Source organism: Sphingopyxis sp. H050 (assembly GCF_001468265.1).
In the GTDB taxonomy this organism is placed as follows: domain Bacteria; phylum Pseudomonadota; class Alphaproteobacteria; order Sphingomonadales; family Sphingomonadaceae; genus Sphingopyxis.
Genome location: NZ_LNRZ01000001.1, coordinates 632558 through 687737, shown reverse-complemented (window position 1 = coordinate 687737; position 55180 = coordinate 632558). Strand labels below are relative to the sequence as shown.

Sequence of the window (55180 nt, the reverse complement as noted above, 5' to 3'; positions counted from 1 at the left end):
GCCACCTCGTCCGCGGCTCCGCCCGGCGGGGTGCCCGGCACCTTGGCCGCCGCCACCTTCTCGGCCTTGGTCGGCTCATCGTCGGAGCAGCCGGCAGCAAGCAGCATCGCGGGCAAGATGGCGGCGGCAATTCGGAAGCTCATTCCCGAACAACGCAGGGAATCGACAAAATATCCACACCGGCCTAGCACCCATCGCATGACCGACTATTCCGACCTGATCCAGCCCGACAAGGGACAGGAAGCGCGCCCGATCCATCTCGTCGACAAGAAGGGCTATGACGAGTGGCTGAAGGGGCGGAATGCCCGCGAGCGCGCGCATCTCGCCGCGGTCGGCTTCAAGCCCGACGCGTTCGTCCATGCAATCCTGCCCGGCGACGACCCCGATCGCTGGGCGGTCGTCACGACGGTCGCGAACACCGGCAGCCTGTCGGCCTGGTGTCTCGCCAAGCTGGCGCAGATATTGCCCGAGGGCCGCTATCGACTCGAAGGCGGCCAGCCGGGCAAGGCGCTGTTCGGCTGGCTGAGCGCGCAATATCGCTTCGACGCATATAAATCGAACCCGCCCGCAAAAGGCCCGCGCGTGCTGCTTACCACCGACGTCGTCACAATCGCGCCGATGGTGGCAGAGATGCGCGCGACCGCGCTGGTCCGCGACCTCGTCAACACGCCCGCCGCCGACATGGGGCCGGCGGCGATCGAGAAGGCCGCCGAGAGGATCGCCAAGGCGCATGGCGGCAAACTGACGGTCACCAAGGGCGAAGCGCTCGAGCAGGGCTATCCCATGATCCATGCGGTCGGCCGTGCCGCGGCGAAGCATCATGCACCGCGGCTGATCGAGATCGAATGGGGCAAGGAGGACCACCCGCGCGTCGCGCTCGTCGGTAAGGGGATCAGCTTCGACAGCGGCGGACTCGATATCAAGCCCGCGTCGGGCATGCGGCTGATGAAGAAGGATATGGGCGGCGCCGCGCATGTCCTCGCGCTCGCCGAACTGGTGATGGCGAGCGGGCTGCCGGTGCGCCTCCATTGCCTCGTCGCCGCCGCCGAAAATGCCATTTCGGCCGACGCTTTCCGCCCCGGCGACGTGCTCAAGAGCCGCAAGGGGCTGACGGTCGAGATCGGCAACACCGATGCCGAGGGCCGGCTCGTACTCGGCGATGCGCTGACGAAGGCCGGCGAGGGCCAGCCCGAGCTGATCGTCGATTTCGCGACGCTCACCGGCGCCGCGCGCGTCGCGCTGGGACCCGACCTCCCTGCCCTTTACGCCAACGACGATGCACTCGCCGATGATTTGCTCAAGGGCGGAATCGAACGCGACGATCCGCTGTGGCGGATGCCGCTGTGGGACGGCTATGCCGACCTGCTCGAAACCGACATCGCCGACCTCGGCAATGCGGGCAGTTCGCCCTTTGCCGGATCGATCACCGCGGCGCTGTTCCTGAAACGCTTCGTTCCCGACGGGACGCCGTGGGCGCATTTCGACACCTTCGCCTGGCGGCCCTCGGCGAAGCATGGCCGGCCGAAGGGAGGTGCCGCGCTGGGCCTCCGCGCCGCTTGGGCGATGCTCAAGGCGCGCTACGACCGGCGCGGCAAAAATTGAACAAAACTTGATAAAGCGGGGTCCGCTGGTCTAATGCGCCGCGATTGCCCGCGGGGCGCGGAAAACGGTTTCTTACAGGACGGCAAGTGACAGCGAATAGTGTCGAAAATTCAGCGGCGAACCGCGTGCGGATGGGACGTCCCGGCGTCGCCGGACAGGGACGCGACCGCTTCGGGCTGACCGGCACCTCGCAAGCGTTCGACCCGCGCATCGTCGCGATCCGCCCCGACCTCGCCGACATCGCGGTCGCCGGGACGCACTTCGCACCGCATTATGCGGCGCCGATGATGATGAGCGGCGTGTTGCCCGCCGCGGCGATCCGCAGCGCCCCCTCGCTCGATGCCGAACAGTCGACCGAATTGCTGTTCGGAGAGGGTTTCGCGCTGCTCGACCTCACCGGCGGCTGGGCGTGGGGCTATTGCCTCGCCGACCATTATGTCGGCTATCTCGCCGCCGAGGCGCTCGCGTCGCCGATCGCGCCGACGCACCGGGTCGCCATGATCGAGGCGATGCTTCACGCCGACCCCGATGCGGCGAGCGGCGGCCCCGCCGTCCTGCCGCGCGGCGCGCTCGTCATGGGCGAGGCCGACGGCGAGTGGCTCAGGACCGCGCATGGCTATCTGCCCCTCGCCGCCTTGGTCGAGGTCGGCGCCGAAGATGACGATCCGGCGGGGGTCGCCGAAACGATGACGGGTACGCCGTACTTGTGGGGCGGGCGCACCGCAAAAGGCATCGATTGCTCGGGCCTCGTCCAGCTCGCCTGGGCCTCCGCGGGCATCCAGCTGCCGCGCGACAGCGACCTCCAGCTGGCGTCGCTCGGCCCCGACAAGGATGTCGACCCGGCCAGCCTGGCGCGCGGTGACCTGGTCTTCTTCCCCGGCCATGTCGGCATCATGGCCGACCATCAGAATATCATCCATGCGAGCCGCCAGTGGATGGAAGTGCGCGTCGAGCCGCTCGCCGACGTCGCGAAGCGTTCGGCGGCCAAGGGCAATGAAGTCCCGGTCAGCGGCATTAAACGACTGCGATAAGCCAATGACACAGACGGTCTTCATCGACGGCGCGGCGGGAACGACGGGCCTGGAAATCGCCGAACGGCTGGCGGGGCGGAGCGAATTTTCGCTGATCGCCCTGCCCGATTCCGAGCGCAAGGACGCCGCGCGTCGCGCCGAGGCGCTGAACGGGGCCGATTTCGTCATTCTCTGCCTGCCCGATGTCGCGGCGATCGAAGCCGTCGCGATGGTGACCAATCCCGCCGTGCGGATCATCGATGCATCGACCGCGCATCGCGTCGCACCCGGCTGGGCCTATGGTTTCCCCGAACTCAGCGCAGCACAATACGACGCCATCGCTAGCTCGACGCGCGTGAGCAACCCCGGCTGCTATCCGACCGGTTTCCTTGCGCTCGTGGCCCCCCTCGTCGCGGCCGGGATCGTTGACCGCGACGCCCGGCTCAGCGTCAACGCAGTCTCGGGCTATTCGGGCGGCGGCAAGGAGTTGATTGCGCGCTTCGAGACCGACGAAGACATCGGCTTCCGCAGTTACGGCCTCAACCTCGCGCACAAGCATGTGCCTGAAATGACGAAGGGCGCAGGCCTCGCGCACGCCCCGATCTTCGCGCCGGCGGTGGTGCCGGTTTATCGCGGTATGCTCGTCGAAGTGCCGCTGAGCTTTGACGCGCCAATGGCCGACGCGGCTTTCGATGCGCTTGTCGCGCATTTCGAGGGATCCCCGATTGTCGGCGTGCGCCGCGCCGCCGACGAAAGCGAACTGCTGCTGCGCAAGAGCGACGAGGCCACTGACCGGATGGAGCTGATGCTCTACGCGAGCCCCGACGGCACGCAATTGCGGCTGGTTGCGCGGCTCGACAATCTGGGCAAGGGCGCCAGCGGCGCGTGCGTCCAGAACCTCAACATCATGGCGGGTTTGCCCGAAACCGCGGGCCTGCGGCTTTAAGCCTTAGTGGACGGTGTCGAGCGCGACGTCGATCGACAGATAGGTGATCAACCGCTCGATCTGGCGCCAGCGCGCGAAATGGACGTGGTTGCCGAGAACGCGATACTGCTCGGCGCGCGCCGCCGCGGCGAAGCCGGCTTCTTCCCCATGCTCGACGATCATCGCATGGGCATCGTCCACCGCCTTGCGGTCGGCTAGGAATGGCGCTGGCAGTTGCATGGAGTTCCCGGTCCGTTGCTTCGAAGGCCGCTCTAGCAACCCCGCATCACCGCGCCGTTCCCGAGCGTGATGAACAGACAGGTAAGGTTAATTGCCTGATCTTGCTGGTTAACCATGCAGCCACCCAATCGAGCCTTTGCCGCCGCGCTTTCGCTGTGTAAGAATGCGGCCATGCGCAAAATCCTGAAATATGTCGCTCTCGCCCTTGTCGTCCTGATCGTTGCCGGGGGGATCACCCTTTATGTGATGTCGCGGCCCGATGTGGCGCGCTTCTCGACCGCCGAACTCAGCGGCCGCGTGCCAGTGATGGCGTCGCAGAAGGTCGAGAGCTTCCCGACGGTCAACGTCCCCGAGGCGACCAAATGGCCCGCCGGCCAAGCGCCGCGCGCCGCGCAGGGGCTGCAGGTCGCACGCTTCGCCGAGGGGCTCGATCATCCCCGCTCGATACTCGTCCTGCCGAACGGCGACGTGCTTGTCGCGGAAGCGCAAAGCCCGCCGCGCGACACGTCGGGGATCGAGGGCAAGGTCATGGGCCGCCTGATGAGTAAGGCAGGCGCCGGCGGCAAGTCCGCGAACCGCATCACCCTGCTCCGCGACGCCGACGGCGACGGCAAGGCCGAGGTCAAGACCGCCTATATCACCGGGCTCAACTCGCCTTATGGCATGGCGCTGATCGGCAAGACGCTCTACGTCGCCAACACCGACGCGCTGCTGGCCTTTCCCTATGTCGAGGGCGAAACGACGATGAGCGGCAAGCCGACCAAGCTCGTCGACCTGCCCGCCAAGGGCACCAACCGCCACTGGACCAAGAGCCTCGTCGCCGCGCCCAACGGCTGGCTCTACGTCGGCGTCGGCGCGGATTCGAATATCGGCGAGAAGGGCATGAGCCGCGAGTTCCGCCGCGCCGGCGTGCTCGAGGTGCGGCCCGAGAATAAATATGTGCGCACCTTTGCGGCGGGCATCCGCAATCCGGTCGGTCTCGCTTTCTATCCGGGCAGCGATCGGCTGTGGACGGTCGTCAACGAGCGCGACATGCTCGGCAGCGACTTGGCCCCCGACTATTTGACCGACGTCGCCGAGGGCGATTTCTATGGCTGGCCCTGGTATTATTGGGGCGGCTTCATCGACCCGCGGGTCGAGCCCGAAGCGGAGGACCGCCGCCAATATGTGAAGCGCCCCGAATATGGCCTCGGCGCCCATGTCGCGCCGCTGGGCTTCACCTTCACCGACAAGCTCGACCTGGGCGAACGCTGGGCGAACGGCGCGCTGATCGCGCTGCACGGCTCGTGGAACCGCGAGCCGGTGTCGGGCTACAGCGTCGTGTTCGTCAAGTTCGGCGCGAACGGCAAGCCGCTCAACGTCCTGCCAGTGACGCTGGTCGACCAGTTCCTTGCCAAGGATGGCAAGACGACGCGCGGCCGTCCGGCCGACGTCAAGGTGGCCAAAGACGGCAGCGCGCTGATCGCCGACGATACGGGCAATATGATCTGGCGGGTGTCGAAGGCAGGCTAGCAGGGCGCATGGAGCGCTTGGCTTTTGCACGGGCCAATTGAGGCACCATTTCTGTCCGCGGCGTCGCGCTCCTCACGTCGCCGGAGCGCTATCTGCGCAAATTTCGGGGCGGGCCGAACCTAAAAGGCAGAAGGCGCCGCTGCGGCTCGGCTCCTAGTTGCCAGCGGCTTTCCGCCGCGCGATCTCGGCCTCCAGCTTTTCGTTCTCGGCATCCAGCGCGGCAGCCTCTGCGTTCAGCTGTCGCGACGCTTCTTGGATGATCGGAACCGCGACACCGAGGTCCGTCGCATATTGCTTGCTTTCGGCGATGCAGGGACCCGCCTCTTTCGCAGCGTTGGCGGCAACGTCCTTGACCGTCTCGACAGGGAGCATCGCGGCAATCGATGTCGAAACAGGATGACGTCCGCGAACCTTGCCCACGAAATAGATCGCGATAGCGTCGATCCTGGCGTTGTCGGCCGCCGAAAGCTCGGTCCCCGCCTCCGTCGCTTTCGCCCTCAGCATGTGCATCGCGAGGAAACAGCGGGCATCGGCGCGATCCTGGGCGCTTATCGCCTGTCCCTGCGCTGTGCCGGCAAAACCCACGGTCAGCAGGACCGCCGACAGGATCAGCGCCCGCCGCACCATCAGACGCGCATCGGCATCAGGACGTACAGCGCCGGGCTTTTCTCGCTCTCACGGATCAAGGTCGGCGCATTGGCGTCGGCGAGGTGGAGTTCGACCGTATCGCCGTCCACCTGGCCCAGAATGTCGCTGAGATAGCGGGCGTTGAAGCCGATCTCGATCGCGTCGCTGTCGTAAGCCGCGGCGACCTCTTCGGCTGCGGTGCCGTTCTCGGGGCTGGTCACCGACAGGGTGATGCGATCCTTGTCGATGCCGACCTTGACCGCGCGCGTCTTTTCGCTGGCGATGGTCGAGACGCGGTCGACGCCCTGATACAGGCTCTTCGGATCGACCTTGAGCAGCTTGTCGTTCGCGGTCGGGATGACCCGGCTGTAGTCGGGGAAGGTCCCGTCGATCAGCTTCGACGTCAGCACGGCGTTGCCGAGCTGGAAGCGGATCTTCGACGCCGACAGGCTGATCTCGACATTGCCCTCCGCCTCGTCGAGCAGCTTGCGGATTTCGCCGACGCATTTGCGCGGAACGATGACGTCGGGCATCGACGAGGCGCCGTCGGGACGCGTCACCGTGTAGCGCGCGAGGCGGTGGCCGTCGGTCGCCGCGGCCTTCAGCACCGGACCCGTCGCATCCTCGGCAACATGGAAAAAGATGCCGTTGAGATAATAGCGCGTTTCCTCGGTCGAAATCGCGAAACGCGTTTTGTCGATGATCTGGATGAGCTCGGCGACGGGCAGCTCGAAACTGGTCGGCAGGTCGCCCTCGGCAATCACCGGGAAGTCGTCGCGCGGCAGCGTCGGCAGGTTGAAGTTCGAGCGGCCGGCCTTGACCTGCATCTTGCCCTCCGCGGCAGCCAGGCTGACCTCCGATCCTTCGGGCAGCTTGCGGGCAATTTCGAAGAGCGTGTGCGCCGACACGGTGGTTGTGCCGGGGGTCTCGACCTTGGCGGCGATCGTTTCGACAACCTGCAGGTCGAGATCGGTCGCCATCAGCTTCAGCTGGCCGCTGCTATCGGCCTCGATCAGAACGTTCGAAAGGATCGGAATGGTGTTTCGCCGCTCGACCACGGACTGGACGTGGCCGAGGCTTTTGAGAAGCACTGCGCGTTCGATCGTCGCTTTCATTCTAATTCGCCATCCCTGTAGTGCGGGGAAAAGTCCCTGAGAGCTCGGCGGAGCGGGCATTTCGCCCCGAATCCCGTCCCCCGAAAATGTCCACCTTCCTTAACGTGCGCCACGCGCCGTGCAAGCCATGCTTGCAAAGCAATTCCATTCGGGCAAACGGGGCGCAATGCGGCGGACGGCCTTCCTTTTCCTGATTGCGGCGGCGCTTCCCGTCACGGCCCTGGCCGCCCCGCGCACCGCACTCGGCATTTTCGACGGCTGGGGCGCCTTTCGCGAGCCGGCGACGCCGCGTTGTTACGCCCTCGCCGCCCCCGCCGCGACGGTGGGGACGCCTCAGGTCAAGGCCTATGCCAGCGTCGGCTATTGGCCGAAATCGCGCATTCGCGGTCAATTCTATGTCCGCCTGTCGAAGGCGCGCGCGCCGGGGCGCGACCTGCGCTTGACCATCGGCAGCCGGCGTTTCGTGCTAACGGGCAACGGCCTCCACGGCTGGGCGAGCGATGCCCGGATGGACGCCGCGATCATCGCCGCGATGCGGTCGGCGCCGAGCATGAGCGTCGAGAGCAGCACCGACAGCGGCCGGACGATCGCCGACACCTACCGGCTGCGCGGCGCCGCGACGGCGATCGATGCGGCCGCCCTGGGGTGTGCGAGCATTCGCTGAGGCCGTTTCGGGAAAGGGCGGATTTCTGCGTAACTTCACTCGCAAATAGACCTTCGTCGCGCGCCGGGGGGGCGTGACGACGCACCGGTCATGGTCGGGAGGAAAATGATGTCGCACGTCATGGTCAGCGAGGCTAGATCGGCGAGATATTGTAGGACAGCGTTATTTTGCGCGGCGAATGTCGGGTTTGGGGTGGTTAGCTGCCGTTCCACCCAACCGTCGCCCCCGCGCAGGCGGGGGCCGCTGGCGGCCTGTTCCTGGGCCGCCAGAGTTAGACCGACTGCGGCCCCCGCCTGCGCGGGGGCGACGGCTTATTTCGATCGCTTCCTACCGTCGTCATCCCGGACTTGATCCGGGATCCATTACGACGGCGCGGCTATGGATCCCGGATCAAGTCCGGGATGACGATAAAAGAGACGGCGGCAACCGGTCGAAACCGGTCACCTCTCTTTTCCGTTCGTGTCGAGCGCAGTCGAGACACCCATCGACCTTGCGCCACGCCGAGGGGCATCTCGACTTCGCTCGATGCGAACGGGGTTAAGTAGGCCGCAACCGGTCGTCAGCAGCCGTCACATCGCACATCGTGTCTCGCCTACTCCCGCCCCAGCTTCGTCAGTTCGGCCGCGAGGAAATCGAGCACCAGCCGGACGCGTGGCACATGGCGTAGCCGCTCGTGCGTGAGCAGCCAGAGCCCCGTCCTGTCGTCGCTCATCGTGGGGATGCAGCGGACGAGATTGGGTTCGCGGTCGGCGAGAAAGGCGGGCAGGATGGTGAGCCCCATGCCCGAGCGCACTCCCGCGAGCAGCCCAGTGCTGGTGTCGTACCGGATCACCACCGAATCCTCGAGCCGGTGATGGCGCAGCCACGCCTGATAGGGCTCCCAGACATAGCCTCCACCGCCGATGAAGGGATGCGCCGCCAGTTCGTCGCGTGTGTGCGGGATGCCGTGGCGGTCGGCATAGTCGCGGCTGCAATACACAGTCCACGGATTGTCGGCGATGCGGCGCCCGACGAGGCCGGCGCCCGTCGGCTGCTTGCTGCTGCGGATCGCGATGTCGGCGGCGCCCGACGCCAGGTCGCGCGGCTCGTCCGAGGTGTCGAGATGCAGATGGATTTCGGGGTGCGCGGCGCGGAGGTCGCGCAGGATCGGCGGCAAAATCGTGACCGCAAAGATTTCCATCACCGTCAGGCTGACCGTGCCGCCCGCGTCGCGCGAGCTAGCGCCCGCCGCCTCGCCGAAGCGTTCGGCGGCGTCGCGGACGTCGGCGGCGCGCGCGAGCATCGCCTCGCCCACCGGGGTCAGAGCATAGCCCGCCTGCCGCCGCTCGAAGAGGTTGAGGCCGGTCGCAGCCTCCAGCGCCGCGATGCGCCGCGCGACCGTCGTCTGGCTGACACGCAGCGTCTGCGCCGCCGACAGCGTGCTTCCGGTCTCGGCAACCGCCAGAAAGGCCTTGAGGTCGTTCCAATCGTACATGATGCCTTGTGCGACATAATCGCCCGCGCCTCATTCTGCAATTTTGCAGAATGGTCGCGCAACATCGTTGCTCCAATCACGCGGAACGATGGATTATCTGGTTCTCCACCGGCTTCCTCCCCTCCTTCAGCCGGCCGATGGAGAATCAAGATGACAAAGACTCTGATCCTCGCCGCGCTGGCCGCGACCTCGCTGGTCCAGCCCGTCCTCGCCGAACCCATTACCCAGACGGTGGTCGTGGAACATCAGGACCTCGACCTCGCCACCCCGGGCGGCGCCAAGACGTTGCAGCACCGCGTATGGCGCGCCGTCGTCGCCGTGTGCGGCACGACGTCCGAATTCGATGTCGCGGGCAAGAACGACATTCGCCAATGCCGCCGCGATACCTTGCAAGCCGCGTCGGCCAAGGCCGATCAGGTGATCGCAGGCGCCTCGCGCGGCGAACCGGTGCGTGTCGCCTCGATCCGGAAATAAGGCCTCGACCACTATCGGCAGGCACTCGCCGACACCTGTCAGGGCCGCGGTATCCACTGGATCGCGGCCCTGATTTTCTGTCGTCAGCCGCGATCGTCGAACGACTTGCGCGCGGATTCGACGCGGCCGAGATTTTCTCCCGCCCAGTGCCATACCCCGCAGAAGGCCTCGCCGAGACTGCGGCCGAGGTCGGTCAGATCATATTCGACCTTGGGCGGGATCACCGGATAGACGGTGCGGCGGACCAAGCCGTCGCGCTCCATAGCGCGCAGCGTCTGTGTGAGCATCTTCTGACTGATGCCGGGGACGAGCCGCGACAGCTCGGTGAATCGGCACGTGCCATGATCCTCGAGTTCCTCCAGAATCAGCAAGGTCCATTTGTCGGCGACTCGCCCGATCAGCTCGGTCACCAGCGCTTCGACGCGCGGATCGACGCTCTCGAGCGGGTGATGTGCATTTTTTTCGGGTGCGGTCATGGCGGAAAATCCAAATCTCTCATTCGGGTAACTATAGCACTTTCGGGTGCCTTCTTTCTTTTGGAGAGTATAGGGATATTCAGGCCTTCTCACCACCCCCGAACATTCTTTGTGGAGAAAAGATCATGAAGACCTCAGGCAACACCATCCTCGTCTCCGGCGGCGGCTCGGGCATCGGGCTCGCCCTCGCGCAGCGCTGGCACGACGCCGGCAACACCGTGATCGTCACCGGGCGAAACGCCGCGAAGCTGGAAAGCGCGGTTGCGGGACGCGACAACATGCACGCGCATGCGCTCGACGTGACCGACGCCGCCGCGATCGCCGCCTTCGCCGCCGACATCGTGGCGCAGTTCCCCGAGCTCAACGTCCTCGTCAACAATGCCGGCATCATGGGCTATGAAGACGCGACCGCGGCGCGCGATCTTTCCACGGCGGATGATATGATCGTCACCAACATCCTCGGCCCGATCCGGCTGACCGACGCGCTGATCGACCATCTGGCGAAGCAGGCGGACAGCGCGATCGTCAATGTGACGTCGGGCCTGGCCTTCGTGCCGCTCCCCAAGGCGCCGACCTATTCGGCAAGCAAGGCCGCGATGCACAGCTATTCGGTCGCGCTCCGCGTGCAATTGGAGGGTAAGGTCGAGGTGATCGAGCTGGCGCCGCCCGCGGTGCGCACCGACCTGACGCCCGGACAATCGACGCGCGAGGGCTATATGCCGCTCGACGATTATGCCGACGAGGTGATGACGCTGTTTGCGCAGCAGCCGACACCGGCGGAAATCCTGGTCCAGAATGTGCTGCCGCTGCGCAATGCCGAGGCGAATGGCAGCGTGCCGCAGGTTCTGGCGATGCTGGCGTCGCTTTGATCCTCCCCTCCCGCTTGCGGGAGGCGTCGGTCGAGGGCTTGTGGCATCCCCCCCTCCCCGCTGCGACTAGCGTGCAAGCCCGCAAGTCTCGCTGCCCCTCCCGCAAGCGGGAGGGGTTTTCGCGGCCCAATTGCGCTTTTCCGCCTTCCCCCCTATATGGCCGCGCATCATGCAGATTCCCGGCCATATCGACCCCGTCACGACGGGCACCGTTCCGCTGCGCGGCGGCAACCGCATCGACCTTGTCGGGCTGACCCGCGACGCGATCGGCGCGGTGCTGGTCGAGGCGGGCCTCGACGCCAAGGGCGCGAAGCTGCGCGCGAAGCAGATCTGGCACTGGATCTATCACCGCGGCGTCACCGATTTCGAGGCGATGACCGACATCGCCAAGACGATGCGTCCCTGGCTCACCGATCGTTTCATCATCGGCCGCCCGACCGTGCGCGAGGCGCAGGTGTCGAACGACGGCACGCGCAAATGGCTGCTCGCCGCCGCCGACGGCCAGGAATATGAGATGGTCTTCATCCCCGATGCCGATCGGGGAACGCTCTGCGTGTCGAGCCAGGTCGGCTGTACGCTGAACTGCCGTTTTTGCCATACGGGCACGATGCGCCTCGTCCGCAACCTCGCCGCGGGCGAGATCGTCGGACAGGTGCTGCTGGCGCGCGATGCGCTGGGCGAGTGGCCGAAGGGCACGATGGCCGGTTTCGGCGCCGATCCTGAGGATGAGGACGCCGATGACGACGCGGCGGGCCACTACACCGACGACGGCCGGATGCTGACCAACATCGTGATGATGGGCATGGGCGAGCCGCTGTATAATTTCGACGAGGTCAAGGGCGCGCTGAAGATCGTTATGGACGGCGAAGGCCTCGCGCTGTCGAAACGGCGGATCACGCTGTCGACGAGCGGCGTCGTGCCCATGATGGCGCGCGCGGGCGAGGAGATCGGGGTCAATCTCGCGGTGTCGCTGCACGCGGTGAACAAGGAAATCCGCGACGAGATCGTGCCGCTCAATCGCAAATATGGCATCGAGGAGCTGCTGCAGGCATGCGCCGACTATCCGGGCGCCAACAATGCCCGGCGCATCACCTTCGAATATGTGATGCTGAAGGACAAGAATGACAGCGATGAGGATGCGCGCGAGCTCGTCCGGCTGATCAAGCAGTATAAGCTGCCGGCGAAGGTGAACCTGATCCCGTTCAACCCCTGGCCCGGCGCGCCCTATGAATGCTCGACCCCCGAGCGGGTCAAGGCGTTCAGCAGCCTGATCTTCAAGGCCGGCATCTCGGCCCCCGTTCGCACCCCCCGCGGGCGTGACATCATGGCGGCGTGCGGACAGCTGAAGAGCGCGGCGACCAAGCCGACCCGCGCCGAACTCGACCGCATCGCCGAAGAGAAGCAGGCGGCGCTAGGCTGATTAGCCGACAGTTCAAGGGGCTCTCGACGCTTTCGGCGGCGATTGCATAGCTATGCGTGTTGCCGAAATAACACAGGTAATAAAATTGTCATTGTCTGAACGATGCATTCATTGAAGCGACAGGTACGAACACCGATTTGAGCGCTGGGCCGCGACCCAAAGGGCGTGGTTCGAATGGAAGAAAAAGGAAAAGACAATGAAGAAGTTCGCAGTTGCAGCCGCTCTCCTCTCGGCCGTCGTTGCCACCCCCGCGCTCGCCCAGGACGGCGGTGAGGCCCGCGTCGAATTGCGCGGCGGCTATATCTGGGGCAATGGCGTCGACGAAGCCACCGCGGGTCTCGCGGCCGGTTATGACTTCGACCTCGGCAGCACGGCGTTCGCCGGTGCGGAAGTCGCTGGCGACAAGGTCCTGCAGGACGGCGCAGACGTCCAGTTCTCGGCCGGTGGCCGCGTGGGCGCCAAGGTCGGCACCGCCGGCAAGGCCTATGTGACCGGCGGTTATACCTTCAGCGACATCGACGATCCGTACATCGGCGCCGGTTACCAGCACAAGTTCGGCAAGAACGTCTATGGCAAGGTGGAATATCGCCACCAGTTCATCGGCAACTTCGGCGACTTCGACACCGTCGCCGCCGGCATCGGCCTGGCGTTCTGATCCGTTCGGGACGCGCGAAAGCAAAGCGAGGGGCGGCCTGCGGGTCGCCCCTTTTCTTTTGGGTGCGACCCGGCCACGGTGAGCGCATGACCGCTTTCGCTTACATCGGCGCCGCGCTGGCCGAGATCGCCGGATGCTTTGCCTTCTGGGCGTGGCTGAAACTCGACAAGCCCATCTGGTGGCTCGTGCCGGGCATGGCCTCGCTGGCGCTGTTCGCCTGGCTGCTGACGCTGGTCGATGCTGATCATGCCGGGCGCGCTTATGCCGCTTATGGCGGGGTGTATATCGTTGCGGCGCTGCTTTGGCTGTGGGCGATCGAGGGGGCGCGGCCCGACCGGTGGGACTTGATCGGTGCCGCGGTCTGCCTTGGTGGCGCGGCGATCATCCTCTTCGGGCCGCGGGGAGCGACCGCGTGAGCTATGCGATCGATGCGGTGCTGACGGGTAAGGCGCGCCCCTTTCGCGGCGACGAGGCGAGCGCAATCGCTAAGACGCCGGTCGATCGGGCGCTACACGTCGGCCTGCTGGGCATCGACGGCGACGAACAGGCCGACCTGACGGTGCATGGCGGCGTCGACAAGGCGATCCACCATTATCCACGCGATCATTATGCGTGGTGGGCCGAAACGCTCGGCGGCCATGCGCTGCTGGAGGCGCCCGGCGCGTTCGGCGAGAATATCTCGACGGCGGGGCTGATCGAGAGCGAGGCCTGCATCGGCGACCGCTATCGCCTCGGCAGCGCGCTGGTCGAGATCAGCCAGGGCCGCCAGCCGTGCTGGAAGCTGGGGCACCGCTTCGGCGTCGCGACGGTGCCCGCGACGGTGGTGACGACGCGGCGGAGCGGCTGGTATTACCGGGTGATCGAGGAAGGCGTGGTCGCCGGGGGCCACACACTGGAACTGGTCGACAGACCGCTGCCCGAGTGGAGCGTCGAGCGGGTGTTTCATTTGCTCGTTGGCGGCGCCGGCAAGCGCGAGCCGGAGGCGCTGCGCGCGCTCGCCGCAATGGATGCGCTCGCGACGAGCTGGCGCGCACGGGCGGAGAAATTGCTGGGGTAGCCTCTCCCTCCACCGCCGGATTGCCGCGTCGCTTGGCTCCTCGCCATGATGCAGCTCAGCCAGGACCGGGCAGTGCATCCTCGACGAGCGGCGCCAGTCCCTCGACCACGACCTTCACCCCCTTCGCATTGGGGTGAATATGGTCGCCGAGCATCAGGTCGGGCTTGCCGACCACATTGTCGAGGATGAAGGGATAGAGGCTCGCCTCATATTTGGCGGCCAGTTCCGGATAGATGGCGTTGAATTTCTTCGCATAGTCCGGACCCATATTGGGCGCGGCAATCATGCCGGTGAGCAGCACCGGAATTTCGCGCTTGCGAAGTTCGGCGAGCATCGCGTCCAGGTTGGCGCGCGTCTGGGCGGCGTCGATGCCGCGCAGCATGTCGTTGCCGCCAAGTCCGAGCAGCACGAGCGCGGGCTTCGTCTTCGCGTTGTCGAGGACGTAGGTCAGGCGCTGGCGCCCCGCCGCGGTCGTGTCGCCCGAGACACCGGCGTTCTGCACGCGTGCGACCACACCATCCTCGGCCAGCGCGGCCTGCAATTGCGGCGCGAGACCCTCCTTCGGACCAAGCTGATAGCCGGCATAGAGACTGTCGCCGAAGGCGATCACCAGCGGCGCGTTCGCCGGGATCGCAGCGACCGCCTTCGCATCGCCCTGGTCGTTCGTCGATGCCGCCGGCGCCTCCGCCGAGCCACACGCCGCAAGCGGTTGGCAAAGCGCGATAACGCAACCATATATCAAGGCAGACCGCCATCCGGCCGTTTTCATTCCAAAGGACTCCTTCTTGTCCCACGCTGAACGACCCCAAGAAACGGGGGCGCCTGATCTGGCGATCGCCGCCCATAATGTGACGCTGACTTTGGGGAGCGACAAGGCCCCCGTCGAAATTTTGCGCGGGGTCGATCTGGAGGTCGATGCGGGAAGTTCGGTCGCGCTGCTCGGCCCCTCGGGATCGGGCAAGAGCTCGCTGATGGCGGTGCTCGCGGGGCTCGAACGCGCCGGCGGCGGGACGATCCGCGTTGCAGGCCTCGATTTCGCGGCGATGGACGAAGACGACCTTGCGCGCGCACGGCGCGGGCGCATCGGCATCGTGTTGCAGGCCTTCCACCTGCTCCCAACCATGACTGCGCTCGAGAATGTCGCGGTGCCGCTGGAGCTCGCCGGGATCGACGATCCGTTCGGCAAGGCGCAGGCTGAGCTCGAGGCCGTCGGCCTCGGACACCGCCTGACCCATTATCCGGCGCAGCTGTCGGGCGGCGAGCAACAGCGCGTCGCCATCGCGCGCGCGATGGCGAGCAGCCCCGCGATCATCTTCGCCGACGAGCCGACGGGCAATCTCGACACCACGACCGGGCAGTCGATCATCGAGCTGATCTTCGCGCGCCGCGCGGCGCTGGGCGCGACGCTGCTGATCATTACGCATGATCCGGATCTTGCCGCGAATTGCGACCGTGTCGTCGTGATGCACGACGGGAAGATCGAGGAAAGGACGTGAGGGGCCTGACGACCCTCCCACAGCGGGGGAGGATTTGATGTTGCCGCTCGCGACTCTCTGGCGGATCGCGCGGCGCGATCTGGCGACGCGCATCCGCGGGCTTCGCCTGCTCGCCGTCTGCCTGTTCCTCGGCGTTGCGACGCTGGCGGCGATCGGCAGCCTGACCAGCGGGATCACCTCCGAGCTGGAACGGCGGGGACAGACGATCCTCGGCGGCGACATCGAATTCAGCCTGCCGCAGCGCGAAGCCACAGCCGAGGAAATGGCAGGCTTTCGCAGCATCGGCACGCCGTCGGCGACCGTGCGGCTGCGCGCGATGGCGAATGCGCCGGGCGGCGACGCGCTGCTGTCCGAATTGAAAGCTATCGACGGAGCCTACCCACTCTACGGCACGATGCGGCTGGAGAGCGGCGTCCGCGAAGGCCCGCCGCCCGCCGGATCGATCTGGATCGGCAAGGATCTCGCCTCGCGGCTCGACCTGAAGGTCGGCGGCGATGTGAAGTTCGGCGAAAAGAGCTTCAGGATCGACGGCATCATCGCCGAGGAGCCCGACCGGCTCGGCGAAGGCTTCACGCTGGGTCCGGTGGCGATCATCGGGCTGGGGGACCTACCCGCGACGCAGTTGATCCAGCCGGGCAGCCTGTACGAAAGCAAATATCGCGTTCGCTTGCCGGCCAGCGCCAACCCCGAGGCAGTCGGCAAGGCGCTGACGGCGAAATTCCCCGGCGCCGGCTGGGACATCACCGACAGCAGCAATGGCGCGCCCGGAACGCGGCGCTTCATCGAACGGATGGGACAGTTTCTGTCGCTGGTCGGGCTGGCGGCGCTGGTGATCGCTGGAATCGGCGTCGGCAACGGCGTCGCGAGCTATCTCGCGGGCAAGCGGCCGGGGCTCGCGACGCTGAAGGTGCTGGGCGCCGACAGTGCGGCGGTGCTGCGCATCTATGGATTGCAGATCCTCGCGGTCGCCGCGGCGTCGATCGCCGCCGGGCTGGTCGTCGGCGCGCTGATGCCCCGCCTGATCGGCGCAGTCGCGGGCGACGTGCTGCCGGTCCGGCCTGGGTTCGCGCTCTATCCGCTGCCGCTGATCGTCAGCGCGGCCTATGGCCTGCTGATCGCAATCGCCTTTGCCCTGCCCCCGCTCGCGGCGACGCGGCATGTCCCGGCGGCTGGGCTCTATCGCGCGACGGTCGACGGCGGCGCGCGGATCGACCGTCGGACGGTGATTTCGGTCGGCGCGGCGCTGGCGGCGATCATCGCGCTGGCGGTCGGGACGGCGCGCGAGCCTTTGTTCGCGCTCGCCTTCATCGGCGCGGCGATCGGCCTGTTGTTGATCCTCGTCGGGCTCGGCTGGCTGGTGCGCCGAACGGCGAGCCGGGTGCCGCGGCCCAAGCGCCCGCTGCTGCGTCTCGCGGTCGCGAACCTGCACCGGCCGGGTGCTGCGACGGGGGCGCTGGTCGTGGCCCTAGGGCTGGGCCTGACGCTGTTCGTGACGCTCGCCGCGATCCAGACGAGCATCACCGCCGAGATCGCGCGGACGGTGCCGCAACGCGCGCCAAGCTTCTTCATCCTCGACATTCCGCGCGGCGACGCGGCCCGTTTCCGCGACGTGATCACGAAGACGGACCCCGGCGCCCAGATCAACATGATCCCCGCGATGCGCGGCAGCGTCACCGAGTACAAGGGCCAGCGAGTCGACGAACTCGCCGAGATCCCCGAGGGCGCCTGGGTGCTGCGCGGCGACCGCGGCCTGACCTACAGCCCGACGCTGCCGAACGGCAGCAAGCTGGTCGAGGGCCAGTGGTGGCCATCGAATTACAAGGGCCCGCCGCTGGTCAGCGTCGAACAGGAGGTCGCGGCATCGCTGGGCCTGAAACTCGGCGACACGCTGTCGGTCAACGTGCTGGGGGTCGAGGTTCAGGCGAAAGTGGCATCGTTCCGCACCGTCGAATGGAATAATTTCGGCCTCAACTATGTCCTCGTCTTCTCGCCCGGCACGCTCGACGCGGCGCCGCACAATATGGTCGCAACGGTCGCGGTCGGCCAGCAGGCCGAAATCGCGCTGGCCCGCAGCCTGCCTCGCGCTTTTCCCTCGGCGTCGCTGATTCAGGTGCGCGAAGTCATCGGCCAGGTCACGACCCTGCTTACCCAGATGAGCCAGGCGATCGCGGCGGCGGCAAGCATCGCAATCCTCGCGGGCATCGCGGTGCTGATCGGCGCGATCGCCGCGAGCCGCGAGCGGCGCGTGTACGACAGCGTGATCCTGAAGCTGCTGGGCGCGACGCGCGGCCAGATCCTCGGCGCGCAGGCGATGGAATATGCGGTACTGGCGGCCATTCTCGCGGTGCTGGCTTTGGGCCTTGGGCTCGCGGGGGCCTGGTATGTCGTGACGCGGATCTTCGACTTCACCTTCGCACCTGATCCGCTGATCGTCGGACTGACGCTGATCGGCGGCGCGGGCCTGTCGTTCCTGATCGGGATTGCGGGGAGCTGGCCCTTGCTCTCCGCCAAGCCCGCGCAGGCGCTACGGAGTCTCTAGTTCAGCAGACGGACGAGCGCAGATATGCCCGCGACGCCGAGGACGACCGCGACGATGCTGCGCCAGACCGGCACCGGCACGCGTCCGAACAGGCGCGCGCCGGCATGGTCGCCGAGCAGCATCGGAATGAATAGCAGCAGCCCCAGGATGAAAAGCTTGGCCGTTGCGAGGCCGAGCCAGAGCGACGCAAGCGTTCCCGCAATCGCGGTCGCGAAGAAGACGAGCATCATCGATGCACGCGCGGTCGCGGGCGCAATCCGCTGGCGGAGGTAGAAGGGCACAACCGGCGGGCCGGGCATTGCGGCGAAACCGGTGAGGATGCCCGAGGCGATACCGGTCGCTCCGATAGCGGCCGGGCCGGGCCGATGGCCGTCGGGATGCTGCGGCATCAGGATCAGCAGAAAGGCACCGATCGCGATGATCGCGATCATGAGCCGCGCAACGTCGGGGGTCACGGCCTTCAGCGCGAGCATGCCCAGCGGGGTCGCGAGCATCGCGAGCATGGCGATAGGAACGGCGGTGCGACGGTCGGCGTCGTTTGCGATCCGGCGAAATCCAACAGGACCGATCAGCAGTTGCAGGATGATCCCGAGCACCACCGCCTGCCCCGGCGGCATAAGCATGCCGAGCAGGGGCACGAGGATGATCGCCATGCCGAAGCCGGTCAGGCCGCGCACGAAGGCCGCGCCGAACGTCATCGCGGCCGCGCCCGCGAAAGTCAGCGGCGCGAGGCCGACAAGGTGGAGCGCGCCGTTCACCGGGCAGCGCCCTGCGGCCCGAGCGTCACCAGCCACACATCGGGCGGCGTGTTGAAGCGAAGCGGCAGGATGCTTGTCCCGAGCCCTGCGCCGACAAACAGCCGCTGGCCGTTGTCGGTGATGTCGCCGCACGCGAAACGATTGCCGTAGCGCGACACATAGGTCAGCGCGCCGATCACGGGCAGGCGGATTTGCCCGCAATGCGTATGCCCCGCGAACACCGCCGCGACCGGACGGCCGATGCCGGGGACGATGTCGGGGCTGTGCGAGACGATGACGGGCACGCCCGGCCCGAGCGCGTCCATCGCGGCGAGCGTCCCGGGAATATCGTCGTGCCGCGTGTAGTCATCGTCGACCCCGCCGATGATCAGCGGACCGCGTTTCACCGCCTCGTTCTGCAGGACGCGCAGCCCTCGTGCCTCGAGCGCGCCGCGCAGCGCGTCGGGCCGGAACCAGTGATCGTGATTGCCGGGCGCGACGATGACGCCAAGTGGCGCCCGCAGCCGCCCGAGGGGCGCGACGATCTCGGCGGGCGTGTAGATATGCGTCGCGGTGCGCTTTTCGCTGACGAGGTCGCCCGCGATCAGGACCAGATCGGGTTTCAGCCGGTTGAGCCTGTCGACGATCCGTGCAAGCCGGGCGGGCGGCATGTCGGGCCCCGCGACATGCGTGTCCGAAAGGAGCAGCACCCGCAGCGGGGCTTGCCCCGCAGGCCAGTTGGCGACCGCGACCGCCGCGGTGCGGACGACGGGGTCGCGGGTCGAATTCCAGTAGCCGCGCGCGAGGATCGCGCCGCCGAGCAATGCCAGAAGCGCGGCCCAGCGCCGCCATCGCCGCCGCGGTTTCGCTCTCAATCCTTGAGGTCCGGCGGGGTGGCCTCGCCCTTCAGCATCGCGATCGCTTCGGCGAGCGGCATGATGCGCTGGCCGTCCTGCCCGAGGGTGCGGATCGCGACGGTGCCTTCCTCGGCCTCGCGGTTGCCGACCACAAGCAGATAGGGGACCTTGGCGAGGCTGTGTTCGCGGACCTTGTAGTTGATCTTCTCGTTGCGAACGTCGGCCTCGACGCGGATGCCTGCGGCGGTCAGCTGCGCCACGGCATCCTTGGCATATGCGTCGGCGTCGGACACGATCGTCGCGACGACCGCCTGCACCGGCGCGAGCCAGGTCGGGAAGCGGCCGGCGAAATGCTCGATCAATATGCCGATGAAGCGTTCATAGGTGCCGAGGATCGCGCGGTGGAGCATCACCGGCCGGTGGCGCTCGCCATCCTCGCCAACGTAGCTCGCGTCGAGGCGTTCTGGCATCACGCGGTCGGACTGGATCGTCCCGCACTGCCACGTGCGGCCGATCGCATCGGTCAGGTGGAATTCGAGCTTGGGCGCATAGAAAGCGCCCTCGCCCGGTAGTTCTTCCCAGCCATAATCGTCGTTCGCCATGCCGGCGCGCGCGACGGCTTCGCGCAGCTCCGCCTCGGCCTTGTCCCACATTTCGTCGGTGCCGAAGCGCATGTCGGGGCGCAGCGCGAGCTTCACCGCATATTTCTCGAACCCGAGCTGCTTGTACACGCGGTCGAGCAGTTCGCAGAAGGCGCGCACTTCCTCCACGATCTGATCCTCGCGGCAGAAGATATGGCCGTCGTCCTGGGTGAACTGGCGCACGCGCATGATGCCGTGCAACGCGCCGTGCGGCTCGTTTCGGTGACAGCAGCCCATTTCGGCCATGCGCAACGGCAGGTCGCGGTACGACTTCATCCCCTGACGGAAGATCAAGACGTGCGCAGGGCAGTTCATCGGCTTCAGCGCCATCCACTCGGCGTGGTCCGAGACCAGCGGGCCGTCATCCTCGATGTTCGGCACCTCGTCGGGGATGACGAACATATTCTCGCGATATTTGCCCCAGTGGCCCGATTGTTCCCACTGCTTGGCGTCCATCACCTGCGGGGTCTTGACCTCCTGATAGCCCGCGCCGTCGATCGCGCGGCGCATATAGGCCTCTAGCTCGCGGTAGATGCGATAGCCCTTGGGGTGCCAGAAGACGCTGCCATGCGCCTCTTCCTGCAGGTGGAAGAGGTCCATCTCGCGGCCGATCTTGCGATGGTCACGCTTGGCGGCCTCCTCCAGCCGGACGAGATGCTCGGCGAGCTGCTTCTTGTTGAGCCAGCCGGTGCCATAGATGCGCGACAACTGCGCATTCTTCTGGTCGCCCCGCCAATAGGCGCCCGAAACGCGCGTCAGCTTGAACGCCGCCGGATCGAGCTTGCCGGTCGACGCCAGATGCGGCCCGCGGCACATGTCCATCCAGCCTTCGCCCGAACGGTAAACCGTCAGTTCCTCGCCCTCCGGCAATTCGTGCGCCCATTCGGCCTTGAACGTCTCGCCCTCGGCCTCCCACTTCGCGATCAGCTTGTCGCGCTCCCACACTTCGCGCGTCAGCGGCAGGTCGGCGGCGATGATCCTGCGCATCTCCTCCTCGATCAGCGGCAGCTCCTCGTCGCGGAACGGGCCGTGCTCGGCGGTCGGTGCGAAGTCATAGTAAAAGCCGTCGTTCGTCGAGGGACCGAAGGTGATCTGCGTGCCGGGAAACAGGTTCTGCACCGCCTCGGCCAGGACATGCGCAAAGTCGTGGCGCACGAGTTCGAGCGCATCGGCCTCGTCGCGGCTCGTCACCAGCGCGAGGTTCGTGTCTTCTTCGAGCGGGCGCATGATGTCGCGCAGCTCGCCGTCGATTTTCGCGGCGAGCGCCGCCTTCGCAAGGCCGGGTCCGATATTCGCCGCAATCTGCGCCGGGGTGGTTCCGCGCCCGACTTCTCGGGCAGAGCCATCGGGAAGGGTGACGCGGATCATCTGGGACATTTAAAAATCGGCCTTTCTTCGCGCAAAAGTGCGGCGCCCCTTTGCCAGCCATACTGCGCCGCCGCAAGGGGCGCGGCGCATCCGTAATGAGTGGCGGCCTTGTCAGTATGTCAATGTCACTTGACTAAGCGGGCGAATCGAGTAAAGTAGACTTGTCAATTTATGGAGGTTCCTTGACATGGCTATGTACAGAAGTGCCGCGACCCGCCGCTATTTGATCCGCATGGCGGTGCTGATGAGCATCTATATCATGCTGATCTTTACCGCGGGCTGGACCTTTCGGCACACCAGTATCGCCGGTATCCCCGCCTATGCGCTGGCGATCGCTCCGGCGCTGCCGATCATCGGCGTCTTCTGGGCGGTCATGCGGCTGCTGGTCGAGGAACCCGACGAGTTCATCCGCATGCTTCAGGTCCGCCAATGCCTGTTCGCTACAGGCTTTTGCCTGACTGTCATGACGATCTGGGAATTCCTGCAGAATTACGACCTCGTTGCACCGGGCAACGGCGGGTTCGGCGCCGCCTTTTTCTGGTTCGTCGGGCTGGGACTCGGCGCATTCTTTAATAAGGTGACGATGGGCACCGTCGGCGGCTGCGCGTGAAAAACCGGCTGAAAGTGCTGCGCGCCGAACGCGACTGGAGCCAGCAGGACCTGGCCGACCGGCTGGAGGTATCGCGCCAGTCGGTCAACGCGATCGAGACCGGGAAATATGATCCGTCGCTCCCCCTTGCCTTTCGCATCGCCGACCTGTTCGACATGCGGATCGAAGAGATTTTCCAGCGCGACTGAACGGCAACCTTGCTCCCCCGCCGCCGCCCCGCTAGGGCGGCGGCAGCCGGAAAGGAGCGATCCCGCCATGTTCAAGCGCCTGTTCGTCGATCACCCGAAGAGCGTCGATGAGAATTACATCGAGCATTTCGGCGTCGCGTCCAAATTCGGGGTGACGATGATCTATGGCGGCGTCTGCGCGCTGGTCCATGCCGTCGTGCCCGGCTGGTGCATCACCACCGGCAGCGACACGATCCAGCGGCTCAACAAGATCATGGTCGAACAGCGGCGCGCCAAGGGGCAGGCCGTGATGCAGATGAGCACGATCGACTGGGTGATCTGAGCGGCGTGCTTATCGGCCACGCACAATATCGCGTTCGCATCCGCCGACGTCGAGAGGCCTCTCGATCTTATATTGTCCCCATGGGTGTCTCGACGTCGCTCGACACGAACGGAATTAGAGAGTGAGCGACGCTACCGCGCCCAGCTATCTCGACCGGCCGGGCCGCCCGCGGCTCGCCTATCGTCACACGCCCGGCGCCGGGCCGACGATCGTCTTCCTGCCGGGCTATATGTCCGACATGGCGGGCGGCAAGGCGACCGCGCTGTTCGATTGGGCGGCGGCCGAGGGCCATGCGTGCCTGCTCCTCGACTATGCCGGATGCGGGCTTTCGGACGGTTTGTTTGCCGAGCAGACGCTGCTCGACTGGCGGGGCGATGTGCTCGACCTGGTCGATGCGAAGACCGAGGGGCCGGTGATCATCGTCGGGTCGTCGATGGGCGGCTGGCTGATGCTGCTGACCGCGCTCGCGCTGGTTCAGCGCGACGGGCCGGCGCGGGTTGCCGGGCTCGTCGGGATCGCGGCCGCGCCGGATTTTACCGAGTGGGGCTTCAGCGATGCCGAGAAAGCGATCATCCTCGCCGAAGGGGCATTGCTCGAAGAGACGCCGTACAGCGACCAGCCCTATATGACGACGCGCCGTTTCTGGCAGTCGGGCGAGGCAAACCGGCTGCTAGATTCGGAAATCCCCCTCGCCTGCCCGGTGCGGCTGCTCCACGGACAAGAGGACGGCGACGTGCCGCCCGAGATCAGCCTGCGCCTGTCGGCTGCGCTGGCGAGCGAGGATGTGCAGGTGACGCTGGTCAAGGGCGGCGATCACCGCCTTTCGCGCGACACCGACATCGCGCTCCTGATCGATACCGTCGCGCGGCTCGCGACCTGAAACCAAAGGACAGATATGGCTCGCAGCGATTTCAAGTTCAGCGTCAAGAAGCGCGTCCGCTATGCCGAGATCGACGCGCAGGCGGTGGTGTTCAACAGTCGCTACCTCGAATATTTCGACATCGGCATCACCGAATATTGGCGCGCAGCCGGAGTCTATGACCGCTGGCCCGCGAACAACAGCCCTGAGTTCCACGTCGCGCGCGCTGAAGTCGATTACAAGGTGCCCATCCTGCTCGACGAGGAAATCGACATTTGCGTGCGCTGTTCGCGCGTCGGACGCAGCTCGATGACCTTCCTGTTCGAGCTGCACGGCGCAGGCAAAGACGATCTGCGCGCGACGGGGCTGGAGGTGAGCGTCCATGTCGAGGAGGCGCAGGGCGCGACAGCGCCGGTGCCCGATGAATTCGTATCCCTGTTCGAAGCGTTTGAAGGTCGCGCGCTTCGCGCCTAGATAGGCGCCATGACCAAATATCTTCACACGATGATCCGCGTGTCGGATCCGGACGCCACCATCGATTTCTTCAAGCTGATCGGGCTGGAGGAAGTGCGCCGCTTCGACAGCGAGCAAGGCCGCTTTACGCTGATCTTTCTTGCGCCGCCCGGGCAGGCGGGGGTGGCCGAGGTAGAGCTGACCTATAACTGGCCGCCCGAAGACGGCAGCGCGCCCGAGGAATATTCGGGCGGGCGCAATTTCGGGCACCTCGCTTACCGGGTCGAGAATATCTACGACACCTGCCAGCGGCTGATGGACGCCGGCGTGACGATCAACCGCCCGCCGCGCGACGGCCATATGGCGTTCGTGCGCTCGCCCGACGGCATTTCGGTCGAGTTGTTGCAGGAAGGCCATCTACCGCCGCAGGAACCCTGGGCGTCGATGCCGAACACCGGAGTCTGGTAAGCGGACCATGCCGGGACTGTTGATCAACATCGACGTCCCCGATCTTGCGGCGGCCGAACGCTTCTACACCCAGGCATTGGCTTTGACCGTCGGCCGCCGGTTCGCTGCGGATATCGTCGAACTCCTCGGCAGCGATGCACCGATCTATCTGATCTTAAAACCCGACGGGTCCACGATCGGCCCGGCGGGCGGCGGCGTGCGACGATATGATCGGCACTGGACGCCGGTGCATCCCGATTTCGCCGTCGACGACCTCGATACGGCCATAGCGAAAGCAATTCGCGCCGGAGCGGTGCAGGAAGGTGAGACATTGGACTTGCCCTATGGCAGACAGGCCATGTTCGCCGATCCGTTCGGCAACGGTTTCTGCCTGATCGCGTTCAACGCGAAAGGTTATGACGCCATTGCGACCTGACCGGCCAAGGCTGGCGGCCAACCGCTCCGTCAGGGAGACATGAGGCCGGAGCGAGAGGAGACAGAGGTGAGCGTGCTCGACATCGTCCGCATTCCGGTCCTCAGCGACAATTATGTCTGGCTGGTCCACGAGCCTGAGAGCAAAGCGACGATGGTCGTCGACCCCGCGGTCGCCGAACCCGTACTCGAAGCCGCAAAGGAGCGCGGCTGGACGATCACCGACATCTGGAACACCCACTGGCACCCCGATCACACCGGCGGCAACGCCGCGATCAAGGAGGCGACTGGTTGCACGATCACTGGCCCGGCGGCCGAGTTCGCCCGCATCCCGACGCTGGATGTGCAGGTGAAAGGCGGAGACCGGGTCAAGCTAGGGGCGCATGTCGCCGACGTGTGGGACGTTCCCGCACACACCGCGGGACACATCGCCTATCATTTCGGTGACGACGCCGCGATCTTCGTCGGCGACACGATGTTCGCGATGGGCTGCGGCCGGCTGTTCGAAGGCACGGCGGAACAGATGTTTGCGAACATGCAGCGGCTCGGTACGCTCGACGATGCGACGCGGGTCTATTGCGCGCACGAATATACGCTGTCGAACGCGCGCTTCGCCGTGACGGTCGATCCCGACAATACTGCGCTCGCCGAGCGGCTGGCCGCGGTCGAGTCCGCGCGCGCTGCCGGCGAGCCGACGGTTCCCACCAGCATCGGCGCCGAACGCGCGACCAACCCCTTCCTGCGCGCCGGGACCGCAGCCGAACTCGGCCGTATCCGCGCGCTCAAGGACGCCGCCTAATGGCTTCAGCGCGCGTTCAGTTTCAGATTGCCAGCATCGTCGATGCTGCAAGGAGTGTGATCATGTCGAAGAGGATAGGCACCGCAGCGATGGCGCTGGTCGCCGCGCCGCTGATCGCGAGCTGCGCCCCCGCAGGGACCGCGGAGCCCGGCGCAGCGGCGCTCACCCCGAAGCAGGCCGAACGGCTCGACAAGCAGTTGGCAGGCAAGGTCCCCGGTGAACCGATCCGCTGTCTTCCCAGTTATCAAAGCAATCAGACGATCCGCGTTTCGGACGACATCCTGCTCTATCGCGCCAGCGGAAAGCTGGTCTATCGCAACAATCTGAAGGGCGTCTGTCCCGGCCTTGCCCGCGACAGCGACATCATGGTCGTCCAGCAGTTCGGTTCATCGACCTGCGAGGGCGACTTCTTCCATCTGGTCGACCGCACGAGCGGTATCCGCGGCCCGACCTGCGTCTTCGGCGAATTCGTCCCCTATCGCAAACCGGCGGGGGACGCTGGCTGAGCATCATGCTCGGTCGCAGGCGGGGGCCGGTTTGCGCCGAGTTCTTCGGGTCGCAACCCCCGCCTGCAACACAGGGGCCAGTCTCCCTCTGCATCGGCTGAAGCCGAGATGGTCGCTTGCGCACCTTCTTCTCGGCGGCTGTCTCGGCTTCACCCGCTGCAGAAAGGGGACGATCAGGCCCGCTATCAAGCCTTGTAGAGCGCGGCGATCTTGGCCTCATAGACCTGCCGCAGGATATGGCGGCGGATCTTCATCGACGGCGTCATCTGCTCATTTTCGATCGTGAAGGGCTCGTCGGCGAAGTCGAATTTGCGGACCTTTTCGATCACCGACAGCTGGGTGTTGACGCGGTCGACCGCGGCGCGGACAGCAGCGCGGAACTTCTCATGCTCGCGCAGCAGCTTCGGATCCTTGGGCAGCCCCTCGGCTGCGGCCCATTCGGATGCCCATTCGGGATCGGGAACGATGATACCGACGAGGTGCGGGCGCTTGTCGCCATAGACCATCGCCTGCAGGATTTCGGGCTGAAGCGTCAGCATGCCCTCGACCCGCTGCGGCGAGACATTGTCGCCCTTGTCGTTGACAATCAGGTCCTTCTTGCGGTCGGTGATGACGATGCGGCCCTTGTCGTCTATATGACCGATATCGCCGGTGTGTAGCCACGGTCCCTTGTCAGGCTCGGCCGGGTCGACGATCAGGACGCGCTCGGTTTCGGGCTTGTTCCGCCAATAGCCCTTCATCACCAACTCGCCGCGGACGAGGATTTCGCCATCGTCGGCGATCCGGACCTCGGTGTTCATCAGCGGCGGGCCGACGGTGTCCATCTTGAGGCCCACCGAGGGGCGATTGCAGCTGATCACCGGCCCCGCCTCGGTCTGGCCATAGCCCTGAAGCAACGTCAGCCCGATCGAGTGGAAGAAGACGCCGATTTCGGGGTTGAGCGGCGCCCCCCCCGAGACGAGCGCCTTCATCCGGCCGCCGAAGCGGGCCGAAATCTTCGGCCGGAACAATTTGTTGAGCAGCATGTCGACCGGCCGGTCGAGTACGCCCAGGCGGCGCTCATAGTCCTTCTCGCCGACGCGAAGCGCCTGTCCCAGCATCCAGTTCGCGAGCTTGCCCTGCTTTTCGACCGACTTGATCATCCGCGCGCGGATCACCTCGAACAGGCGCGGCACGACGACCATGATCGTCGGGCGCGTTTCCTCGATGTTCGAGACAAGCTTTTCGAGGCCTTCGCTGTAATAGATTTGCGCGCCGACCATGATCGGCAGGAACTGCCCGCCCGAATGCTCATAGGCGTGGCTCAAGGGCAGGAACGACAGGAACACCTCCTCGTCGCCGATCCCGAAGTCGTTGACCAGTACCTCGGCTGCGCCCGCGGCATTATGCAGGATCGCGCCATGATGCTGCATCACCCCGCGCGGCGCACCGCCGGTGCCGCTGGTGTAGATGAGGCAGGCGATATCGTCGCGCGTCATCGCCTGCCCGCGCGCCTCGGCGTCGGCACGATGCGCCTCGCCGCCGGTGACGAGCGGGTCCCAGTCGATGACCTGGACATCGCCCTGCTGGCCGACGCGCATGCTTTCCATGCTGATCACCAGCTTGACGTTCGAGCGCAGCGCCGCGGGCATCAACACGCGCGCAAGCTTCGCGGTCGAAACGATCACCGCGCTGGCGCCGCTGTTGTCGAGGATGTGCTGGTGATCGCGCTCGGTGTTGGTCGTGTAGGTGGGGACGGTCACGCAGCCCGCGGCCATGATCGCGAGGTCGGCGATACAGAATTCGGGTCTGTTCTCGCTGACGAGGACGACGCGGTCCCCCTGCTTCAGGCCAAGGTCGCGAAGGTTATGCGCGAGCGCCGCGACCTGATTGGCGACCTGGCGCCAGCTCAGCGGCTGCCACGCGCGGTCGGCCTTGCGCCACAGGAACGGGTCTTCGCCGCCGCGCCCCGCGCGGTCGAAGAACATCGCGACCAGGCTTGGAAAATGGTCGAGATGGGGATTTGCGAGCTTCATGCCTCTCTCCAGCGAATGTCGTTTTCTTTTATTATATTGATCAATTCTGCGCCGGCGCGCCATCGACCGACGAGGTGCCGGGGCCGCGCGGATCGGCGGCGCCGCGCCAGCCGTCGCCGACCCGCTCGAGCGCGTTGAGCTTCGAGCCGAGACCCGTTGCGGTGAAGCTGTAGCCGAAGGGTTTCATCTTCGCGGCAATCGCCTGCCCGGCTTCGGTATTTTCGATAAGCACGCCCTGCTGGCCGAAAAACAGATTGGGAAGCTCCATTGCACTCTTGGCGTCCAGACCCCAGTCGAGCACGCCGATCAGCGTTTTTGTGACGTGCATGATGATGCGCTTGCCGCCCGCCGAGCCGACCGCGAGCACGACCTTGCCGTCGGGGCCATAGACGATCGTCGGCGACATCGACGAGAGCGGGCGTTTGCCAGCCTGCACGCGGTTCTGCGTCGGCACGCCATTCTCGGTCGGCGCGAGGTCGAAGTCGGTGAGTTCGTTGTTGAGGAAATAGCCGTTCGCCATCAGCTGGCTGCCGAAGATGCTTTCGACGGTCGAGGTCATCGACACGACATTGCCGTCCTTGTCGGCGGTGACGAAGTGCGTCGTCCCCTGCTCCTTGACCGGCCGGGCCTCGGCGCGCGGCTTCGCGCCCGGCGGCGTGCCGGGCTCATAATGACCCGCGGCACCGAAAGGCGAGATCAGCTGGCGGCGCTCGGCAAGGTAGCTCTTGTCGAGCAGGCCCTTGACGGGGACATCGACGAAATCGGCGTCGCCGAGATAGGCCGAACGGTCGGCATAGGCGAGCTGCATCGTTTCGGCGAGCAGGTGCCAGCTCATCGGATTATCCTTGCCCATCGCCTTCATGTCCCAGCCCTCGACCATGCCGAGGATGCCGAAAACGGTGGTCGCGCCCGACGAGGGCGGGCCCATGCCGCACACCTTGTAGATGCGATAGGTGGTGCAGACCGCGGGGCGCTCCTTCGCCTTGTAGGCGGCGATGTCCTTCACCGTCAGCTGGGCCGGATTGCGCGGCGCTTTCGCCACCGCGTCGCTGATCGCCCTGGCGTTGGCGCCCGAGTAAAAGGCTTCGGGACCGCGCGCCGCGATGTCGCGAAGGATCGCGGCATAGGCGGGATTCTTGATCGTCGTGCCGACCGGCGCGGGCTTGCCGTCCACATAATAGATGGCGCGCGCATCGGGGAAATCCTTCCACGTCGGCTCGAACTGGACCAGCCAGGTGTAGAGCGCGGGAGTGACCTGATAGCCGTCCTCGGCGAGCTTGATCGCGGGCTGGAACAGCGCCTTCCATTCCAGCTTGCCCCATTTCCGATGCGCGATCTCCATCAGGCGGACGTTGCCGGGAACGCCCACCGACAGACCGCCCGGGATGACGTCCGAATAGCCGCGCGGCTTGCCGTCGGGACCGAGGAAGCGTTCGGGTTTCGCCGCCGCCGGCGCCATCTCGCGGCCGTCGATCGTCGAAATGCTGCCGTCCTTGGCGTTGTGGAAGAGCATGAAGCCGCCGCCGCCGATGCCGCTCGACTGCGGTTCGACGAGGGTCAGCACCGCGACCATCGCGATCGCCGCGTCAGCGGCGGTTCCGCCCTCGTGCAGGATCTGGCGCCCCGCCTCGGTCGCGCGCGGATCGGCCGACGAGGTAACGCCCTGGGCCGAAGCAAGCGAGGGAATGGCGAGGACGAGAAGGCTGAAAGCAGCAAGGAGTCGTTTGATCATGCGCGCGACATTGGCGCGCACCTCAACTCAGCGCAACCCCGATGGGTTCAGTCGCCCGCCCCAACAGCATCGGCAACGCGCGCAAAGCCATCGCGCGCGGCGAGGCTCTCCAGGCCGTGCGCGATGCGCGCGGCGAGGCCGGGGCCTTCATAGACCATTGCCGAATAAATCTGGATCAGGCTGGCGCCCGCACGGATGCGCGCCCAGGCTTGTTCAGGCGTCGCGATGCCGCCCGCGGCGACGAGAGCCAGCTTGCCGCCGCTCGCGGCGCGAAAATCCCTGACGCGCTGCAGCGCCAGTTCGGTAAGCGGGGCGCCGGAGAGACCGCCTGCTTCGCCAGCATGGCGCGAGGTCAGCGCGGGGCGCGTGATCGTCGTGTTCGAGACGATCACCGCGGCAAGGCGCTTGTCGAAGGCGACCGCGACGATGTCGTCGATGTCGGCGGGTTCGAGATCGGGCGCAACCTTCAGGAAGACCGGCCTGGCGCTTTCCGCTGGCTGCGCCGCCGCAACGCCGTCGAGCAAGGCTTCGAGCGAACCCTTGTCCTGCAACGCCCGAAGCCCCGGCGTGTTGGGCGAGCTGATGTTCACCGTCAGATAGTCGGCGAGCGGCGCCATGGCCGCCGTCCCCTTGGCATAGTCGGCGATGCGGTCGACGCTATCCTTGTTCGCGCCGATGTTGATGCCGAGCGGCACCGGCAGGCCGTAGCGGCGCAGGCAGGCGATCCGCTCCGCCGCTTTCGCCTGCCCGCCGTTGTTGAAGCCCAGGCGGTTGATCACCGCGCGATCCTCGACCAGCCGGAACAGGCGTGGGCGCGGATTGCCCGCCTGCGGCAGCGGGGTCAGCGTGCCGACCTCGACAAAGCCGAAACCGAAATGCGGCATCGCATGGGCAACGCGGGCATCCTTGTCGAACCCGGGTGCGAGGCCGACGGGGTTTGGAAAGTGCAGCCCCGCCAGCTCGGTCGTCAGCGCCGGGCTGGTCAGTGCATGGCGGGCGCGGGGCAACGGCTGGAGCGCGCTCAGCGTCAGATTATGCGCCGCCTCGCCGTCGGTGGCATGAACGAGCGGACGGACGAGCGCATAGGCGGCATCGGCGGCAGAGGCGAGACGTGACATGGCCCGGCATTGCGCGCGCGCGGGGGCTATGGCAAGCCCACCATCATCCAAAAAAACAGGGAGATCAAAGTGTCGCGCCCCCCCAACGTCCTTCGCTTGTCCGCCGCGCTGATCGCGCTTTCCGTCGCCGGTTGCACACCGGCCGCCGTCCGCGACGGCCCGACGACCGCTGCGACCGAGGCGCCCCCGCCTGCCCCGGCGGGCGCAACGCTGGCGCAATTTTTCGACAAATATGACGCCGCGCAACTGTCGTTGAACCCGCAGGGCAAGGCCTATCGCGGCATCCGCGACGCCGACTATGGCAAATGGACCGACGTCAGCGACGAGACCGAGGTCGCGACCAACAAGCTGCAACAGGCCAGCGCCGAAGCGATGCGCGGCAGCTTCGACCCCGGGACGCTGTCCGAGGATGAAGCGCTGTCGTTCGAACTGTTCAACGCGCAGGCAGCGCGCGCCGACCGGCTCTTCGCTTTTCGCGATCACCGCTACATTTTCGACCAGATGAACGGCGCGCAGAGCCAGCTGCCCGCCTTCCTGATCAATATCCACCGCGTCGCGAACGTCGCCGAGGCCGAGGCCTATATATCGCGCATCCGCGGGCTAGGACCACTCCTGGATACGCTGTCGGCGCAGTCGACCGGGCGGGCGGCGGCGGGCATGGGGCCGCCGAAGTGGGTCTATCCCTATGTCATCTCCGACATCGACAATCTGCTGAAGCCCGACAATGCGGTGATCGAAGACATAGGCGCCAAGATCGGCAAGCTCGAGATCGACGCGCCCGAAAAGACGCGGTTGGTCGCAGCCGCCAAGGCCGCGTGGAGCGAAAGCGCCGGTCCCGCCTATGCGCGGCTGAAGACCGAGATGGCGCGCCAGCAGGCGACCGCGCCGACGCAGGACGGCGTGTGGCGGATGCCGGACGGCAAGGCCTATTACGAGGCGCTGCTCGCCAACTACACGACGACCGACATGACCGCGGCGCAGATCCACGACCTGGGGCTTGCCGAGGTCGCGCGTATCCATGGCGAGATGCGCGCGATTATGAAGAAGGTCGGATTCAAGGGCACGCTCCAGCAATTTTTCGACCATCTGCGCACCAGCCCGCAATATTATTATACCACGCGCGAGGCCTATCTTGCCGAGGTCGACAAACATGTGAAGGCGATGGAAGCCCGCCTGCCCGCTTTCTTCAACACACTGCCCAAGGCGCCGCTGGTCGTGAAGGCGGTCGAGGCGTTTCGCGAGAAATCGGCGGGCAAGGCTTTCTATCAGTCGCCCTCGCCCGACGGGTCGCGGCCTGGCACCTATTATGTGAACCTCTTTGACCTGCGCGACATGTCGAAGACCGAACTCGAGGCGCTTGCCTATCATGAGGGCGTGCCCGGTCATCACCTGCAGCGCGCGGTGCAGACCGAGCTGACCGGCCTGCCGCCTTTCCGCCGGTTCGGCGGCTTCACCGCCTATACCGAGGGCTGGGGCCTCTATTCGGAGGAACTGGCGAAGGACATGGGCTTCTATACCGATCCGTACAGCGATTTCGGGCGGCTCGGCATGGAGCTGTGGCGCGCGACGCGGCTCGTCGTCGATACCGGCATCCACGACAAGCGCTGGAGCCGCGAACAGGCGATCAAATATCTGAAGGACAATACGCCGAATCCGCAGGGCGACATCGAAAAAGGGATTGAGCGCTATATCGTCTATCCGGGCCAGGCGACGGCCTATCTGATCGGCAAGCTCAAGATCATGGAGCTGCGCGGCCGCGCGCAGGCGGCGCTCGGGCCGCGGTTCGATTTCCGGGCCTTTCACGACGTCGTGCTGAAGTCAGGGCCGGTGCCGCTCGACATCCTCGAACGCCGTGTCGATGCGTGGATCGCCGCAGAGAAATCAAACCGATAGACAATTGCGGGTTGACCCACTGGTGAAATTAGAAAATTATAGCAGACAGAAAAAGGCAGCAACATAGCTGCGACAGGGTCCGTCTCGTCATGTCAGATAAGCCTCTTTCGCCAACCGGCGTCGATGGCGACACGCCATTCGAGCTGCAATATTTTCCGCCCGATCCCGATCTGGCGGAAATGGTGTCGAGCTTTTACTTCGTGCGCATCGACATGCCGCTGTTCGATGAGAGCGAACGCGCCGATCGCCCGCAATTCCGCATCATGAGCGTCGCCGAAGGCGAGTATATCTTCCCCGACGGCCATGTCTTTCCGGCGAAGCGCGCGACGATCATCGGCCCCACGAGCGGCAGCGTCCGCGCGCGCGGGAAAGGCCCGCTGCGCATCTATGGTTTCGGGATGATGCCCGCGGGCTGGGCGACGCTGATGGGCGACCATGCCGACAAGCTGACCGACCGGGCGATGGACGCCGCCGACCTGTTCGGCGACTGGATCGACGCCGTGGTCGAGGCGCTGATCGCGGCCGAAGATACCGAGGAACGGCTGGTCATCGGGAATAATTTCGTCCGCGAAATCCTGAAGAAGAACGAGCCTGCGCCGGTATGGTTCACCCGGACGGTCGACAAGTGGCTGACCGAATCGGTCAGCCCGCAGGTGCCCGCCCTGGTCGACGCCACCGGCATGTCGATCCGCTCGGTCGAGCGGATGACCAAACATTATTACGGCCTGTCGCCGCGCATGCTCGCGCGCAAATATCGCGCCGTGCGCGCAGCCTCGGCGATCGCGCGCGGCGAAACGCTCGACGACGCCGAAATGGGCGACGCCTTCTATGACCAGTCGCATCTGATTCGCGAAATCAAGCGCTTCACCGGCGCCACGCCCGGCCAGCTCGCCCGCCCCTCGCGCTATACCGAGGCGACGACGAAGGGCCGGAAGGAAATGACCGGTAAGGTCAGCCCGCTCGTTTCGGATACCTGACCGCCTCGCCTTCCCGCGCCCAAACGAAATAAAAGAGCGCCGAATGACGTTTTGGCGCTTTGGTACAATCGCGAATCGGCCGCCGGGCATAATCCCGCCTTGCGACCCAGAAGAGCTCGCCTCTCACGAGGCCGAGACCTTCATCTTGGCACCTGTTCGGCTTCGGCCGGGCGGGTGCCTTCTTTTTTGGCATCAAAAAGGCCGCCTAGGTTGCGCCGCACCAAGCTCTTCCCTATGTAAGTGGAGTGATTTACTCCAGTTAAGAATCGTTCGCAGTTTCAGTGGGAAATGAAGTGCGCCTTTCCAACCTTGCCGATTATGCCGTCGTGCTGATGAGCGCCGCCGCACGCCAGTGCGGATCGCATTATGGTGCCGGGCCGATACACGCCGCCATGCTCGCCGAACAGACGGGCATCCCAGGGCCGACCGCGCAGAAGCTGGTGAGCGGACTTGCGCGTGCCGGCCTGCTCGTCGCGTCGCGCGGCAGCGGCGGCGGGGTGCGGCTCGCGCGGCCGGCGGCGGCTATTAGCGTCGCCGATATCATCGAGGCGGTCGAAGGCCCGATCGCGCTGACCAGCTGCGTCTCCGAGGGCCGCCATGATTGCTCGCTCGAGGGCAGCTGCAAGGTGCAGCCGCATTGGGGCGTGGTGAACGGCGCGGTGCGGGGAGCATTGGCGGAGATCAGTTTGGCGAGTTTGACCGTCGCCCCGGCAAAATCAAACCCGTTCGTGTCGAGCGAAGTCGAGACACCCATCGACAGCGCGCGGACGAAGGGCCTCTCGAATCCTGAGCGTGTCGAAGGGCTCGAGGCGAACGGAATTCCATTATGACCGACAACACCGAACTCCCCGTCAAGGATCAGGCCGCGCACGACGCCGCGGCGAAGGTCGCCGATTATGAGCATGGCTGGTCCGCCGACATCGAGACCGACTTCGCGCCCAAGGGGCTGACCGAAGATACGGTCCGCTTCATTTCGGCCAAGAAGAACGAGCCCGAATGGATGCTCGACTGGCGGCTGAAGGCATTTCGCCACTGGTTGACGATGGAGACGCCCGACTGGGCGAAGCTCAACATCCCGCCGATTGATTACCAGGACGCCTATTATTACGCGGCGCCCAAGGCGAAGCCGAAGCTTTCGAGCCTCGACGAGGTCGACCCCGAGATCCTCGAGGTCTACAAGAAGCTCGGCATCCCGATCGAGGAGCAGAAGGTGCTCGCCGGCGTCGAGGGCGCGCGCAAGGTCGCGGTCGACGCGGTGTTCGACAGCGTCAGTGTCGCGACGACCTTCCGCGAGGAGTTGAAGCGCGCGGGTGTGATCTTCCTGTCGATCAGCGAGGCGATCCGCGAATATCCCGAGCTGGTGAAGAAATGGCTCGGCAAAGTCGTGCCGATGCACGACAATTATTTCGCGACCTTGAACTGCGCGGTCTTTTCGGACGGGACGTTCGTTTACGTGCCCGAGGGCGTGCGCTGCCCGATGGAGCTCAGCACCTATTTCCGCATCAATGCCGAGAATACGGGGCAGTTTGAGCGCACGCTGATCATTGCCGACAAGGGCGCCTATGTCAGCTATCTCGAAGGCTGCACCGCGCCGATGCGCGACGAGAACCAGCTCCATGCCGCGGTGGTCGAACTGGTCGCACTCGACGATGCCGAGATCAAATATTCGACCGTCCAGAACTGGTATCCCGGCAATGCCGAGGGCCTTGGCGGCATCTATAATTTCGTGACCAAACGCGCGCTCTGCCAGGGCAAGCGCAGCAAGGTATCGTGGACGCAGGTCGAAACCGGCAGCGCGATCACGTGGAAATATCCGAGCTGCGTGCTCAACGGCGACGACAGCGTCGGCGAATTCTATTCGGTCGCGGTGACAAACAATTTCCAGCAGGCCGACACCGGCACCAAGATGATCCACAATGGCAAGCGGACGCGCTCGACGATCGTGTCGAAGGGGATCAGCGCGGGCAAGTCTAACAACACCTATCGCGGCATCGTGCGGGTGGCGCCGAATGCCGAGGGCGTGCGCAACTTCACCCAGTGCGACAGCCTACTGCTGGGCGACCGGTGCGGCGCGCACACTGTGCCGTACATCGAGGTCCGCAACCCGACCGCGACCGTCGAACATGAAGCGACGACGAGCAAGATCAGCGACGACCAGCTTTTCTATGCGATGCAGCGCGGGCTGGGGCAGGAAGAGGCGGTGGCGCTGATCGTCAACGGCTTCGCCAAGGAAGTGCTGCAGCAGCTGCCGATGGAATTTGCGGTCGAGGCGCAGAAGCTGCTGGGGATCAGCCTTGAAGGGAGCGTGGGGTGAGCGAAATGCACGATGAGCTGCAAGACGTCGAACTCTGCATTCAATTCAGTGACTTCGATGGCACACCAAATCTAATTCGCGAGGCTCCTTTGAAGTTCATTCCGAGGGCCGGCGATTATTTAAACGTGTCGAAGGAAGGAATGACGTACTTTTTAAATGTGGACGACATCACTCACCACATCGACTGTGACACCTCGCGACACACCATCACAATTAACGGTGAATTGAAGAACAGCTATGCTCGAAATCTCTAACCTCCACGCCACCGTCGCCGACAAGCCGATCCTGAAGGGCCTGTCGCTCGCCATCAATGCGGGCGAGATCCATGCGATCATGGGGCCGAATGGCGCGGGCAAGTCGACGCTGTCGTATGTGCTCGGCGGGCGGCCCGGCTATGAGGTCACCGAGGGTTCGGCGACGTTCGACGGGCAGGACCTGCTCGATATGGAGCCGCACGAGCGCGCAGCCGCCGGGCTGTTCCTCGGCTTTCAGTATCCGGTCGAAATCCCCGGCGTGTCGAACGTCCAGTTCCTGCGCGAAAGCCTGAACGCCCAGCGCAAGGCGCGCGGCGAAGAGCCTTTGTCGGGCGGCGATTTCCTGAAGCTCGCGCGCGAGAAAGCGGGGCTCCTCAAGCTCGACATGGACATGCTCAAGCGCCCGGTGAACGTCGGCTTTTCGGGCGGCGAGAAGAAGCGCAACGAGATGGTGCAGATGGGCATCCTCGATCCAAAGCTCGCGATCCTCGACGAGACCGACAGCGGCCTAGACATCGACGCGCTGCGCGTCGTTGGCGACGGGATCAACAGCATCATGCGGCGCCCCGACAAGGCGGTGTTGCTGATCACGCATTATCAGCGCCTGCTCGACTATGTGCAGCCCGATTTTGTGCATGTGCTGGCCGCCGGGCGGATCGTGAAGTCGGGCGGGCCGGAACTGGCGCGCGAGTTGGAAGCGCATGGTTATGCGGAGATTGCGGCATGAGCCATTTCCGCGCCGAAGGCGCCCTTCCTCCCTTTCGTCTTCGCGTCTTCGCGTCTTCGCGTGAGCCAAAAAAGATTCTGTTCACGCGAAGACGCGAAGACGCGAAGAGGAGCAGGCTATGATGACAGCGCCAATTCCGACGCGCCGCGATGAGGCTTGGCGGTACAGCGATATACAGGCGCTAACGCGCCTTTGGCCGTTGCCGGCGCCCGAGAGCATCATCGTGCCCGCTGGCGGCGACTACCGCCGCGCAATCGTGCAGAACGCGGGTGATATCCGCCAGATCGAGCTGGTGCTCGGCAAGGGCGCGACGGCATCGCTGCATGTGTTGAACATCGGCGGCGCCTATGGCCGCATCGAACTCGCCGTGACGCTGCACGAAGGCGCCGACTTCCATCTCGGCGCCGCGCAGATCGGCGGCGGCGAGCAGAACCTTGAGATCGTCACGACGGTCACGCACGCCGAGCCCGGCGCGACGTCGCGGCAGGTGGTGCGGTCGGTGCTCGGCGGAACCGCGACGGGTACCTATCTCGGCAAGGTCGCCGTCGCGCGCGATGCACAGCAGACCGACAGCGAGCAGGATGTGAAGGCGATGTTGCTGGGTCGCAGCGCGACTGCCAACGCAAAGCCAGAGCTGGAGATTTACGCCGACGACGTCAAATGCGCGCATGGCTGCGCGATCGGCGAACTTGATGCCACGGCGCTCTATTATCTCCAGTCGCGCGGCCTGCCGCCCGGCGAGGCGAAGAAGCTGATGCTGCAGGCGTTCGTCGCGGGCGTGTTCGACGGCGCCGAGGATGAGGAACAGCTGCAGGCCCTCGCGCTCGCGAAGCTGGGAGAGCTGGTGTGAGCGATCTCTCCTCCCCGTTCGCATCGAGCGAAGTCGAGATGCTCCACGCCAGCACATTCTCGCCCGGTGTCTCGACTGCGCTCGACACGAACGGAATTCGGGGTCAGTTTCCCGGCCTGACGCCCGGCTGGCATTACCTCGACACCGCCGCCACCGCGCAGAAGCCGCAAGCGGTGATCGACGCGACGGTGAACGCAATGGGCCGCGACTATGCGACGGTGCATCGCGGCGTCTATGCGCGCTCCGCCGACATGACGCTCGCCTATGAGGCGGCGCGGCGGCGGATCGCGGCATTTATCGGCGCGAAGGAAGAGCAGATCGCCTTCGTGCGCGGCGCGACCGAGGCGATCAATCTCGTCGCCTACTCACACCCGCGCAAAGGCCGCGTGCTGCTCTCCACGCTGGAGCATCACAGCAATATCGTGCCTTGGCAGCTTGCGGGCTGGCAGGTTGATGTCTGCCCGCTGACCGTCGATGGTTGTATCGACCTCGATGCCGCCGAAAAGCTGCTCACCCCCGGACACACGATGGTCGCCTTCGCGCATGTCTCGAACGTGCTCGGCAGCCCGCTCGATGTCGCCCGTGCCGCCGACCTCGCGCACCGCGTCGGCGCCGAGCTGCTGATCGACGGCTGCCAGGCGGTGCCGCGGCTGCCCGTCGATGTCGCGGCGCTCGGCTGCGACTATTACGCTTTCTCGGGCCACAAGCTCTACGGCCCCACCGGCGTCGGTGTGCTGTGGAGCGACAAGCTCGACATGCTGCCGCCCTGGCAGGGCGGCGGGTCGATGATCGACCGCGTGACCTTCGCCAGGACGACCTACGCCCCCGCCCCCACCCGCTTCGAGGCAGGAACGCCCGCGATTGTCGAAGCGCTGGGGCTCGCCGCGGCGATCGATTTCGTCGAGGGCATCGGCGTCGAGGCGATCCATGCACACGAAGTCGCGCTGGTCGCGTCGCTGCGCGCGCAGCTCGCCCGCAAGAACAGCATCACGCTCTACGGCCCTGAAAACAGCGCCGGAATCGTAAGCTTTTCGATGACGGGGGTTCATCCGCACGACATCGGCACTATCTTGGACGAAAGCGGGGTCGCGATCCGCGCCGGGCACCATTGCGCACAGCCGCTGATGGAGCATCTGGGTGTGCCCGCGACCGCCCGCGCGAGTTTTGGCGTTTACAGCAATCAGGACGATGTGGCGGCGCTGATCGACGGCCTCGCCCGCGTCGAGAGGATTTTCGGATGAGCGAGGACCGGATGATCAAGGTTGAGGAAGTCACCAGCGTCGAGGCGCCGCCGAAAGCGCGCGTCGAGGACGTCGAAACCGCGACCGAGAAGCTGGAGCGCAAGCGCGACTATCTGGAAGGGTTCCTCGCGGCCAAGCCCGCCGCTGTCGATCCCGCTGCGGTCGGTGGTGATCTGTACGAAGCCGTCGTTAACGCGCTGAAGGACATCTACGATCCCGAAATTCCGGTGAACATCTACGACCTTGGCCTCATCTACAATGTCGAGATCGACGAGGGGCATGTGATGGTCACAATGACGCTGACCACCCCGCATTGCCCGGTCGCGGAATCGATGCCTGCCGAGGTCGAACTCCGCGTCGGCGCGGTCCCGGGCGTCGGCGATGCCGAGGTTAATCTGGTCTGGGATCCGCCGTGGTCGCCGCAGAATATGAGCGACGAAGCGCGGCTCGAACTGGGAATGCTGTGAAACAGGCCCATCAATTTCCGTTCGCATCGAGCGAAGTCGAGATGCCCATCGGCAGCACGCGCCCTCGGGGTGTCTCGACTTCGCTCGACACGAACGGGGAAAGGAACGGATTGTGACTGAAACCAAGACCCGCGCCCGCCCGGCCGCTGTTACCCTGACCCCGGGCGCCGAAGAGCGCATCGCGAAGCTGATGACATCGGCACCCGAAGGTGCGATTGGCGTCCGCCTGTCGACCCCGCGCCGTGGCTGTTCGGGGCTTGCCTACTCGGTTGACTATGTGACCGAGGAGCAGAAGTTCGACGAGAAGATCGAAACCCCCGGCGGCACCTTCTACATCGACGGCGCGTCGGTGCTGTACCTGATCGGCAGCACAATGGACTGGATCGAAGATGATTTCGCCGCGGGCTTCGTGTTCGAAAATCCGAACGCCAAGGGCGCGTGCGGCTGCGGCGAGAGCTTTACCGTCTAGGCGCGCTTTTCCGCGCAAAATCTGATAGAATGCCCGCGAAACTGCAGGGGCTGTCGGGATGCGTGCGCTCTATTTGCTTTATGCCGCAGTGGCTTATGCGATCTTCTTCGCGACCTTTTTGTATCTGATCGCCTTCGTCGGCAATCTATCTCTGGTGCCGGTAACGGTGGACTTTGCGCGCATTGCATCGCCCGGCAAGGCCGCAACGATCGACGCGGCGCTGATCGCGCTGTTCGGCATCCAACATAGCGTGATGGCGCGGCCGGGTTTCAAGGCAGGCTGGACCCGCATCGTCCCGGCGCCGATCGAGCGCAGCACCTATGTCCTGTTCGCCAGCGCGGCGCTGATCGTGCTGATGGCCTTCTGGCATCAGCTGACCGCGCCGGTCTGGACCGTCACCCATGGCGTGGGCGCGGCGATCCTCTGGATCCTGTTCGCCAGCGGCTGGGCGATCGTGCTGATCAGCACCTTCCTGATCAATCATTTCGAATTGTTCGGATTGCAGCAGGCGTGGTTCGCCCTCCGCCAACGGGCGGCCGCACCGCCGGTCCTGCGCCAGCCCTTCTTCTACAAATTCGTCCGCCATCCACTTTACACCGGCTTTTTCATCGCTTTCTGGGCGACGCCGGTTATGACGGTGGGCCACCTGCTGCTCGCCGCCGGCCTGTCGATCTATATGCTGATCGCGATCCGGCTTGAGGAACGTGACCTCGTCGACCTCTTCGGCGAGGCCTATGTCAGCTATCGCCGACGCGTCGGCATGCTGTTTCCTCGCATCGGCGGCAATTAGCGACAGACCGACCAGCCCGCCGTGCGGGCCGCCATGTCGAAATGGAAGTGGTTGGCGTGCGCTTCATTGTGGTCGGGCGACAGCACGGTGCTGAACAGATCGCACGACCCGTCGCGGATTTCGCGCAGGAACTCGCCGCGCTTGTCGCCAGGCGTCCAGTCGTTGATCAGCGTGATCCGGGTGCCGTCGGCCAGGATGAAGGCCGATATGTCGATCGCGTTGGCGGTCGAATGCTGGCTCAGCGCCTCGCGTCCGGCGATCTTGCGGCAGTTGTAGGCGCCGAGATTTTCGAGCTCGACGACCTTTTGCCCGAAATATTTCTGTGCCGCCGGCTGAACGACATCGCGGTTCCACAGCACCATCGCCGCCGTGACCGCGCAACCGGGGGCAGCGCGCGCCGGGCGCATGGTCGGCACGAAGCGGTTGCCGGTCAGCACCATGCGCTGGCTCGCGCGGCATTGCCCGGTGCCGACGACCGGCCGTCGCTCATAGCCCGCCTTGGCGCGGTCGAAGGCCGCGAAGCACGCGGCATCATCGCTCGCGAAGTTCATCAGCTTGCGGTGCGTCGCCCAGCCCTGCGGCTGGCTGAACTCGAACCGCGCACCGGGAAAATGTTCGGGATGGTCGCGCACCCATTGCATGACGCGGATCGCGCCGATCGCCAGTACGACGGCGATCGCAAACCAGATCAGATAGGGGCGCAGACTCGTCACCCACTCCAGATGGCGCGCCCCACGTCCCGCGGCAAGCTCAGAGCGGCTCGAACCTCACCGTCAGCCCGTCCTTCGGCCGCGGGATCGGCAGCATCTGCCACTCGGGCGCATAGCCATCCTCAACGACGATCCGATGAGTGGTCACGACATGGTGGAAAAAGATTTTTGCCTGCATGTAAGCAAAATGCAGGCCGAGGCACATATGCGCGCCGCCGCCGAAGGGCACCCAGGCATATTTGTGCCGCTCGCGCGTCGCCTCCGGCGCAAAGCGCATCGGGTCGAACTTTTCAGGTTCGGGCCAGTGCTCTTCCATCATATGCGTGAAGGCCGGACTGACGCCGACGCTGGTGCCCGCGGGGATGCGATAGCCGCCGAACTCGAAATCCTTGAGCGCACGGCGCGGAAAACTCGGCACCGGCGGCACGAGGCGGAGCGATTCCTTGAACGCCCATTCGGTCATTTCCAGCTCGCCGAGGCCGTTGTGCCCGACGCCCTCGCCCGCGGGCGCGACGCTCAGCATCTCCTCGCGCAGCCGGTCCTGCCATTCGGGATGTTTGGCGAGCTGATAGACCATCGTCGTGATCGAGCTGGTGATCGTGTCGTGCGCCGCCATCATCAGGAAGTTCATATGATCGACGATCGCGCCGGTGCTTAGATATTCGCCGTCATCATCCTTGGCGCGGCAGATCTGGCTGAAAATGTCCTCGCCCGCGCCTTCGCGCCGCTCCGGCACCATCTTGCCGAAATAGTCGACGAGGTACGCGCGCCCCTTGGCGCCGCGGCCCATCGCGGTGAAGGGCAGCGGACGGCGCACGACACCGATCGACGCCTGCACCATGTCGACGAAGGCCTTGTTGACCTTGTCGGCCTCGGGCCCCCACGGAATGCCGAGGAAGCTGGTCGCGGCAAGGTCGAGCGTCAGCTCCTTGATCGCGGGATAGAATTTGAAGGTCTTGCCGCTCCACGCGGCGATGCGGTCCCGGATGCCCTCGTTCAGCGATTCGGCATAGTGCCGCATCGGTTCGGGCTTGAACGCGACCGACAGCACCTTGCGGTCGGCGCGGTGCTTTTCGAAATCCATCAGCATCAGGCCGCGTGGGAACAGCAGGTTGAGCACCGGTCCCCAGCCCTGTTCGGACGAGAAGATTTTCTCGCGGTCGAACATCACCAGCTCGTTCGCTTCGGGCCCGTGCAGCGCGACGCTGCGCCCGCCGAAGCTGTTGTTGCGATAGACGCGGCCATATTTGGCGACCATGCGGCGCGTGAAGGATGGATAGTCGCGCAACTGTTCGAGCGTGTTGCCGATCACCGGCATCCCGTCTTCGCCCGGAATATGGTCGAGCGCGGCGTCGGGATTGCGCGGCAGCCAGTGGGCGGTGTCGGGGCCGAAGCGGCGTTCGGACCAATTGATTTTCGCGGGGGCGTTCATCGGGGATCTTTTCTATCGTTGCGCATATCGCGCAGGCTATCTCACTACTGACATCCATGCAAGTAAGGCCTTTCCCGCCGCGGGACTCCATTCACCGCAAATTCAACTCGACTCGTGCAACTTGCTGGCCGGATGACGGGTCTCATCCATGTGGACCCTGAAGGAAAAAACCATGCCCCAGAGTTTCCAGCGTCCCCTCGCCATCGCCCTCGGCGCCGTTGCGACGACGATGCTCGGCGGCTGCTATTATGGCGATGTGTACGGATCGAGCTACGCCGGCGGCGACTGCACCACCCGCTATGGCGCCAATTATTATGATTATGACGGCTATGCCTATGACGACGGCTATGGCTATGACTGCTACGACGGGTCCGATTATGGCAGCGGGTTCGCGCAGATCGGCTTCGGCGGCGGCTGGTACGACAATTATTACTACCCCGGCTACGGCCTGTGGCTCTTCGACAGCTATAACAACCGCTACCCGCTGCGCGGCTCGTACCTCAACTATTGGGGCGGTCGCCGCGCGTGGTGGAAGCATCATGGCGGGCGCGGTGACGGCAACTGGAACCGCCCGGGTCGCGGCGACGGCGACGGTCGTCCGGGCCGCCCCGGCGGCTGGACCGGCCAGCCGGGTCGCGGCGACGGCGATGGCCGCCCCGGACGTCCGGGCGGCTGGGGTGGCCGCCCCGATCGCGGCGACGGCCAGAACGGCACGCGCCCCGGCTGGGGCAATGGCGGCAACACGGGCGGGCCGCCGGTGACGGGCAATCCCGGCCGCCCCGATCGCCCCGGCGTGGGCCAGGGCCGCCCGCCGCGCGGCGATGGCAATTATGGCCGTCCCCCCGGCGGACGCCCCGATGGCGCCGGAAGGCCGCCGCGCGGCAGCGCAGGCGACCCGTCAGGCGTTCGCCCCGCGCCGCGCCCGCAGGCCGCCCCGCCGAGCAGCTACACGCCGCCGCCCCGCGCCGAGCGACCGACCGGCCGACGAACCGAGCAGTCGGCGCACGAGCGCCCGGACTAAGTCGCCGCCGCTGCGGCGGTCTGCTCAGCCATGGTCCAGCCCCTCGTCCGCCCCATAAGGGGCGACCGGGACGCTTGGTTCGCGCGTCAGCCGGCCGCCGGCTTGCCGTCCCCATCCTCGTCGCGAAGATCGAGGCCGCGCGTTCCATGGTGCGGCGTATGGCTGGGCGCATGCGGACGCTCGGTCGTCGCCGGGTCGGGCACTTCCAGCATGCCCTCCCATTTGGTGATGACGCTGGTCGCCACCGCATTGCCGACGACATTGGTCGCCGTGCGGCCCATGTCGAGGAACTGATCGATCGCCAGGATGATCGCCACGCCCTCGACCGGCAGGCCGAACTGCGCGAGCGTGCCGGTGATGACGACCAGGCTGGCGCGCGGCACGGCGGCGATACCCTTTGAACTGATCATCAGCGTCAGCAGGATCAGCACCTGGGTGGCGATCGACAGGTCGATGCCATAGGCCTGCGCGATGAAGATCGTCGCGAAGCTCATATACATCATCGAACCGTCGAGATTGAAGCTGTAGCCCAGCGGCAGCATGAAGCCCGAAATGCGCCGCGGCACGCCGAAGCGGTCGAGCTGTTCGAACATCTTGGGCAGCGCGGCTTCGGACGAGGCGGTCGAAAAGGCGATCAGCAGCGGCTCGCGAATATAGCGGATGAGCATCCAGATGCGCTGGCGCAGGAAAACCCAGCCGGCCGTCAGCAGGATGATCCAGAGCAGAACCAGCGAGGCGTAGAATTCGATCAGCAGCTCGAAATAGGTCGCGAGAATGCCGAGCCCGCTCTTGGCGACGACATTGGCAATCGCGCCGAACACCGCGAAGGGCGCAAAGCGCATCACATAGCCGGTGATCTGGAGCATCATTTCGGCAAGCGCATCGGCGCCGCGCACCAGCGGCGCGCCCTTTTCGCCTATCGCCGACAGCGCGACCCCGGCGAAGACCGAGAAGACGAGGATCTGGAGGATATTGTTCGTCGCCAGCGCCTCGAGCGCGTTCTTGGGGAAGATCGACAGGGTGAACTCCCACGCGTCGAGCTTTTTGACCTCGCCCACCAGCTTTGCCGCCTCGGCGGCGTCGGGGATCGGCGCGCCGACGCCCGGCGTGAAGAGATTCACCATCAGGAGGCCGAGCGCGATCGACACGAAGCTGGCGGTGATGAACCAGATGATCGCGCGTGTGCCGATGCGTCCGAGCGCCGAGCTGTCGCCCATATGCGCGATCCCGACGACGATCGTCGAGAGCACCAGCGGCGCGACGAGCAGCTTGATGAGGTTTAGGAAGATGTCCGAGAGCAGCTTGAACGTCTTCGACAGATGCTCGAACCACGGGTCGCTCGCCGGAATGCCGACATGCACGGCATAGCCGACGATCACGCCCAGCGTCATGCCGGCGAGAATATACCAGGTAAGCTTACGGTCCATACGGCCGTCCCCCTAAAAAATCTTCGTGCTTCGGGGCGCGGTCGCGGCCCGGTTTTATGGCGTCCCTTTGAGCGGGCGCTGCGCGCAGCGTCAAGGGCGGCGCGCTCAACCGATCAGGTCATGAAGGCGGTGATCGCCAGACAGGTCGAAACCCCGGTGATGATATTGAGCGGAACGCCGATCCTGACGAAATCGACGAAGCGATAATCGCCCGCGGCATAGACGATGGTGTTCGTCTGATAGCCGATCGGCGTCGCGAAGCAGGCGGAAGCGCCGATCATCAGCGCGATCACCAGCGGGCGCGGATCGACGCCGAGTTCGGAGGCGATCGCGAGCGTCACCGGCGTCATCAGCGCCGCGACCGCATTGTTGCTGAGCAGTTCGGAGAGGATCAGCGCGAAGAAATAGATGCCGAAGATCAATACCCACGCCGGCTGGCCCAAGAGCGACGGTTCGACCCAGCCGACCATCATCGCGACCGCGCCGCTCTGTTCAAGCGCCAACCCGACAGCGAGCATCGCGAAAATCAGGATCAGCACGTCGCCGTCGATCGTTCCCCATGCTTCCTCGCTGTCGATGCAGCGCGTGACGAGGATGACCCCGATCGCGATGATCGCGGCGACGCCGATCGACATGATGTCGAAGGCGGCGAGCGTCACTACCGACAGCATGCAAAGCACCGCGATCCATGCCTTGCCCCGGCGAAAGGCGCGCACCTTGGCAAGATCTGCGCCGATCAGGTGCGGATTGTCGCGCAGCGCCTCGACCTCGCGCGGCCCGCCCGCAACGAGCAGGCGGTCGGCGGGACGGATGCGCACGCTGGCAAGGTCCGGCCCGGGCTCATGCGCCGGACGGTCGAGGCCGATGATGCGCGCGCGGATCTTTTGCAGAAAGGGAATATCGATAAGCCGCTGTCCGATCGCGGGATGGTTCGACGCGATCATCGTTTCGACGACCATATCGCCTTCCGCAGGCTCGCCGCTGCCGATGCCGAGCCCGAAACGCCCCTGTTCGCGCCACGTCATCAGCGTCGCACCATCGATACGCAGAATCACGCGGTCCCCCGCGGCAAGCGTCCAATGGTCGAGGTTGCCGCCGTGAATTACCGCAGACCCGCGCCGCACCCCGACGATGCGGCCCGAACGCGGGAGGTCGCGGAACGCCTCGATGGTCATTCCGACCAGATCGTCGTCGTCGCCGAGGATCAGCTCGGTCAGATATTGATGCGCGTCATGGGTGCCGGCCGGCCCCTTGACCGGCTTGTCCGAGGGCAGCAGCCACCACATCAGCGCGAGCCCGACCATCCCCGACGCAGCGGTCACCAGACCGATCGGCGTGATCTCGAAAATGCCGAAGCGTTCCATTCCCGCCTGCCGCACGATGCCATCGACGACGAGGTTGGTCGAAGTGCCGATCAGGGTCAGCGTACCGCCGAGCACCGCGACGATCGACAGCGGCATCAGCAGCTTCTTGGCGCTGACCCCGGTGACCTCGGCGAGCTTCATCATGATCGGGATCAACACCACGACAACCGGCGTGTTGTTGAGGAAGGCCGAGGCGAAGAGCGCGCCGACAAGCACTTCGACGATAGCAAGGCGCGGATGCTTCTCCGCGCGCTTCATGATCGCATCGGCGACGCGCTGGATAACCCCGGTGCGGATCAGCGCGCCCGACAGTACGAACATCGCGCCGATGACGATCGGTGCCGAGTTGGAGAAAACCGAATACATGCCGTCGGCATCGAGGATGCCGAGCGCAAGATAGGTGCAAGCGCCGAGGATCGCGATGACGGTCGCGGGCAAGCGTTCCATCAGGAAGCCGACGAACATCGCGGCGAGAATGACCAGCGACAGGGCAGCCTGATGCGCGTCGATAAAAGCCCGGACGGTCTCGATCACGCCGGCCTCAGCCGTTCTGCGCCCTGTGGAGCAATTTGTGATCGGCGAGGACCAGCGCCATCATCGCCTCGACCACCGGCGCGCCGCGGATGCCGACGCAGGGATCGTGGCGGCCCTTGGTGACGATGTCGGCGGCCTCGCCCGCGTTGTTGATCGTCGGCACGGGCGTCAGGATCGAGCTGGTCGGCTTGAACGCGACGCGGACGACGACCGGCTGGCCGGTCGAGATGCCGCCCGCGATGCCGCCCGCATTGTTCGAGAGGAAATCGGGGCGGTTGCTGCCGTCCGTCGCGGGGCGCATCGGATCGGCATTTTCCTCACCGCGAAGCCGCGCCGCGTGGAAGCCCGCGCCGATCTCGACGCCCTTCACCGCATTGATCCCCATCATCGCGGCGGCGAGGTCGCTGTCGAGCTTGGCGTAGATCGGCGCCCCCCAGCCGGCGGGCACGCCGCTCGCGGCGCATTCGATCACCGCGCCGAGCGACGAACCCGCCTTGCGCGCGGCGTCCATCAGCCCTTCCCAGCGCTGCGCCGCGGCGGGGTCGGGACAGAAAAAGGGATTGCGATCAATTTCTTCGAGGTCGAAGTTCGCAGGATCGATGGCGTCGCCGCCGATCTCCGCCACCCACGCATGAATCTGCACCTCGGGGATGATCAACCGCGCGACGCCGCCCGCCGCGACGCGCGCCGCGGTTTCGCGCGCGCTCGACCGGCCGCCGCCGCGATAGTCGCGGATGCCATATTTGGCGTCATAGGCATAATCGGCGTGGCCGGGGCGATAGGCCTGCGCGATCTCACCATAATCCTTCGACCTTTGGTCGACATTCTCGATCATCAGACTGATCGGCGTGCCCGTCGTCTTGCCCTCGAACACCCCCGACAGGATACGCACCTGATCGGGCTCCTGCCGCTGCGTCGTGTGGCGCGACTGGCCGGGACGGCGCTTGTCCAAGAAAGGCTGGATGTCGGCTTCGGACAGCGACAGGCGCGGCGGACAGCCATCGACGACGGCGCCGAGCGCGGGGCCGTGGCTTTCCCCCCACGTCGTGAAGCGAAGAACGCGTCCGAAGCTGTTGAAACTCATATGCCCCTCTCCCCGCGGGGGAGAGGGAGAGGTCCATCCGGCGCAGCCGGATGGGAGGGTGAGGCCCTGCCAGCCAGCGCGAGCTCGATCGCACGGCAAACGCCATCCAGATTGCCCATCACGTCAGCATTCGTGAACCGCAGCACCCGATATCCCTCTCGCGCCAGAAATTCCGTTCGCCGCGCGTCATAGTCGATTTGGAGCGCGTGGCTATCCCCATCGACCTCTATCACCAGTCGCGCCGATTGACAGGTAAAGTCGGCGATGAATTGGCCGATACGTTGCTGGCGGCGGAATTTATGGCCGCCAAGATTGCCCGCGCGGAGAGCCGACCAGAGCTTCTTTTCGGCTGGGGTGGCGTCGCGGCGCAGGCGGCGGGCGCGGTCGATCGTGCCATCGTCGGAGGTGAAGCGGCTCTTACTCACACCCTCACCCTCCCATCGCTGCGCGATGGGCCCCTCCCTCTCCCCCAAGGGGAGAGGGCTGGCTTGAACCCTCTCCCCTTGGGGGAGAGGGAGGGGCCCGCCCGGCATCGCCGGGTGGGAGGGTGAGGGTTTGTTCGATCAAACCAGCGAAATATCCGGCGCGTCTTCCTGTTTCATGCCGACGGTGTGATAGCCCGCGTCGACATGGTGCGTTTCGCCGGTGACGCCGCTCGACAGGTCGCTGAGCAGATAGAGCGCCGAGCCGCCGACATCGTCGATCGTGACGTTGCGGCGCAGCGGGGCGTTGTGCTCGTTCCATTTGAGGATCAGGCGAAAATCGCCGATCCCCGACGCCGCGAGCGTCTTGATCGGCCCGGCCGAGATCGCGTTCACGCGCACCCCCTGTGGACCATAGTCGTTGGCGAGATATTTGACGCTGGTTTCGAGCGCCGACTTGGCGACACCCATGACGTTATAGTGCGGGATTACCTTTTCGGCGCCATAATAGCTGAGCGTCAGCAGCGAACCGCCGCCCTTGCCCGTCTCGGGATCATAGGGCGTCATCATCTTCGACGCGCGCTGCGCGACCGCGGTGAAGCTGTAGACGCTGATGTTCATCGTCATCAGGAAATCGTCGAGGCTCACGTCGGCATAATGGCCGCGCAGCGCCTCCTTGTTCGTATAGCCGATCGCATGGACGACGAAGTCGATCGTCGGCCAGCGCGCCGCGAGCGCCCCGAACGCGGCATCGAGATTGTCCATGTCGGACACGTCGCAGTCGATCAGGAAATCGCAGCCGAGCTCGTCGGCGAGCGGTTTCACGCGCTTGAGCATGACATCGCCCTGATAGCTGATCGCCAGCTCGGCGCCGTGCGCGTGCAGCGCCTTTGCGATGCCCCAGGCGAGCGACTTGTCGTTCGCCAGCCCCATGATCAGCCCGCGTTTGCCCTTCATCAGCCCCGTCATTCTTCGTCTCCGGCCTTTTTGTCTTCAATCACCACATCGTCCACGCGCCCAATAGCGTCGTGTCCCAAATCCTCAACCTCCACCAGCGCCGCGTTGAGTTCGGCGCCGACGACCATACCCAATCCGACGAGGTAGAAAAAGAACAGCGCGACCATGACGCCCGCCAGGCTGCCATAGGTCGCGTCATAGCTGAGCAGGCTGGCGAGCAGCGGCGGCAGCGCCAGCGTCACCGCGATCCACCACAAGGTCGTGAACAGCGCGCCCGGCCATTTGGGGAACTGCCGCCGCCGGTATTTCGATGGGGTCAGGCTGTAGAACAGCATGTAGATGGCAAGGAACAGGCCGAGGCCCGACACGCCGCGCGAGATCAGGACGATGCCCCATGCCTGGAATTGCTCGGGCAGGACGCGGGTGACGAATTGTTCGATCCCGACGATCAGCACCTGCATGCTGAACGACAGGAGCATCAGCACCACCGCGCCGGTGATGATCCCGATCGAGAGCAGGCGGTAGTGGAAAAAACCCTTCGAGAAGTGCGTGCCATAGGCGCGGCGCAATATGTCGCGCACGGTTTCGATCAGGCTGCCCACGGTCCACAGCGCGACGAGCGCGCCCAGCCACAGGAAGATGCCCGTGCGCGCCGTCATGACCTCGCGGATCGGGCCCGACAGCGCCTGGGCCACCGTCGGCGGCATCGTCGAAAAGACCGCCTCGACCGCCGCTTCGCCGCCGACGCTGCCGCCGAAGATCGACAGCGCCGCGGCGAGCAGGATGAAGAAGGGAAAGAGCGCGATCAGCGCGAGATAAGCCAGGTTTCCCGCATGGATGAAGCCGTCGGTGTAGGTGCCGACGACGACGCGGCGCAGGATCCTGAACGCGCGCGTGCCGGGGCCGAGCGTCTCGCGTCCGCGGTCGATGATGCCCTGCGCCCGGGTCCGCAGCTTGACGCGTTTCGCACGCTCGGCGCGCGCTTCGGGGGAGTGCGGCGAATGGCCCTCTGCGACGAACTTCTGGGCAACCTCTTCGGCGACCTCGCGCTCGATCGCGGCGACCGCCGCCTTGTCGGTCGGTTCAGCCACGCATCAGACACCAAGGTCCGCGCGCACCGCACGGCGATCGCTCCATTCGCCGACGAATTTTTCAAGCGCCGCGTCGCCGGCGGGCAGATCGACCATCAGCCGCACCAGCTGGTCGCCGCGGCCGCCGCTCTTGCGGCTGAAACCCTTGCCTTTCAGCCGCATGACCTTGCCCGAGGTCGAGCCGGCGGGGATCGAGAGCATCACCGGGCCGTCGACGGTCGGCACCTTGATCTTCGCGCCCTTGACCGCCTCGTTCAGCGTCACCGGCAGATCGAGGCGGATATTGTCGCCGTCGCGCTCGTAGAAAGGGTGATCCTTGACCGTGATCGTGACGATGGCGTCGCCATTGCCGCCCGGCCCCGGCTGCCCCTTGCCGGCGATGCGCATCTGCGTGCCGGTCTCGACCCCGGCGGGCAGCTTGACGTCGATGGTCTTGCCGTCGGCCAGCGTGATGCGCTGCATCGCCTGCGTCGCGGCGTCGATGAACGAGACCGACAGACGATAGGCGACGTTCGCGCCCTTCGCCGGCGGCCCGTTGCCGCGTCCGCCGAAGCCGCCGAACGGCCCGCCGCCCCCGCCGCGCCCGCCGAACAGCCCCTCGAAAATGTCGCCGAAATCGGCGCCGTCGCCGCCGAACCCGCCAAAGCCGCCGGGCTGGCCGCGCGGGTCGCCGCGAAAGCCCCCGCCCCCGCCGCCATAGCCGAAGGGCATGGCCGGGTTGCCGTCGCCGTCGATTTCGCCGCGGTCGAATTGCGCGCGCTTGGTCTTGTCGGACAGAAGGTCGTAGGCCTTGGTCACGTCGGAAAATTTCTCCGACGCCTTTGGATTGTCCTTGTTCTTGTCGGGATGCAGCTCCTTGGCGAGCTTGCGGTACGCGGACTTGATCTCCGCTTCGGTCGCGGACTTCGACACGCCAAGGGTGGAATAGGGATCGGCCATTTCGCTCCTTAGCCCAATAAGTGAGTGGCCGGAAAGGCCTCATCGACCCGCGATGTGGGAACAGCGGCGGATGCGGTCAAGTTCCCGTCTCGACCCGCACGGCGCGCCGCACTATGAGGCAGGGATGATCGACGATCCCTTCGCGCTGTTCGACAGCTGGTTCACCGAAGCGCGCGCGAGCGAACCCAACGACGCCAACGCGATGGCGCTGGCGACGAGCACGCCGGGCGGACGCCCCTCGCTGCGCATGGTGCTGCTCAAGGGACATGGCCCCGACGGCTTCGTCTTCTATACCAATCTCGACAGCCGCAAGGGCGGCGAGCTGGCCGCGAACCCGCAGGTTGCGCTGCTTTTCCACTGGAAGTCGCTGCGCCGCCAGATCCGCATCGAGGGGCCGGTGACGCCGGTCGACGACGCGACCGCCGACGCCTATTTCGCGACGCGCGGCCGCGACAGCCAGCTTGGCGCCTGGGCCAGCGACCAGTCGCGCCCGCTGGGTAGCCGCGAAACCTTCGAGGCGCGGTTCGCCGAGATGCAGGCGCGCTTCGAGGGGCAGGATGTGCCGCGGCCGCCGCGCTGGTCGGGCTGGCGCGTCGCGCCCGAACGCATCGAGTTCTGGCAGGACCGCGAACATCGGCTGCACGAACGTACCCTCTATGTGCGCGACGGCGAACGCTGGACGAAAGGACTGCTTTATCCATGAGTGCGCTCCGCTCGCTGCCGATCACCCGCGTCGACGCCTTCGCCGACCGCCCCTTCGCCGGCAATCCCGCCGCGGTCATGCCGCTGGAGGAATGGATGAGCGACGCGATGCTGCAGGCGATCGCGGCGGAGAATAATCTCTCCGAGACCGCCTTCCTGGTCCCCGACGAGAGCGGCGAGGCCGATTACGAACTGCGCTGGTTCACCCCTACGGTCGAGGTCGCGCTCTGCGGCCATGCGACGCTGGCGAGCGGGCATGTGCTGCTGTCGCACGCCGCCTGGCGCAACGAAATGCGCTTTCGGACGCGCAAGGCCGGCATCCTGCAGGTGATGCGCGGCGGCGAGGACGATGAATATCGGATGCTCCTCCCCGCCTATCGCGTCACGGCGAAGGCAATGCCCGACGCGCTGCGCGTGATCGGCGGCGAGCCGGTCGAGTCGCTGTGGAACGACGGCGGCTATGCGGTGATCGCCTATCACAGCGCCGAGGAAGTCCGCGCGCTGTCGCCCGATTTCGCGGCGCTGAAGGCCGGCGGCGACGTCGCCTATATCGCGACCGCGCCGGGCGCGGGCGACCCCTCGGGCGCCGACGTCGTCAGCCGCGTTTTCGTGCCGGGCGCCGGAATCGACGAGGACCCGGTGACCGGATCGGCGCATTGCGCGCTGACGCCCTATTGGACGACGCGCCTCGGCCGCGATCATTTCGCCGCCTATCAGGCGAGCGCGCGCGGCGGTTATGTCGGGTGCAAGCTGGTGGGGGATCAGGTCGAGTTGACGGGTCGCTGCGTGACGACGCTGGTGGGCGAGTTTTTGCTGTAGGGGGATGGACTGCTTTGGGGTGGGGAGGGGACGTTAAATAGTCCGTCGCCCCCGCGAAGGCGGGGGCCGTAGTCGGCCTTGCGCAACGACTCCAGCGGCCCCCGCCTTCGCGGGGGCGACGGCAACTACCGGTCGCATACCGACATCCATTGCGGTCCTCACGCCAATCACAGCGCCGCGATCAAATCCGCCAGATGTCGCCGCAGCGCGGGAAATTCGTCGTCGGTCGTGATTCCCAGCCGGACCACCGTCACGCGCTGCGAGGGCGAGACGATGATATATTGGCCCTGATGGCCGATGCAGGCGAACAGGTCGTTGGGGCCGCGGTCGGGCCATAAAGCCTCGTCGGCGCCGGGCGGGCGGCGGCGGTTGAGCCAGATGTGACCGCCATAGCCCGGATCGTTCGCCGAGGGGGTCAGCATGAAGCGCATCCAGGTTTCGGGCAGCAGGCGCTGGCCGCCGGCAACGCCGCGGTTGCGCAAAAACTCGCCGAACTTCGCATAGTCGCGCGCCGTCGCATGCATGATCGATCCGCCGATCATCGTCCCCTTGGCATCGAATTCCGGCGTCAGGCTGGTGATGCCGAGCGGTTCCATCAGCCGCCCGTGGATGAACTCGCGCATCGCCTCGCGCCGCGCCTCGGGGTTTTGCGACGGGGTCAGCGTGTCGGCGATGATGTCGGACAGGATGACGCTGGTCGCCGAGCTGTAGTTGAACACCTCGCCCGGCTGCGCCGCCGCGGGCTTGGCCTCGGCAAAGCCGCCCATGTCCTGCGCGCCCTCGCCGAACAGCATCGTGACCGTGTCGCCCTTCCACACCGGATCGCCGACTTCGACATGCTCGAGACCCGAGGCCATGTGGAGCAGGTCGCGGAGCGCGATCGCGCCGCGCGGGTCGCCGCTGCGCTCCCACGCCGCGACGGGCGCCGGGCCGTCGAGCGACAATTGGCCGTCGGCGACGAGGAAGCCGGTGAGCACCGCGGTGATGCTCTTCGCCATCGACCAGCTGATCAGCTTCGAATCGGGGCCGAAGCCCTCGCCATAGCGTTCGTAGATCGGCTCGCCGTCGCGCAGCACATAGAGGGCGCGCGTCTCGCCGACCTGGCTGTCGTCGTCGAACAGCGCATCGGCCTTCGCCCTGATCGCGGGGTCGAGCGCGGGCAGCGCTTGCGACGCCTCGGCGGCCGGCACATCGTCGAGCGAGGCGCCGAATTTGGGCGAAGGCGACGCGGGCGCGATGCTGCCCTGCCCCGCCGCCTGCGTCAGCGACCAGCCCCCCAGCATCACGAGCGCGGCACTTGCCAGCATGGCTTTTTTCGTGATCATGGCCGGGGTGACTAACACCAACCCGACCGATCCGGCAACGGCCGACCATCAGCCGTCGGCGCCGCCGCCCGAAGTGCCGCCGCACCTGCGCGGGCGAAAGCGCGACGGCAAGCGCGGCGGGTGCCTGCCGTG

Annotated in this window: 60 protein-coding genes (2 of these 60 cut by a window edge); 37 read left to right on the top strand and 23 right to left on the bottom strand. The window is 65.7% G+C overall.

The window, feature by feature from the left end; translation table 11 throughout:
- Positions 1–143 carry the beginning of a PdaC/SigV domain-containing protein gene (locus ATE67_RS03070; protein WP_058815181.1) on the bottom strand. 679 nt of this gene lie to the left of the window's left edge, so the window shows 143 of its 822 coding nt (coding positions 1–143); the start codon lies at positions 141–143; the stop codon falls past the left edge of the window.
- Between the two features lie 55 nt (positions 144–198).
- Here ATE67_RS03070 and ATE67_RS03065 point away from each other — a divergent pair, with 55 nt between their 5' ends.
- The 3 genes from ATE67_RS03065 (at position 199) to argC (ending at position 3558) form a co-directional block, all read left to right on the top strand.
- The gene (locus tag ATE67_RS03065) at positions 199–1602 is read left to right on the top strand and encodes a leucyl aminopeptidase family protein (RefSeq protein WP_058815180.1); all 1404 of its coding nucleotides are present in this window, start codon (positions 199–201) and stop codon (positions 1600–1602) included.
- Positions 1603–1688: 86 nt separating this feature from the next.
- Positions 1689–2633 carry a C40 family peptidase gene (locus ATE67_RS03060; RefSeq protein ID WP_231728024.1) on the top strand — a complete coding sequence of 315 codons (945 nt, stop codon included), beginning with the start codon at positions 1689–1691 and terminating at the stop codon, positions 2631–2633.
- Positions 2634–2637: 4 nt separating this feature from the next.
- Positions 2638–3558 carry an N-acetyl-gamma-glutamyl-phosphate reductase gene (gene argC / locus ATE67_RS03055; RefSeq protein WP_058815178.1) on the top strand — a complete coding sequence of 307 codons (921 nt, stop codon included), beginning with the start codon at positions 2638–2640 and terminating at the stop codon, positions 3556–3558.
- A gap of 3 nt (positions 3559–3561) precedes the next feature.
- Here the strand turns inward: argC and ATE67_RS03050 are convergent, their stop codons facing one another.
- Entirely contained in the window at positions 3562–3777 is a 216-nt protein-coding gene (locus tag ATE67_RS03050) for a hypothetical protein (protein ID WP_082660166.1), read from the bottom strand.
- A gap of 171 nt (positions 3778–3948) precedes the next feature.
- Here ATE67_RS03050 and ATE67_RS03045 point away from each other — a divergent pair, with 171 nt between their 5' ends.
- Positions 3949–5289, top strand: coding sequence for a PQQ-dependent sugar dehydrogenase (locus tag ATE67_RS03045; RefSeq protein WP_058815177.1), 1341 nt, complete (start codon positions 3949–3951; stop codon positions 5287–5289).
- Between the two features lie 153 nt (positions 5290–5442).
- Here the strand turns inward: ATE67_RS03045 and ATE67_RS03040 are convergent, their stop codons facing one another.
- Both ATE67_RS03040 and dnaN read right to left on the bottom strand, forming a co-directional pair.
- Complete coding sequence (locus ATE67_RS03040) at positions 5443–5916, bottom strand: hypothetical protein (protein WP_058815176.1); 474 nt, start codon at positions 5914–5916, stop codon at positions 5443–5445.
- On the bottom strand, positions 5916–7031 hold the full coding sequence (dnaN, locus tag ATE67_RS03035; protein WP_058815175.1) for a DNA polymerase III subunit beta: 1116 nt from the start codon (positions 7029–7031) through the stop codon (positions 5916–5918). Before dnaN ends, ATE67_RS03040 begins: the two co-directional genes overlap by 1 nt.
- A 166-nt stretch (positions 7032–7197) precedes the next feature.
- Here dnaN and ATE67_RS03030 point away from each other — a divergent pair, with 166 nt between their 5' ends.
- Entirely contained in the window at positions 7198–7695 is a 498-nt protein-coding gene (locus ATE67_RS03030) for a hypothetical protein (RefSeq protein WP_058815174.1), read from the top strand.
- 592 nt (positions 7696–8287) lie between these two features.
- Here ATE67_RS03030 and ATE67_RS03025 read toward each other — a convergent pair.
- Positions 8288–9169 carry a LysR family transcriptional regulator gene (locus ATE67_RS03025; RefSeq protein ID WP_058815173.1) on the bottom strand — a complete coding sequence of 294 codons (882 nt, stop codon included), beginning with the start codon at positions 9167–9169 and terminating at the stop codon, positions 8288–8290.
- Between the two features lie 150 nt (positions 9170–9319).
- On the opposite strand from ATE67_RS03025, the gene ATE67_RS03020 reads away from it, so the two are divergent.
- Positions 9320–9643 (top strand): UrcA family protein, encoded by a 324-nt coding sequence (locus tag ATE67_RS03020; protein WP_058815172.1) that lies wholly within the window; start codon positions 9320–9322, stop codon positions 9641–9643.
- Between the two features lie 83 nt (positions 9644–9726).
- Here the strand turns inward: ATE67_RS03020 and ATE67_RS03015 are convergent, their stop codons facing one another.
- Positions 9727–10119 (bottom strand): winged helix-turn-helix transcriptional regulator, encoded by a 393-nt coding sequence (locus ATE67_RS03015; protein ID WP_058815171.1) that lies wholly within the window; start codon positions 10117–10119, stop codon positions 9727–9729.
- Between the two features lie 125 nt (positions 10120–10244).
- On the opposite strand from ATE67_RS03015, the gene ATE67_RS03010 reads away from it, so the two are divergent.
- The 5 genes from ATE67_RS03010 to ATE67_RS02990 all read left to right on the top strand — a co-directional run bounded on the left by ATE67_RS03010 (position 10245) and on the right by ATE67_RS02990 (position 14120).
- Complete coding sequence (locus ATE67_RS03010) at positions 10245–10988, top strand: SDR family oxidoreductase (RefSeq protein WP_058815170.1); 744 nt, start codon at positions 10245–10247, stop codon at positions 10986–10988.
- A 169-nt stretch (positions 10989–11157) separates the two neighbouring features.
- On the top strand, positions 11158–12408 hold the full coding sequence (gene rlmN / locus ATE67_RS03005; protein WP_058815168.1) for a 23S rRNA (adenine(2503)-C(2))-methyltransferase RlmN: 1251 nt from the start codon (positions 11158–11160) through the stop codon (positions 12406–12408).
- A gap of 196 nt (positions 12409–12604) precedes the next feature.
- On the top strand, positions 12605–13063 hold the full coding sequence (locus ATE67_RS03000; RefSeq protein WP_058815166.1) for an outer membrane protein: 459 nt from the start codon (positions 12605–12607) through the stop codon (positions 13061–13063).
- Positions 13064–13149: 86 nt separating this feature from the next.
- Complete coding sequence (locus ATE67_RS02995) at positions 13150–13479, top strand: YnfA family protein (RefSeq protein ID WP_058815164.1); 330 nt, start codon at positions 13150–13152, stop codon at positions 13477–13479.
- Positions 13476–14120 carry an MOSC domain-containing protein gene (locus ATE67_RS02990; protein WP_058815163.1) on the top strand — a complete coding sequence of 215 codons (645 nt, stop codon included), beginning with the start codon at positions 13476–13478 and terminating at the stop codon, positions 14118–14120. The genes ATE67_RS02995 and ATE67_RS02990 overlap by 4 nt, the downstream gene beginning before the upstream one ends.
- Before the next feature lie 55 nt (positions 14121–14175).
- Here ATE67_RS02990 and ATE67_RS02985 read toward each other — a convergent pair whose 3' ends face one another.
- Complete coding sequence (locus ATE67_RS02985) at positions 14176–14889, bottom strand: arylesterase (RefSeq protein ID WP_082660165.1); 714 nt, start codon at positions 14887–14889, stop codon at positions 14176–14178.
- A 16-nt stretch (positions 14890–14905) separates the two neighbouring features.
- On the opposite strand from ATE67_RS02985, the gene ATE67_RS02980 reads away from it, so the two are divergent.
- Entirely contained in the window at positions 14906–15616 is a 711-nt protein-coding gene (locus ATE67_RS02980; RefSeq protein ID WP_058815162.1) for an ABC transporter ATP-binding protein, read from the top strand.
- A 37-nt stretch (positions 15617–15653) separates the two neighbouring features.
- Complete coding sequence (locus tag ATE67_RS02975; protein WP_058815161.1) at positions 15654–18155, top strand: ABC transporter permease; 2502 nt, start codon at positions 15654–15656, stop codon at positions 18153–18155.
- Here ATE67_RS02975 and ATE67_RS02970 read toward each other — a convergent pair.
- The 3 genes from ATE67_RS02970 to thrS are packed head-to-tail and all read right to left on the bottom strand — an operon-like array spanning position 18152 to position 21767.
- On the bottom strand, positions 18152–18913 hold the full coding sequence (locus ATE67_RS02970) for a sulfite exporter TauE/SafE family protein (RefSeq protein ID WP_231728023.1): 762 nt from the start codon (positions 18911–18913) through the stop codon (positions 18152–18154). The genes ATE67_RS02975 and ATE67_RS02970 overlap by 4 nt on opposite strands.
- Positions 18910–19767, bottom strand: a complete 858-nt coding sequence (locus ATE67_RS02965) for a metallophosphoesterase (RefSeq protein ID WP_058815160.1) — start codon at positions 19765–19767, stop codon at positions 18910–18912. The genes ATE67_RS02970 and ATE67_RS02965 overlap by 4 nt, the downstream gene beginning before the upstream one ends.
- Positions 19764–21767 (bottom strand): threonine--tRNA ligase, encoded by a 2004-nt coding sequence (thrS, locus tag ATE67_RS02960; protein WP_058815159.1) that lies wholly within the window; start codon positions 21765–21767, stop codon positions 19764–19766. The genes ATE67_RS02965 and thrS overlap by 4 nt, the downstream gene beginning before the upstream one ends.
- A gap of 178 nt (positions 21768–21945) precedes the next feature.
- Between thrS and ATE67_RS02955 the strand changes: the two genes are divergently transcribed.
- From ATE67_RS02955 to ATE67_RS02915, 9 genes are all read left to right on the top strand, one after another.
- Positions 21946–22368, top strand: a complete 423-nt coding sequence (locus tag ATE67_RS02955) for a hypothetical protein (RefSeq protein WP_156416870.1) — start codon at positions 21946–21948, stop codon at positions 22366–22368.
- A complete protein-coding gene (locus ATE67_RS02950) occupies positions 22365–22556 on the top strand; it encodes a helix-turn-helix transcriptional regulator (RefSeq protein ID WP_058815157.1) in 192 nt (63 codons plus the stop codon). Before ATE67_RS02955 ends, ATE67_RS02950 begins: the two co-directional genes overlap by 4 nt.
- A 67-nt stretch (positions 22557–22623) precedes the next feature.
- Complete coding sequence (locus ATE67_RS02945; RefSeq protein WP_058815156.1) at positions 22624–22878, top strand: DUF6356 family protein; 255 nt, start codon at positions 22624–22626, stop codon at positions 22876–22878.
- 121 nt (positions 22879–22999) lie between these two features.
- Positions 23000–23758 (top strand): alpha/beta fold hydrolase, encoded by a 759-nt coding sequence (locus ATE67_RS02940; RefSeq protein WP_058815155.1) that lies wholly within the window; start codon positions 23000–23002, stop codon positions 23756–23758.
- Positions 23759–23773: 15 nt separating this feature from the next.
- Positions 23774–24211 (top strand): acyl-CoA thioesterase, encoded by a 438-nt coding sequence (locus ATE67_RS02935; protein WP_058815154.1) that lies wholly within the window; start codon positions 23774–23776, stop codon positions 24209–24211.
- 9 nt (positions 24212–24220) lie between these two features.
- The gene (locus ATE67_RS02930) at positions 24221–24658 is read left to right on the top strand and encodes a VOC family protein (RefSeq protein WP_058815153.1); all 438 of its coding nucleotides are present in this window, start codon (positions 24221–24223) and stop codon (positions 24656–24658) included.
- A gap of 7 nt (positions 24659–24665) precedes the next feature.
- Positions 24666–25073, top strand: a complete 408-nt coding sequence (locus ATE67_RS02925; protein WP_058815152.1) for a VOC family protein — start codon at positions 24666–24668, stop codon at positions 25071–25073.
- 72 nt (positions 25074–25145) lie between these two features.
- Positions 25146–25868, top strand: a complete 723-nt coding sequence (gene gloB / locus ATE67_RS02920) for a hydroxyacylglutathione hydrolase (protein ID WP_058815251.1) — start codon at positions 25146–25148, stop codon at positions 25866–25868.
- Positions 25869–25930: 62 nt separating this feature from the next.
- Complete coding sequence (locus ATE67_RS02915; RefSeq protein WP_156416869.1) at positions 25931–26374, top strand: hypothetical protein; 444 nt, start codon at positions 25931–25933, stop codon at positions 26372–26374.
- 185 nt (positions 26375–26559) lie between these two features.
- Here the strand turns inward: ATE67_RS02915 and ATE67_RS02910 are convergent, their stop codons facing one another.
- From ATE67_RS02910 to ATE67_RS02900, 3 genes are read right to left on the bottom strand one after another with little or no spacing between them, the layout of a single operon-like run.
- Complete coding sequence (locus ATE67_RS02910) at positions 26560–28389, bottom strand: AMP-dependent synthetase/ligase (RefSeq protein ID WP_058815150.1); 1830 nt, start codon at positions 28387–28389, stop codon at positions 26560–26562.
- Between the two features lie 40 nt (positions 28390–28429).
- Positions 28430–30121 carry a gamma-glutamyltransferase gene (gene ggt, locus ATE67_RS02905; protein WP_058815250.1) on the bottom strand — a complete coding sequence of 564 codons (1692 nt, stop codon included), beginning with the start codon at positions 30119–30121 and terminating at the stop codon, positions 28430–28432.
- Positions 30122–30168: 47 nt separating this feature from the next.
- Positions 30169–31239: a quinone-dependent dihydroorotate dehydrogenase gene (locus tag ATE67_RS02900; protein WP_058815149.1), complete on the bottom strand. Its 1071-nt coding sequence runs from the start codon at positions 31237–31239 to the stop codon at positions 30169–30171.
- A gap of 69 nt (positions 31240–31308) precedes the next feature.
- Here ATE67_RS02900 and ATE67_RS02895 point away from each other — a divergent pair, with 69 nt between their 5' ends.
- The 11 genes from ATE67_RS02895 to mddA all read left to right on the top strand — a co-directional run bounded on the left by ATE67_RS02895 (position 31309) and on the right by mddA (position 41221).
- The gene (locus ATE67_RS02895) at positions 31309–33132 is read left to right on the top strand and encodes a DUF885 domain-containing protein (protein ID WP_058815249.1); all 1824 of its coding nucleotides are present in this window, start codon (positions 31309–31311) and stop codon (positions 33130–33132) included.
- Between the two features lie 89 nt (positions 33133–33221).
- Complete coding sequence (locus ATE67_RS02890) at positions 33222–34109, top strand: AraC family transcriptional regulator (RefSeq protein ID WP_058815148.1); 888 nt, start codon at positions 33222–33224, stop codon at positions 34107–34109.
- A gap of 293 nt (positions 34110–34402) precedes the next feature.
- A complete protein-coding gene (locus tag ATE67_RS02885) occupies positions 34403–34939 on the top strand; it encodes an SUF system Fe-S cluster assembly regulator (protein WP_231728022.1) in 537 nt (178 codons plus the stop codon).
- A complete protein-coding gene (sufB, locus tag ATE67_RS02880; RefSeq protein ID WP_058815147.1) occupies positions 34936–36423 on the top strand; it encodes a Fe-S cluster assembly protein SufB in 1488 nt (495 codons plus the stop codon). Before ATE67_RS02885 ends, sufB begins: the two co-directional genes overlap by 4 nt.
- A complete protein-coding gene (locus ATE67_RS02875; RefSeq protein ID WP_156416868.1) occupies positions 36420–36677 on the top strand; it encodes a hypothetical protein in 258 nt (85 codons plus the stop codon). Before sufB ends, ATE67_RS02875 begins: the two co-directional genes overlap by 4 nt.
- Complete coding sequence (gene sufC / locus ATE67_RS02870; RefSeq protein WP_058815145.1) at positions 36661–37404, top strand: Fe-S cluster assembly ATPase SufC; 744 nt, start codon at positions 36661–36663, stop codon at positions 37402–37404. The genes ATE67_RS02875 and sufC overlap by 17 nt, the downstream gene beginning before the upstream one ends.
- 118 nt (positions 37405–37522) lie before the next feature.
- A complete protein-coding gene (locus ATE67_RS02865) occupies positions 37523–38254 on the top strand; it encodes a SufD family Fe-S cluster assembly protein (protein WP_058815144.1) in 732 nt (243 codons plus the stop codon).
- Between the two features lie 38 nt (positions 38255–38292).
- Positions 38293–39495, top strand: a complete 1203-nt coding sequence (locus ATE67_RS02860; RefSeq protein WP_156416883.1) for a cysteine desulfurase — start codon at positions 38293–38295, stop codon at positions 39493–39495.
- The gene (locus tag ATE67_RS02855) at positions 39492–39962 is read left to right on the top strand and encodes an SUF system Fe-S cluster assembly protein (protein ID WP_058815143.1); all 471 of its coding nucleotides are present in this window, start codon (positions 39492–39494) and stop codon (positions 39960–39962) included. The genes ATE67_RS02860 and ATE67_RS02855 overlap by 4 nt, the downstream gene beginning before the upstream one ends.
- Before the next feature lie 109 nt (positions 39963–40071).
- Complete coding sequence (locus ATE67_RS02850) at positions 40072–40431, top strand: HesB/IscA family protein (protein WP_058815142.1); 360 nt, start codon at positions 40072–40074, stop codon at positions 40429–40431.
- A 58-nt stretch (positions 40432–40489) separates the two neighbouring features.
- A complete protein-coding gene (gene mddA / locus ATE67_RS02845; RefSeq protein ID WP_058815141.1) occupies positions 40490–41221 on the top strand; it encodes a methanethiol S-methyltransferase in 732 nt (243 codons plus the stop codon).
- Here the strand turns inward: mddA and ATE67_RS02840 are convergent.
- Together ATE67_RS02840 and ATE67_RS02835 are read right to left on the bottom strand one after the other, a co-directional pair.
- Entirely contained in the window at positions 41218–41934 is a 717-nt protein-coding gene (locus tag ATE67_RS02840) for an extensin-like domain-containing protein (RefSeq protein ID WP_231728020.1), read from the bottom strand. The two genes, mddA and ATE67_RS02840, sit on opposite strands and share 4 nt — an antisense overlap.
- A gap of 37 nt (positions 41935–41971) precedes the next feature.
- Positions 41972–43363, bottom strand: a complete 1392-nt coding sequence (locus tag ATE67_RS02835) for a cytochrome P450 (protein WP_058815139.1) — start codon at positions 43361–43363, stop codon at positions 41972–41974.
- 172 nt (positions 43364–43535) lie between these two features.
- On the opposite strand from ATE67_RS02835, the gene ATE67_RS02830 reads away from it, so the two are divergent.
- Complete coding sequence (locus tag ATE67_RS02830) at positions 43536–44384, top strand: hypothetical protein (protein ID WP_058815138.1); 849 nt, start codon at positions 43536–43538, stop codon at positions 44382–44384.
- An 86-nt stretch (positions 44385–44470) separates the two neighbouring features.
- On the opposite strand, the gene ATE67_RS02825 is transcribed toward ATE67_RS02830, so the two are convergent.
- The 7 genes from ATE67_RS02825 to ATE67_RS02795 form a co-directional block, all read right to left on the bottom strand.
- Entirely contained in the window at positions 44471–45811 is a 1341-nt protein-coding gene (locus ATE67_RS02825; RefSeq protein WP_058815137.1) for a dicarboxylate/amino acid:cation symporter, read from the bottom strand.
- Between the two features lie 113 nt (positions 45812–45924).
- On the bottom strand, positions 45925–47706 hold the full coding sequence (locus ATE67_RS02820; RefSeq protein ID WP_058815247.1) for an SLC13 family permease: 1782 nt from the start codon (positions 47704–47706) through the stop codon (positions 45925–45927).
- 10 nt (positions 47707–47716) lie between these two features.
- Positions 47717–48793, bottom strand: a complete 1077-nt coding sequence (gene aroC / locus ATE67_RS02815) for a chorismate synthase (RefSeq protein ID WP_058815136.1) — start codon at positions 48791–48793, stop codon at positions 47717–47719.
- Positions 48790–49218 carry an endonuclease domain-containing protein gene (locus ATE67_RS02810; protein ID WP_231728019.1) on the bottom strand — a complete coding sequence of 143 codons (429 nt, stop codon included), beginning with the start codon at positions 49216–49218 and terminating at the stop codon, positions 48790–48792. The genes aroC and ATE67_RS02810 overlap by 4 nt, the downstream gene beginning before the upstream one ends.
- A gap of 138 nt (positions 49219–49356) precedes the next feature.
- Positions 49357–50184 (bottom strand): enoyl-ACP reductase FabI, encoded by an 828-nt coding sequence (gene fabI / locus ATE67_RS02805; RefSeq protein ID WP_058815135.1) that lies wholly within the window; start codon positions 50182–50184, stop codon positions 49357–49359.
- Positions 50181–51263, bottom strand: a complete 1083-nt coding sequence (locus ATE67_RS02800; RefSeq protein WP_082660163.1) for a YihY/virulence factor BrkB family protein — start codon at positions 51261–51263, stop codon at positions 50181–50183. Before ATE67_RS02800 ends, fabI begins: the two co-directional genes overlap by 4 nt.
- Positions 51264–51266: 3 nt before the next feature.
- Positions 51267–52202: a DnaJ C-terminal domain-containing protein gene (locus ATE67_RS02795; protein WP_058815134.1), complete on the bottom strand. Its 936-nt coding sequence runs from the start codon at positions 52200–52202 to the stop codon at positions 51267–51269.
- A gap of 127 nt (positions 52203–52329) precedes the next feature.
- On the opposite strand from ATE67_RS02795, the gene pdxH reads away from it, so the two are divergent.
- Positions 52330–52905 (top strand): pyridoxamine 5'-phosphate oxidase, encoded by a 576-nt coding sequence (pdxH, locus tag ATE67_RS02790; protein WP_058815244.1) that lies wholly within the window; start codon positions 52330–52332, stop codon positions 52903–52905.
- A complete protein-coding gene (locus ATE67_RS02785) occupies positions 52902–53723 on the top strand; it encodes a PhzF family phenazine biosynthesis protein (protein WP_058815133.1) in 822 nt (273 codons plus the stop codon). The genes pdxH and ATE67_RS02785 overlap by 4 nt, the downstream gene beginning before the upstream one ends.
- 167 nt (positions 53724–53890) lie before the next feature.
- Here the strand turns inward: ATE67_RS02785 and ATE67_RS02780 are convergent, their stop codons facing one another.
- Positions 53891–55048 carry a serine hydrolase domain-containing protein gene (locus ATE67_RS02780; protein ID WP_058815132.1) on the bottom strand — a complete coding sequence of 386 codons (1158 nt, stop codon included), beginning with the start codon at positions 55046–55048 and terminating at the stop codon, positions 53891–53893.
- On the opposite strand from ATE67_RS02780, the gene ATE67_RS02775 reads away from it, so the two are divergent.
- A protein-coding gene (locus tag ATE67_RS02775; RefSeq protein WP_197411870.1) for a hypothetical protein crosses the window boundary here: on the top strand, positions 55047–55180 show its beginning. It continues 286 nt past the right edge of the window; the window shows 134 of its 420 coding nt (coding positions 1–134); it begins with the start codon at positions 55047–55049; the stop codon falls past the right edge of the window. The two genes, ATE67_RS02780 and ATE67_RS02775, sit on opposite strands and share 2 nt — an antisense overlap.

What these genes read in the sequence shown, in the direction of transcription:
- ATE67_RS03065 (WP_058815180.1), top strand. Translation starts at nt 199, where the DNA reads ATGACCGACTATTCCGACCTGATCCAGCCCGACAAGGGACAGGAAGCG.
- argC (WP_058815178.1), top strand. Translation starts at nt 2,638, where the DNA reads ATGACACAGACGGTCTTCATCGACGGCGCGGCGGGAACGACGGGCCTG.
- ATE67_RS03050 (WP_082660166.1), bottom strand. Translation starts at nt 3,777, where the DNA reads ATGCAACTGCCAGCGCCATTCCTAGCCGACCGCAAGGCGGTGGACGAT.
- ATE67_RS03045 (WP_058815177.1), top strand. Translation starts at nt 3,949, where the DNA reads ATGCGCAAAATCCTGAAATATGTCGCTCTCGCCCTTGTCGTCCTGATC.
- ATE67_RS03040 (WP_058815176.1), bottom strand. Translation starts at nt 5,916, where the DNA reads ATGGTGCGGCGGGCGCTGATCCTGTCGGCGGTCCTGCTGACCGTGGGT.
- dnaN (WP_058815175.1), bottom strand. Translation starts at nt 7,031, where the DNA reads ATGAAAGCGACGATCGAACGCGCAGTGCTTCTCAAAAGCCTCGGCCAC.
- ATE67_RS03030 (WP_058815174.1), top strand. Translation starts at nt 7,198, where the DNA reads ATGCGGCGGACGGCCTTCCTTTTCCTGATTGCGGCGGCGCTTCCCGTC.
- ATE67_RS03025 (WP_058815173.1), bottom strand. Translation starts at nt 9,169, where the DNA reads ATGTACGATTGGAACGACCTCAAGGCCTTTCTGGCGGTTGCCGAGACC.
- ATE67_RS03020 (WP_058815172.1), top strand. Translation starts at nt 9,320, where the DNA reads ATGACAAAGACTCTGATCCTCGCCGCGCTGGCCGCGACCTCGCTGGTC.
- ATE67_RS03015 (WP_058815171.1), bottom strand. Translation starts at nt 10,119, where the DNA reads ATGACCGCACCCGAAAAAAATGCACATCACCCGCTCGAGAGCGTCGAT.
- ATE67_RS03010 (WP_058815170.1), top strand. Translation starts at nt 10,245, where the DNA reads ATGAAGACCTCAGGCAACACCATCCTCGTCTCCGGCGGCGGCTCGGGC.
- rlmN (WP_058815168.1), top strand. Translation starts at nt 11,158, where the DNA reads ATGCAGATTCCCGGCCATATCGACCCCGTCACGACGGGCACCGTTCCG.
- ATE67_RS03000 (WP_058815166.1), top strand. Translation starts at nt 12,605, where the DNA reads ATGAAGAAGTTCGCAGTTGCAGCCGCTCTCCTCTCGGCCGTCGTTGCC.
- ATE67_RS02995 (WP_058815164.1), top strand. Translation starts at nt 13,150, where the DNA reads ATGACCGCTTTCGCTTACATCGGCGCCGCGCTGGCCGAGATCGCCGGA.
- ATE67_RS02985 (WP_082660165.1), bottom strand. Translation starts at nt 14,889, where the DNA reads ATGAAAACGGCCGGATGGCGGTCTGCCTTGATATATGGTTGCGTTATC.
- ATE67_RS02975 (WP_058815161.1), top strand. Translation starts at nt 15,654, where the DNA reads ATGTTGCCGCTCGCGACTCTCTGGCGGATCGCGCGGCGCGATCTGGCG.
- thrS (WP_058815159.1), bottom strand. Translation starts at nt 21,767, where the DNA reads ATGTCCCAGATGATCCGCGTCACCCTTCCCGATGGCTCTGCCCGAGAA.
- ATE67_RS02955 (WP_156416870.1), top strand. Translation starts at nt 21,946, where the DNA reads ATGGCTATGTACAGAAGTGCCGCGACCCGCCGCTATTTGATCCGCATG.
- ATE67_RS02945 (WP_058815156.1), top strand. Translation starts at nt 22,624, where the DNA reads ATGTTCAAGCGCCTGTTCGTCGATCACCCGAAGAGCGTCGATGAGAAT.
- ATE67_RS02935 (WP_058815154.1), top strand. Translation starts at nt 23,774, where the DNA reads ATGGCTCGCAGCGATTTCAAGTTCAGCGTCAAGAAGCGCGTCCGCTAT.
- ATE67_RS02930 (WP_058815153.1), top strand. Translation starts at nt 24,221, where the DNA reads ATGACCAAATATCTTCACACGATGATCCGCGTGTCGGATCCGGACGCC.
- ATE67_RS02925 (WP_058815152.1), top strand. Translation starts at nt 24,666, where the DNA reads ATGCCGGGACTGTTGATCAACATCGACGTCCCCGATCTTGCGGCGGCC.
- ATE67_RS02915 (WP_156416869.1), top strand. Translation starts at nt 25,931, where the DNA reads ATGTCGAAGAGGATAGGCACCGCAGCGATGGCGCTGGTCGCCGCGCCG.
- ATE67_RS02910 (WP_058815150.1), bottom strand. Translation starts at nt 28,389, where the DNA reads ATGAAGCTCGCAAATCCCCATCTCGACCATTTTCCAAGCCTGGTCGCG.
- ggt (WP_058815250.1), bottom strand. Translation starts at nt 30,121, where the DNA reads ATGATCAAACGACTCCTTGCTGCTTTCAGCCTTCTCGTCCTCGCCATT.
- ATE67_RS02900 (WP_058815149.1), bottom strand. Translation starts at nt 31,239, where the DNA reads ATGTCACGTCTCGCCTCTGCCGCCGATGCCGCCTATGCGCTCGTCCGT.
- ATE67_RS02890 (WP_058815148.1), top strand. Translation starts at nt 33,222, where the DNA reads ATGTCAGATAAGCCTCTTTCGCCAACCGGCGTCGATGGCGACACGCCA.
- sufB (WP_058815147.1), top strand. Translation starts at nt 34,936, where the DNA reads ATGACCGACAACACCGAACTCCCCGTCAAGGATCAGGCCGCGCACGAC.
- sufC (WP_058815145.1), top strand. Translation starts at nt 36,661, where the DNA reads ATGCTCGAAATCTCTAACCTCCACGCCACCGTCGCCGACAAGCCGATC.
- ATE67_RS02865 (WP_058815144.1), top strand. Translation starts at nt 37,523, where the DNA reads ATGATGACAGCGCCAATTCCGACGCGCCGCGATGAGGCTTGGCGGTAC.
- ATE67_RS02860 (WP_156416883.1), top strand. Translation starts at nt 38,293, where the DNA reads ATGCTCCACGCCAGCACATTCTCGCCCGGTGTCTCGACTGCGCTCGAC.
- ATE67_RS02855 (WP_058815143.1), top strand. Translation starts at nt 39,492, where the DNA reads ATGAGCGAGGACCGGATGATCAAGGTTGAGGAAGTCACCAGCGTCGAG.
- mddA (WP_058815141.1), top strand. Translation starts at nt 40,490, where the DNA reads ATGCGTGCGCTCTATTTGCTTTATGCCGCAGTGGCTTATGCGATCTTC.
- ATE67_RS02835 (WP_058815139.1), bottom strand. Translation starts at nt 43,363, where the DNA reads ATGAACGCCCCCGCGAAAATCAATTGGTCCGAACGCCGCTTCGGCCCC.
- ATE67_RS02830 (WP_058815138.1), top strand. Translation starts at nt 43,536, where the DNA reads ATGCCCCAGAGTTTCCAGCGTCCCCTCGCCATCGCCCTCGGCGCCGTT.
- ATE67_RS02825 (WP_058815137.1), bottom strand. Translation starts at nt 45,811, where the DNA reads ATGGACCGTAAGCTTACCTGGTATATTCTCGCCGGCATGACGCTGGGC.
- aroC (WP_058815136.1), bottom strand. Translation starts at nt 48,793, where the DNA reads ATGAGTTTCAACAGCTTCGGACGCGTTCTTCGCTTCACGACGTGGGGG.
- fabI (WP_058815135.1), bottom strand. Translation starts at nt 50,184, where the DNA reads ATGACGGGGCTGATGAAGGGCAAACGCGGGCTGATCATGGGGCTGGCG.
- ATE67_RS02795 (WP_058815134.1), bottom strand. Translation starts at nt 52,202, where the DNA reads ATGGCCGATCCCTATTCCACCCTTGGCGTGTCGAAGTCCGCGACCGAA.
- ATE67_RS02785 (WP_058815133.1), top strand. Translation starts at nt 52,902, where the DNA reads ATGAGTGCGCTCCGCTCGCTGCCGATCACCCGCGTCGACGCCTTCGCC.
- ATE67_RS02780 (WP_058815132.1), bottom strand. Translation starts at nt 55,048, where the DNA reads ATGATCACGAAAAAAGCCATGCTGGCAAGTGCCGCGCTCGTGATGCTG.